The 57,671-nt window shown below is 32.8% G+C and carries 58 protein-coding genes (1 of these 58 running past the window's edge); 26 read left to right on the forward strand and 32 right to left on the reverse strand.

What is annotated here, in order from left to right:
• Positions 1-251 precede the first annotated feature (251 nt).
• Positions 252-509, forward strand: coding sequence for a hypothetical protein (locus UMM65_RS13025; protein ID WP_321977096.1), 258 nt, complete (start codon positions 252-254; stop codon positions 507-509).
• Between the two features lie 44 nt (positions 510-553).
• Here the strand turns inward: UMM65_RS13025 and trpS are convergent, their stop codons facing one another.
• Positions 554-1,522 (reverse strand): tryptophan--tRNA ligase, encoded by a 969-nt coding sequence (gene trpS, locus UMM65_RS13030; protein ID WP_321977098.1) that lies wholly within the window; start codon positions 1,520-1,522, stop codon positions 554-556.
• A gap of 89 nt (positions 1,523-1,611) precedes the next feature.
• Here trpS and UMM65_RS13035 point away from each other — a divergent pair, with 89 nt between their 5' ends.
• From UMM65_RS13035 to trhA, 3 genes are all read left to right on the forward strand, one after another.
• Positions 1,612-2,358 (forward strand): lysophospholipid acyltransferase family protein, encoded by a 747-nt coding sequence (locus UMM65_RS13035; RefSeq protein ID WP_321977100.1) that lies wholly within the window; start codon positions 1,612-1,614, stop codon positions 2,356-2,358.
• Between the two features lie 89 nt (positions 2,359-2,447).
• Complete coding sequence (locus tag UMM65_RS17660; RefSeq protein ID WP_415859564.1) at positions 2,448-2,639, forward strand: PLDc N-terminal domain-containing protein; 192 nt, start codon at positions 2,448-2,450, stop codon at positions 2,637-2,639.
• Between the two features lie 36 nt (positions 2,640-2,675).
• Positions 2,676-3,323 carry a PAQR family membrane homeostasis protein TrhA gene (trhA, locus tag UMM65_RS13040; RefSeq protein ID WP_321977102.1) on the forward strand — a complete coding sequence of 216 codons (648 nt, stop codon included), beginning with the start codon at positions 2,676-2,678 and terminating at the stop codon, positions 3,321-3,323.
• A gap of 49 nt (positions 3,324-3,372) precedes the next feature.
• Here trhA and nadD read toward each other — a convergent pair whose 3' ends face one another.
• The 6 genes from nadD to UMM65_RS13070 form a co-directional block, all read right to left on the reverse strand.
• Positions 3,373-3,963, reverse strand: coding sequence for a nicotinate (nicotinamide) nucleotide adenylyltransferase (gene nadD, locus UMM65_RS13045; RefSeq protein ID WP_321977104.1), 591 nt, complete (start codon positions 3,961-3,963; stop codon positions 3,373-3,375).
• Positions 3,964-4,104: 141 nt separating this feature from the next.
• Positions 4,105-4,725 (reverse strand): guanylate kinase, encoded by a 621-nt coding sequence (gene gmk / locus UMM65_RS13050; RefSeq protein ID WP_321977106.1) that lies wholly within the window; start codon positions 4,723-4,725, stop codon positions 4,105-4,107.
• A gap of 136 nt (positions 4,726-4,861) precedes the next feature.
• On the reverse strand, positions 4,862-5,719 hold the full coding sequence (locus UMM65_RS13055; RefSeq protein ID WP_321977108.1) for a YicC/YloC family endoribonuclease: 858 nt from the start codon (positions 5,717-5,719) through the stop codon (positions 4,862-4,864).
• A 36-nt stretch (positions 5,720-5,755) separates the two neighbouring features.
• Complete coding sequence (locus UMM65_RS13060) at positions 5,756-6,652, reverse strand: DMT family transporter (protein ID WP_321977110.1); 897 nt, start codon at positions 6,650-6,652, stop codon at positions 5,756-5,758.
• A 144-nt stretch (positions 6,653-6,796) separates the two neighbouring features.
• Complete coding sequence (locus UMM65_RS13065; RefSeq protein ID WP_321977111.1) at positions 6,797-7,405, reverse strand: superoxide dismutase; 609 nt, start codon at positions 7,403-7,405, stop codon at positions 6,797-6,799.
• Positions 7,406-7,516: 111 nt separating this feature from the next.
• The gene (locus UMM65_RS13070) at positions 7,517-8,797 is read right to left on the reverse strand and encodes a hydroxymethylglutaryl-CoA reductase, degradative (RefSeq protein WP_321977112.1); all 1,281 of its coding nucleotides are present in this window, start codon (positions 8,795-8,797) and stop codon (positions 7,517-7,519) included.
• Between the two features lie 151 nt (positions 8,798-8,948).
• On the opposite strand from UMM65_RS13070, the gene UMM65_RS13075 reads away from it, so the two are divergent.
• The 4 genes from UMM65_RS13075 (at position 8,949) to UMM65_RS13090 (ending at position 14,787) form a co-directional block, all read left to right on the forward strand.
• On the forward strand, positions 8,949-10,349 hold the full coding sequence (locus UMM65_RS13075) for a peptide MFS transporter (RefSeq protein WP_321977114.1): 1,401 nt from the start codon (positions 8,949-8,951) through the stop codon (positions 10,347-10,349).
• 53 nt (positions 10,350-10,402) lie between these two features.
• The gene (locus UMM65_RS13080) at positions 10,403-12,154 is read left to right on the forward strand and encodes a peptide MFS transporter (protein ID WP_321977116.1); all 1,752 of its coding nucleotides are present in this window, start codon (positions 10,403-10,405) and stop codon (positions 12,152-12,154) included.
• A 109-nt stretch (positions 12,155-12,263) separates the two neighbouring features.
• Entirely contained in the window at positions 12,264-12,818 is a 555-nt protein-coding gene (locus UMM65_RS13085; protein WP_321977118.1) for a thioredoxin family protein, read from the forward strand.
• Between the two features lie 91 nt (positions 12,819-12,909).
• The gene (locus tag UMM65_RS13090; protein ID WP_321977120.1) at positions 12,910-14,787 is read left to right on the forward strand and encodes an ABC-F family ATP-binding cassette domain-containing protein; all 1,878 of its coding nucleotides are present in this window, start codon (positions 12,910-12,912) and stop codon (positions 14,785-14,787) included.
• A gap of 27 nt (positions 14,788-14,814) precedes the next feature.
• Here the strand turns inward: UMM65_RS13090 and UMM65_RS13095 are convergent, their stop codons facing one another.
• The gene (locus UMM65_RS13095; protein ID WP_321977122.1) at positions 14,815-15,528 is read right to left on the reverse strand and encodes a 3'-5' exonuclease; all 714 of its coding nucleotides are present in this window, start codon (positions 15,526-15,528) and stop codon (positions 14,815-14,817) included.
• A 102-nt stretch (positions 15,529-15,630) separates the two neighbouring features.
• Positions 15,631-15,975, reverse strand: a complete 345-nt coding sequence (locus UMM65_RS13100) for a T9SS type A sorting domain-containing protein (protein WP_321977124.1) — start codon at positions 15,973-15,975, stop codon at positions 15,631-15,633.
• 285 nt (positions 15,976-16,260) lie between these two features.
• Between UMM65_RS13100 and UMM65_RS13105 the strand changes: the two genes are divergently transcribed.
• Entirely contained in the window at positions 16,261-16,950 is a 690-nt protein-coding gene (locus UMM65_RS13105) for a response regulator transcription factor (protein ID WP_321977126.1), read from the forward strand.
• Positions 16,947-17,987 carry a sensor histidine kinase gene (locus tag UMM65_RS13110; protein ID WP_321977128.1) on the forward strand — a complete coding sequence of 347 codons (1,041 nt, stop codon included), beginning with the start codon at positions 16,947-16,949 and terminating at the stop codon, positions 17,985-17,987. Before UMM65_RS13105 ends, UMM65_RS13110 begins: the two co-directional genes overlap by 4 nt.
• A gap of 18 nt (positions 17,988-18,005) precedes the next feature.
• Here the strand turns inward: UMM65_RS13110 and UMM65_RS13115 are convergent, their stop codons facing one another.
• The 13 genes from UMM65_RS13115 to rnpA all read right to left on the reverse strand — a co-directional run bounded on the left by UMM65_RS13115 (position 18,006) and on the right by rnpA (position 33,459).
• Complete coding sequence (locus UMM65_RS13115) at positions 18,006-19,067, reverse strand: glycosyltransferase (RefSeq protein WP_321977130.1); 1,062 nt, start codon at positions 19,065-19,067, stop codon at positions 18,006-18,008.
• Positions 19,068-19,161: 94 nt separating this feature from the next.
• Positions 19,162-20,436 (reverse strand): phosphoribosylamine--glycine ligase, encoded by a 1,275-nt coding sequence (gene purD, locus UMM65_RS13120; protein WP_321977131.1) that lies wholly within the window; start codon positions 20,434-20,436, stop codon positions 19,162-19,164.
• A 40-nt stretch (positions 20,437-20,476) separates the two neighbouring features.
• Positions 20,477-21,238 carry a glycosyltransferase family 2 protein gene (locus UMM65_RS13125; RefSeq protein ID WP_321977132.1) on the reverse strand — a complete coding sequence of 254 codons (762 nt, stop codon included), beginning with the start codon at positions 21,236-21,238 and terminating at the stop codon, positions 20,477-20,479.
• A 2-nt stretch (positions 21,239-21,240) separates the two neighbouring features.
• Positions 21,241-22,602: an undecaprenyl-phosphate glucose phosphotransferase gene (locus UMM65_RS13130; RefSeq protein ID WP_321977134.1), complete on the reverse strand. Its 1,362-nt coding sequence runs from the start codon at positions 22,600-22,602 to the stop codon at positions 21,241-21,243.
• A gap of 3 nt (positions 22,603-22,605) precedes the next feature.
• Complete coding sequence (locus UMM65_RS13135; protein WP_321977135.1) at positions 22,606-23,718, reverse strand: glycosyltransferase; 1,113 nt, start codon at positions 23,716-23,718, stop codon at positions 22,606-22,608.
• Positions 23,715-24,971 (reverse strand): O-antigen ligase family protein, encoded by a 1,257-nt coding sequence (locus tag UMM65_RS13140; protein WP_321977136.1) that lies wholly within the window; start codon positions 24,969-24,971, stop codon positions 23,715-23,717. Before UMM65_RS13140 ends, UMM65_RS13135 begins: the two co-directional genes overlap by 4 nt.
• Positions 24,964-26,073 carry a glycosyltransferase family 4 protein gene (locus UMM65_RS13145; RefSeq protein WP_321977137.1) on the reverse strand — a complete coding sequence of 370 codons (1,110 nt, stop codon included), beginning with the start codon at positions 26,071-26,073 and terminating at the stop codon, positions 24,964-24,966. The genes UMM65_RS13140 and UMM65_RS13145 overlap by 8 nt, the downstream gene beginning before the upstream one ends.
• A complete protein-coding gene (locus tag UMM65_RS13150) occupies positions 26,055-26,978 on the reverse strand; it encodes an O-antigen ligase family protein (protein ID WP_321977138.1) in 924 nt (307 codons plus the stop codon). Before UMM65_RS13150 ends, UMM65_RS13145 begins: the two co-directional genes overlap by 19 nt.
• Positions 26,979-27,320: 342 nt before the next feature.
• The gene (locus tag UMM65_RS13155; protein WP_321977139.1) at positions 27,321-28,643 is read right to left on the reverse strand and encodes a flippase; all 1,323 of its coding nucleotides are present in this window, start codon (positions 28,641-28,643) and stop codon (positions 27,321-27,323) included.
• A 9-nt stretch (positions 28,644-28,652) separates the two neighbouring features.
• On the reverse strand, positions 28,653-29,699 hold the full coding sequence (locus UMM65_RS13160) for a hypothetical protein (RefSeq protein ID WP_321977140.1): 1,047 nt from the start codon (positions 29,697-29,699) through the stop codon (positions 28,653-28,655).
• 18 nt (positions 29,700-29,717) lie between these two features.
• Positions 29,718-31,403 (reverse strand): DUF6909 family protein, encoded by a 1,686-nt coding sequence (locus tag UMM65_RS13165; RefSeq protein WP_321977142.1) that lies wholly within the window; start codon positions 31,401-31,403, stop codon positions 29,718-29,720.
• Between the two features lie 42 nt (positions 31,404-31,445).
• Entirely contained in the window at positions 31,446-33,080 is a 1,635-nt protein-coding gene (locus UMM65_RS13170) for a S41 family peptidase (RefSeq protein WP_321977143.1), read from the reverse strand.
• Positions 33,067-33,459, reverse strand: coding sequence for a ribonuclease P protein component (gene rnpA / locus UMM65_RS13175; RefSeq protein WP_321977145.1), 393 nt, complete (start codon positions 33,457-33,459; stop codon positions 33,067-33,069). The genes UMM65_RS13170 and rnpA overlap by 14 nt, the downstream gene beginning before the upstream one ends.
• Positions 33,460-33,544: 85 nt before the next feature.
• On the opposite strand from rnpA, the gene UMM65_RS13180 reads away from it, so the two are divergent.
• The 3 genes from UMM65_RS13180 (at position 33,545) to UMM65_RS13190 (ending at position 35,600) form a co-directional block, all read left to right on the forward strand.
• On the forward strand, positions 33,545-34,723 hold the full coding sequence (locus UMM65_RS13180; protein ID WP_321977146.1) for an acyl-CoA dehydrogenase family protein: 1,179 nt from the start codon (positions 33,545-33,547) through the stop codon (positions 34,721-34,723).
• Positions 34,724-34,813: 90 nt separating this feature from the next.
• Positions 34,814-35,218 (forward strand): hypothetical protein, encoded by a 405-nt coding sequence (locus tag UMM65_RS13185; RefSeq protein WP_321977147.1) that lies wholly within the window; start codon positions 34,814-34,816, stop codon positions 35,216-35,218.
• A 31-nt stretch (positions 35,219-35,249) separates the two neighbouring features.
• Positions 35,250-35,600: a hypothetical protein gene (locus UMM65_RS13190; protein WP_321977148.1), complete on the forward strand. Its 351-nt coding sequence runs from the start codon at positions 35,250-35,252 to the stop codon at positions 35,598-35,600.
• A gap of 92 nt (positions 35,601-35,692) precedes the next feature.
• Here UMM65_RS13190 and rfbB read toward each other — a convergent pair whose 3' ends face one another.
• The 4 genes from rfbB to UMM65_RS13210 all read right to left on the reverse strand — a co-directional run bounded on the left by rfbB (position 35,693) and on the right by UMM65_RS13210 (position 40,298).
• Complete coding sequence (rfbB, locus tag UMM65_RS13195) at positions 35,693-36,739, reverse strand: dTDP-glucose 4,6-dehydratase (protein WP_321977150.1); 1,047 nt, start codon at positions 36,737-36,739, stop codon at positions 35,693-35,695.
• A 90-nt stretch (positions 36,740-36,829) separates the two neighbouring features.
• The gene (gene galE, locus UMM65_RS13200; RefSeq protein WP_321977152.1) at positions 36,830-37,843 is read right to left on the reverse strand and encodes a UDP-glucose 4-epimerase GalE; all 1,014 of its coding nucleotides are present in this window, start codon (positions 37,841-37,843) and stop codon (positions 36,830-36,832) included.
• Positions 37,844-37,851: 8 nt separating this feature from the next.
• Positions 37,852-39,165, reverse strand: coding sequence for a UDP-glucose dehydrogenase family protein (locus UMM65_RS13205; RefSeq protein WP_321977153.1), 1,314 nt, complete (start codon positions 39,163-39,165; stop codon positions 37,852-37,854).
• 2 nt (positions 39,166-39,167) lie between these two features.
• Positions 39,168-40,298, reverse strand: coding sequence for a DegT/DnrJ/EryC1/StrS family aminotransferase (locus UMM65_RS13210; protein WP_321977155.1), 1,131 nt, complete (start codon positions 40,296-40,298; stop codon positions 39,168-39,170).
• 84 nt (positions 40,299-40,382) lie between these two features.
• Here UMM65_RS13210 and UMM65_RS13215 point away from each other — a divergent pair, with 84 nt between their 5' ends.
• From UMM65_RS13215 to UMM65_RS13265, 11 genes are all read left to right on the forward strand, one after another.
• Positions 40,383-41,663 (forward strand): 3-deoxy-D-manno-octulosonic acid transferase, encoded by a 1,281-nt coding sequence (locus tag UMM65_RS13215; protein ID WP_321977157.1) that lies wholly within the window; start codon positions 40,383-40,385, stop codon positions 41,661-41,663.
• 17 nt (positions 41,664-41,680) lie between these two features.
• Complete coding sequence (locus UMM65_RS13220) at positions 41,681-42,241, forward strand: hypothetical protein (protein ID WP_321977159.1); 561 nt, start codon at positions 41,681-41,683, stop codon at positions 42,239-42,241.
• Entirely contained in the window at positions 42,210-42,650 is a 441-nt protein-coding gene (locus UMM65_RS13225) for a YeeE/YedE family protein (RefSeq protein WP_321977161.1), read from the forward strand. The genes UMM65_RS13220 and UMM65_RS13225 overlap by 32 nt, the downstream gene beginning before the upstream one ends.
• 3 nt (positions 42,651-42,653) lie before the next feature.
• The gene (locus UMM65_RS13230) at positions 42,654-43,067 is read left to right on the forward strand and encodes a DUF6691 family protein (RefSeq protein WP_321977163.1); all 414 of its coding nucleotides are present in this window, start codon (positions 42,654-42,656) and stop codon (positions 43,065-43,067) included.
• Between the two features lie 51 nt (positions 43,068-43,118).
• Positions 43,119-44,102 (forward strand): GTP 3',8-cyclase MoaA, encoded by a 984-nt coding sequence (gene moaA, locus UMM65_RS13235; RefSeq protein ID WP_321977164.1) that lies wholly within the window; start codon positions 43,119-43,121, stop codon positions 44,100-44,102.
• A gap of 59 nt (positions 44,103-44,161) precedes the next feature.
• Positions 44,162-45,403 carry a molybdopterin molybdotransferase MoeA gene (locus UMM65_RS13240; protein WP_321977166.1) on the forward strand — a complete coding sequence of 414 codons (1,242 nt, stop codon included), beginning with the start codon at positions 44,162-44,164 and terminating at the stop codon, positions 45,401-45,403.
• A gap of 109 nt (positions 45,404-45,512) precedes the next feature.
• Positions 45,513-45,989 (forward strand): cyclic pyranopterin monophosphate synthase MoaC, encoded by a 477-nt coding sequence (moaC, locus tag UMM65_RS13245; protein WP_321977168.1) that lies wholly within the window; start codon positions 45,513-45,515, stop codon positions 45,987-45,989.
• Between the two features lie 110 nt (positions 45,990-46,099).
• A complete protein-coding gene (locus UMM65_RS13250) occupies positions 46,100-47,221 on the forward strand; it encodes an NTP transferase domain-containing protein (protein WP_321977170.1) in 1,122 nt (373 codons plus the stop codon).
• Positions 47,222-47,302: 81 nt separating this feature from the next.
• Complete coding sequence (locus tag UMM65_RS13255) at positions 47,303-48,133, forward strand: DUF1835 domain-containing protein (protein ID WP_321977171.1); 831 nt, start codon at positions 47,303-47,305, stop codon at positions 48,131-48,133.
• Positions 48,134-48,329: 196 nt separating this feature from the next.
• Positions 48,330-49,442 (forward strand): HesA/MoeB/ThiF family protein, encoded by a 1,113-nt coding sequence (locus tag UMM65_RS13260; RefSeq protein WP_321977172.1) that lies wholly within the window; start codon positions 48,330-48,332, stop codon positions 49,440-49,442.
• Complete coding sequence (locus UMM65_RS13265) at positions 49,443-51,224, forward strand: MutS-related protein (RefSeq protein ID WP_321977174.1); 1,782 nt, start codon at positions 49,443-49,445, stop codon at positions 51,222-51,224. It begins immediately after the preceding gene.
• A 3-nt stretch (positions 51,225-51,227) separates the two neighbouring features.
• On the opposite strand, the gene darG is transcribed toward UMM65_RS13265, so the two are convergent.
• The 5 genes from darG to UMM65_RS13290 all read right to left on the reverse strand — a co-directional run bounded on the left by darG (position 51,228) and on the right by UMM65_RS13290 (position 56,686).
• Positions 51,228-52,259 carry a type II toxin-antitoxin system antitoxin DNA ADP-ribosyl glycohydrolase DarG gene (darG, locus tag UMM65_RS13270; protein ID WP_321977176.1) on the reverse strand — a complete coding sequence of 344 codons (1,032 nt, stop codon included), beginning with the start codon at positions 52,257-52,259 and terminating at the stop codon, positions 51,228-51,230.
• A gap of 1 nt (position 52,260) precedes the next feature.
• Positions 52,261-52,851: a type II toxin-antitoxin system toxin DNA ADP-ribosyl transferase DarT gene (gene darT / locus UMM65_RS13275; protein ID WP_321977178.1), complete on the reverse strand. Its 591-nt coding sequence runs from the start codon at positions 52,849-52,851 to the stop codon at positions 52,261-52,263.
• Between the two features lie 97 nt (positions 52,852-52,948).
• A complete protein-coding gene (locus UMM65_RS13280; RefSeq protein ID WP_321977180.1) occupies positions 52,949-53,569 on the reverse strand; it encodes a murein L,D-transpeptidase catalytic domain-containing protein in 621 nt (206 codons plus the stop codon).
• Between the two features lie 103 nt (positions 53,570-53,672).
• Positions 53,673-54,095, reverse strand: a complete 423-nt coding sequence (locus UMM65_RS13285) for a molybdenum cofactor biosynthesis protein MoaE (RefSeq protein WP_321977182.1) — start codon at positions 54,093-54,095, stop codon at positions 53,673-53,675.
• A 131-nt stretch (positions 54,096-54,226) separates the two neighbouring features.
• On the reverse strand, positions 54,227-56,686 hold the full coding sequence (locus UMM65_RS13290) for a DUF5686 and carboxypeptidase regulatory-like domain-containing protein (RefSeq protein WP_321977183.1): 2,460 nt from the start codon (positions 56,684-56,686) through the stop codon (positions 54,227-54,229).
• A gap of 184 nt (positions 56,687-56,870) precedes the next feature.
• Between UMM65_RS13290 and UMM65_RS13295 the strand changes: the two genes are divergently transcribed.
• Complete coding sequence (locus UMM65_RS13295) at positions 56,871-57,146, forward strand: DUF3817 domain-containing protein (protein WP_321977185.1); 276 nt, start codon at positions 56,871-56,873, stop codon at positions 57,144-57,146.
• Between the two features lie 66 nt (positions 57,147-57,212).
• Here the strand turns inward: UMM65_RS13295 and moaD are convergent, their stop codons facing one another.
• Positions 57,213-57,455 (reverse strand): molybdopterin converting factor subunit 1, encoded by a 243-nt coding sequence (moaD, locus tag UMM65_RS13300; RefSeq protein ID WP_321977187.1) that lies wholly within the window; start codon positions 57,453-57,455, stop codon positions 57,213-57,215.
• 61 nt (positions 57,456-57,516) lie between these two features.
• Between moaD and UMM65_RS13305 the strand changes: the two genes are divergently transcribed.
• On the forward strand, positions 57,517-57,671 hold the start of the coding sequence (locus UMM65_RS13305; RefSeq protein WP_321977189.1) for a SulP family inorganic anion transporter. The gene runs 1,555 nt beyond the window's last position; the window shows 155 of its 1,710 coding nt (coding positions 1-155); its start codon is at positions 57,517-57,519; the stop codon falls past the right edge of the window.

Below are 57,671 nucleotides of genomic sequence, written 5' to 3' on the forward strand. Positions count from 1 at the left end.
TTGTTTTGAGGATTTGTGCCGTTATTAAAAGACAAAAACCTTATCGAAAAATTGTTGCTTAATTTTATTGATTTCTTGTTTAAAATTTTTTTCATTTTTTACTTGGTTTTATCATGGAAATCTGTTTTAGTTACAAGGAACTTAAAAATATGACAATTTATTTGTTATTTTTTTGATATTTGCCAATTACAACCCTAAAACCATTAAATAAAATAGTCTAAAATTCGGTCAATTGACAAAATATTGTAATTATGAATTTGGAAGAAAAAAATAAAGAAAAGAGAAAAAATGCGTCCTTAACCGTAGGCGAATGGTTAGGATTTTTCTTACTCCCAATAAACATTACAACTTCAAGTTTATTTCCAGCCAAGGATTTTAATGATAGTGAAGATGAACGGTTTGAAAAATATGGATTTGATAAAAAATCAAAACAAGCTTTTATTGCTAGAATGTTAGGGTTGATTTTTTATTTTATCGTACTTCCATTATTAATATTAATATTTCCATGAATAAAGTCCCATCTCCTTTGGGGAGGGGATTTAGGGGTGGGGCTTCAATACCCCAACTTCTCTCTCACCCTATTCAAAACTTCACTCGCTACTTTTCTCGCTTTATCAGCTCCAACAGCTAACGCAGCATCAATTTCTCGCAAATTGTTCATATAATGATGATACAACTCTCGTTCTTTAGCAAATTTGGAAATTAGCAACTCATAAAAAGCTTGTTTAGCATGTCCATAACCATAATTTCCGCCTAAATAATTCGCTTTCATTTCTGCGATTTGACTGTCGTCAGCTACCAGTTTATACAATGCAAATAAATTACAAGTATCAGGGTTTTTAGGTTCTTCGAGCGGTGTACTGTCCGTTTGGATTTTCATAATTACCTTACGTAATTTTTTATCCTCTAAAAATAGATTTATCTCATTATTGCGAGATTTACTCATTTTTTCGCCATCAATGCCTGGCACTATCATCACATTTTCTTGAATTTTAGCTTCTGGTGGCACCAACGTATCACCCATTTTATGGTTAAAACGATTGGCTACATCCCTGCTCATCTCCAGATGCTGTAATTGATCTTTCCCTACAGGCACCACCTCGGCATCATACAATAAAATATCTGCTGCCATTAACATCGGGTAGGTAAATAATCCTGCGTTTACATCTTCCAATCTGTCGGCTTTATCCTTAAAACTATGGGCCAACGTTAATCGTTGGTATGGATAAAAACAGCTTAAATACCAAGAAAGTTCGGTTACTTCTGGCACATCACTTTGTCTGTAAAAAACCGTTTTGTTAATGTCCAACCCAAATGCCAACCAAGCTGCCGCTGTACTGTAGGTATTCTGCCTTATGGTAGCACCGTCTTTTATTTGTGTTAAGGTGTGCATATCCGCAATAAATAAAAATGACTCGTTTTTTGGGTTATTGGATAGGGCAACAGCGGGAATAATCGCCCCCAATAAATTCCCTAAATGCGGTGTTCCGGTACTTTGTACTCCTGTAAGAATTCTCGACATAAACTATTTTTGTTGCACAAAAATACAAATAGCAATTTATAAATCTCAAATTCCAATTAACAAATAACATTTCTTTAAATTTACCGCCAATGAATATTCTCAAAAACATTTTTCGTATTTTTTGGCGTACATGGTTTTATGGCTGGATATTTTTCTCCATACTTTTTGCCTTGCCCATACTGGTTATTGTTATCTCTTTTGATAGTTTGTACAAAACTTTTTTTAAAATTGCCATCGCTTGGGGAAAAACCATTCTTTTTGTAATGGGTTTTAAACCGGTTGTTGAAATCGAAGAAGAGATTCTGCCCGGCAAAAGTTATTTATTTATTGCCAATCATGCGTCGTTAATTGATGTGATGTTAATGCTATCGGTTATGAAAAACCCTGCTGTTTTTGTCGGCAAAAAAGAATTGGTGAAATTACCTTTATTTGGATATGTTTTTAGAAAAACAAGTATTTGGGTGGATAGAAGCAGTGAAGAAAGTCGCAAAAGGGTTTACATTTTAGCACAAAAAAAATTAGATGAAGGATTGAGTATTGCCATATTCCCTGAAGGATTGGTACCCGAAAAAAGTGTAACCTTGGCACCTTTTAAAAATGGAGCTTTCCGTTTGGCCATAGAACATCAAATACCAATTGTCCCTATGACATTTTACGATGTTAAAAAACGGTTTTCTTGGAAATTCTTTAGTGGTTGGCCTGGAAAATTACGTGTAAAAATTCATAAATTTATCCAAACGGAAGGTTTGATCTTGGATGATATGGAAACTATAAAGCAACAAGCTTTTGATACTATATATAATGAGCTTGTGGAAGATATGGGACATAAGACTTGAGATTTTAGAAAGTTAAAAAAATGTTTTTTGCAATATTTTTTAAGACACCTAGTTTATAAAGTTAAAGGAATCTAGATTATAAAATTATTATGAATGATTCGAATGCACTTTTGTTATTAGCCATAATTGCTTTTATTTGGTTATTACCTTTAATATCAATTATATTTTCTAGAAAAACAGGGGGTCGAGAAAAGTTAGCTTGGATTCTAGCGGTACTTTTTATCTCATGGTTTGCCTGGATATTTTATCTTTTACTCGCTCCTATTAAAAAGAAAAACTAAACACTTTCGCAAACCGTAAATGCGGTTCTCTTATACATGAAAAATGAACATCTGACCTATTATGATTCTACCGAAGAAAAACTCAATATAATTACCCATGCCATCGGTTTAATTTTAAGTATTGTGGCTTTGGTACTTTTGGTTATTCGAGCAAATGAATATGGAACAGCAAGACATATTGTGAGTTTTACCATATTTGGAGCAAGTTTAATTCTGCTGTATTCCGCATCCACCATTTATCATTACTCTCAAAAACCAGAACTCCGGCATAAACTGAATATCGTTGACCATTCTGCTATTTATATTTTAATTGCAGGTACTTACACTCCTTTTACGCTGGTAACTTTAAAAGGGGCTTTAGGGTGGACAATCTTTGGTATTACTTGGGGAATTGCCCTTGTCGGGATTGTTTTCAAATTATTTTATACAGGCAGGTTCGATAAAATTTCGACAGCAGCTTATGTAGCCATGGGCTGGATTATCATTTTCGCTATAAAACCTTTGATTGAAAATTTACCCATAAACGGATTGTATTGGTTAATGGCTGGTGGCATTTTTTATACTATTGGTGCCATCTTATTTAGTCTTAGAAAAATTCCATATAACCATGCAATTTTTCATGTTTTTGTGCTGTTTGGAAGCTTTTCGCACTTTATGGCGGTATATTTTTATGTGTTGGTGTAAAATCAAAAATGGAAAATCTATCTATTAAAATGTCTATAAGGGTAATCTTTTATTTTTTATAAAAATTCATTTCATCTACATATTGCCAAACTTTACAAGGCAATAAGGGTTGTATGTTTTTTTTATCGGCAATAGCTTTACGGATAAACGTAGAAGAAATTTCCATAATTGGAGCGTCAACCTTATGGATCTTTGGATGATTATCAAATTGTGTTTCTGGCTTTTTATCCTTATATATCCTTGGATAAACGTAAATACTATATCCTTCTAAAATAACCTCATAATTTTTCCATTTATGGAAAGAAACCAAATTGTCTTCACCCATAATAAGGTTAAACTGATGTTGCGGATAGTTCTCTGCCAAATGCACCAAGGTATTAATGGTATAATTGGGTTGTGGCAGGTCAAACTCAATCGTAGAGGGTTTTAGTTTCGGATAGTCATCAGTAGCAATTTGAACCAATTGATAACGATGGTTGTCGGCCAGCAAGGTCGATTTCTTTTTAAAAGGGGAATGTGGCGTTATTACAAACCAGATTTCTTCAAGGTCTGAAAACTCTGCCAAATGATTGGCAATTGCCAAATGACCAATGTGAATTGGGTTGAACGTTCCGAAATATAAACCTACTTTTTTTTTCATTCTTAAAAGACACTTATTTCACTAATTATCGGGTTGTTACGCAGAGTTGTACTGAGAACCTCAGAGATACACAGAGTAAAACATCACTAAGTCCAGTTGCTTTAAAACCAACCAAAATACAGCACAAAAACGACCTTTGAGCTATTTCTTCCCCTTCGGGGAGAAAGAGGGGCTTACAAATTCAGCAACCAACTCCTCAGCTTCTTTTAAAGCAACTTCTAGGTCATAATTTTTTATAACCTTATCAAATTGTGGTGCGGTTGCCAATTCTACAGAAGCTTTGGCAATTCGCATATTAATACGTTCATCACTTTCTGTTTTACGTTTCTTTAGTCGTATTTTAAGCTCATCAATGCTAGGTGGTTTTACAAAAACCGCTAAAGTTTCTTCGGGGAATTTTTTTTTGATTCTCAATCCGCCGGCTACATCAATATCAAAAATAACGTGTTTGCCCATTGCCCAAATTCGTTCTACTTCACTTTTTAACGTACCGTAAAAATTATCTCTATAAACCTCTTCCCATTCTAAAAAGTCATCATTTTTAATATGGTTTTTAAATTCTTTTGTACTTATAAAATAATAATCTTTTCCATCAACTTCTTCGCCACGAGGTTCACGTGAAGTAGCCGAAATAGAAAACTCCAAGTTCAAATGCTCTTGACTTAACAAATGTCTAACAATAGTGGTTTTACCCGAACCCGATGGAGCGGAAAACACGATAAGTTTACCTTTTTTCTGTTTAAAGTCTTTACTTGACGACATATATTTCCTTTACTTTCTTAAAATGCCACTAAATACTATTTGGTGTTTAAGTATTTAGAAATAATAAATTTTGTTATTGATTATCAGCTAATTAAGTGAAAATTATACTAATTAGTATGTTCTTTGCTATTCTAGTTTACAAGACATTTAACAACTGCTCCTTGATTTTTTCCAATTCGTCTTTCATTTGTACCACTACTTTTTGCATTGGGGCAAAGTTGGATTTTGAACCGGTAGTGTTAATTTCCCTGCCTATTTCTTGACAAATAAAGCCCAATTTTTTGCCGTTGGAATCTTTGCTTAGCAATGCTTGTAAAAAATAATCCAAATGATTTTTTAAACGTACTTTTTCCTCTGTGATGTCCAATTTTTCCAAATAATACATTAACTCTTGCTCAAAGCGGTTTTCATCTACATTCTGTTTTAAATCAGCCACGGCTTTTTCAATCCGCTCTCTAACATTGGCCAATCGTTCCTCATCCAATTCAATAACTTCCTCGGATAATTGTTGAATATTTTTAATTCGTATCGTAAAATCATGGGCTAATACTGCACCTTCGTCTTCTCTAAACCCTTTGACCTCATCAATAGCTTCATCTATGGTTTTATCTATTTCAGCCCATTCGGTTTCATCGAATTCTTCACGTTCGGTTTTTAATACATCTGGCAAACGCATGGCAATCTCCAACAAACTTTCAGAAGATACTTCGGTAACGCTTCTCAATTGATCTATATAACTATTGACCACATCTTGATTGATGGTAGAGGTGGTTTCGCTTCCAGTACTTTCAACATAAATGGAAAAATCTACTTTACCACGTAATAATTGTTGTGAGAGTTTACTTCTAATTTCCAATTCTTTTTCTCTATATGCAGAGGGAACCCTTACATTTAAATCTAAATTTTTACTGTTTAGGGTTTTAATTTCTACAGTTACTTTTTTTTGAGAAAGTTCAGTTACGGCTTTACCGTATCCTGTCATGGATTGTATCATATACTATTGAGTAAGATTTACGCAAATTTACGCAAATTATGTTATTCGTTTTGGCTTATTTACAATCGTTACCATATAAACTCCCATAAAAATCAATACTGTTGCTAAAATTTTAACGACACTTAAGGTATCACTATTTGTGATTAAAGCGTAAATGGTAGCAATTACGGGTTGTAAATAAATAAAAATACTAAGTGTGGTGGGCTTTAACTTTGTCAACGCAAATAAATTAAAAAGATAGGTAAAAAAGGTTGTAAAGACTACGATAAATCCTGTTTTTAATAAAATATCCGTAGGCATTTGTTGCCATTGTACTTCTTGAAGTTCCGAAAAGCCGAAAGGAATTACCATTAACAACCCAAATGTATATATCCATTTTACAAATGTTAACGGATGGTATTTATCTATTAAACGTTTTACAATAATAAGGTAAAAACTATATAAAGAAGCGTTTACAAATACTAAAAAATTACCCAAAAGCGGATTTTCACCACTATTCACGCTTTGTCCGTAAACAATTAGCACGAACGCACCTACCAACCCTATTGCAATACCCAATATTTTATTAAGATTTACTTTCTCCTTTAAAATAATTGTGGAAAGCAGCAAAACCACAATGGGTACGGTTAGCATAATTACCGATGCACTGATTGGACTTGTTAAGCTTAATCCTTTAAAAAAGGTGAGCATGTTAAAAGCGGCACCAAAAATAGCAGCTAAAAAAATTCTCAGATAGTCTTGACGATCAATTTTTTCTTTTTTAACAAAAATGCCAATCGCCCAAAAGAGGATAGTTGCCCCCAAAACCCTTAAAATTATAAAGGCATAGGGTTTTACATAAAAAGGCATTACATCTTTCGCTACTGTATAACTAACACCATAAATCAATGCCGCTAGGAAAGCAAAGAGAAGTGCAATGTTTCTTGGATTCATTAAAAGTTAGTTAGTTTCAGGCAAATTTACTGAAAACAAAAAAGTAATGATTCAAAATATTCAAATCATTACTTTTTAAAAAATATTCATTTTAATGCCCAAAAGTTCCCTCCCCCGAGGGGAGGGCTAGGGAGGGGCTTTTATTTATTTAGCCTCATCATAACGTCTTTCAACTTCGTTCCAATTGACTACTTTAAAGAAGGCTTCAATATAATCTGGTCTTCTATTCTGATAATTCAGGTAGTAAGCATGTTCCCAAACGTCAAGTCCCATAATAGGTGTACCACCACAACCAACTCCTGGCATTAATGGGTTGTCTTGGTTCGGCGAAGAGCAAATTTCAACTTTTCCACCTTTGTGAACGCAAAGCCAAGCCCAACCAGATCCAAAACGGGTTGCCGCCGCTTTAGAAAAAGATTCTTTAAACGCATCAGCTGACATATAGGCTGCTTCAATGGCATCTTTTAAAGGTCCAGATAAACGACCTCTATCTTCTGGATTCAATATTTCCCAAAACAAACTATGGTTGTAAAAACCTCCACCGTTATTTCTAACCGCAGAGTTATCCATGTCTAAATTCTTTAATATATCTTCAATTGATTTATTTTCAAGGTTTGTGCCTTTTATAGCATCGTTTAATTTATTGGTATATCCCGCATGATGTTTAGTGTGGTGTATTTCCATTGTCCGTGCATCAATATGTGGTTCTAACGCGTCATAAGCGTAAGATAATTTTGGTAATTCAAAAGCCATGTTTTTATGTTTTTAATGTTAAACTTCTTTGAAACTCAAATATAAAAATTATAAATTTAAAAGCCTACCGATACAGATAGAATGTTTTTATTTGTTAATAGATTAATATTATTATTTAAGTTTTTCAATTCTAAATTTATGAAGTGCTTTGCTCACGGTGTTGTGCGTTATTTGTTGGCCATCCAACTTTTTAACCAGCATATTTTTCTCATCCTTTGATGCTCCAAGTTGATTTAAAATATTGTTTAAGTGCATTTTCATATGACCTTGTTGTATTCCTGTCGTGGTTAAGGCTCTTAAAGCTGCGAAGTTTTGAGCCAATCCGGCAACAGCAACAACTTGCATTAGTTCCTTAGCGGATGGGTCTTGCAATAAGTTTAAAGATAATTTTGCCAAAGGATGTAAGGCTGTTAATCCTCCAACCGTGCCTAATGCCAAAGGAATTTCAATCCAAAATCTAAATATACCATCATTGATTGAACAATCACTAAGGCTTCTATAACTACCACTTTTGGAAGCATAAGCATGTACTCCGGCTTCAACCGCCCTAAAGTCATTTCCAGTAGCTAATACCACTGCATCTATACCATTCATAATACCTTTATTATGGGTGACTGCTCTATATGGTTCAATCTGGGCAATTTGTACTGCTTGATGGAATTTTTTGGCAAATTCTAACCCGTTTTCGCCTAAATCTTCTATTTTACATGAGACTTCAGCTTTTACCAAGCAATCAGGAATGTAGTTTGATAAAATGCTCATCACTATTTCAATATTTTCCTTTTTGAAGGTAGTAGCAATAGTTTCCAAACATGAGTTTATAAAATTAGCCCCCATACTGTCTTTTGTTTCAAAAGTAATATGAAGTTGATAGTAATTTTCCAAATCTGCCGTTTTATCTCTAAGCTCTATATCCAAAATACCACCACCACGCTTTCGCATATTTTTTGTGATGGGTTCAGTAGCTTCTATTAATTTTGGTTTTATGGAATTAAAATAGTTTTGTAGTTCACCAAAACGACCATCATACATAAAATGCACCTGTCCTACTTTTGTAGTTGAAATTACCTCCGCTTTAAACCCTCCTCTTTTACTCCAAAATTTTGCAACTAAAGAAGCTGCCGCTACAACGGAGCTTTCTTCGATTGCCATCGGTATTGCGTAAGGCTTATTGTTAATCAAAAAATTGGGAGCTATGGCAAATGGCAAATAGAAATTGGAGATGGTATTTTCTATAAATTCATCGTGTAGCTGTTGTAATTTATTATCAGGATTAAGATATTGATTTAAAACAGATTGTGATTCAGGATAATCTTTCAAAAAATTATCCATAAGCCAAGCTATTTTTTCTTCTTTATTCAGTTTAGAAAATCCACTAATAGTTTTAGACATGTATTAAATTGCATTTAATTCTGTGGTAAAGATAATATTCAAACCCAAATTATCTGATATTTACAACGTTTTTTGCCTAAATTTCCGTAAACTTGAAACACTTTTTAAAAAATGACTATTTTTATCAAAATTTAAAATAAACCCAAAACTTATGTCAAGTTCAACACTAAAACGACCACATCAAAAAGAATTATTTGGACATCCCGTAGGATTGTATGTACTGTTTTTTACTGAAATGTGGGAACGTTTTTCCTATTATGGGATGCGTGCTATTTTGGTATTATATCTTGTTGCAGCTACTACTGGAGACAATGTAGGGCTTGGCTGGACCAATGGAGAAGCTTTAGCATTATACGGTTGGTACACCATGTCTGTATATGTGGCATCTATTCCTGGAGGTTGGATTGCTGATAGGTTTTTAGGACAAAAGAAATCTGTATTGTATGGAGGGGTTTTATTGGTTGCAGGTCACAGCATTCTAGCAATAGAACAAATGTGGGCTTTTTACACGGGACTCGGATTGATTGTTGCAGGGGTTGGATTACTAAAACCTAATATTTCAACCATGGTTGGAGGTTTATACAGACAAGAGGATATTAGAAGAGATAAAGGGTTTACAATTTTTTATATAGGAATAAATGTAGGGGCTTTTTTAGCAGCTTTAATTGTTGGGTACGTTGGTGAAGTTCACGGATGGCATTATGGCTTTGGATTGGCGGGAATAGGAATGGCTTTAGGACTGATTCAATATATTGCAGGGCAAAAGCACTTAAAATACGTAGGTAATTTTTCAGGTACTTCTGAAAATGAAGAAGAAAAATTGGCAATGAAGAGACCACTTACAAAAATTGAAAAAGACAGAGTTATAGTATTATTCATATCATTTTTACTAGTAATTGTATTTTGGGGTGCCTTTGAACAGGCGGGTGGGCTTATGAATATTTATGCTTCTGAAAAAACGAACAGAATGTTAATGGGCTGGGAAGTACCAGCTTCTTGGTTTCAATCTTTGAATGCTATGTTTATTATTCTTTTAGGAACAAGTGTCGCTGGATATTGGGCAAGGAGAAAATTGAAAGGAAAAGTTTCTACGTCATTGTTTAAAATGATTTTAGGATTAATCATTATGGGTACTGGATTCTTCTTTATGACAGCCGCAGCCGCACAATTTAACAGCCAAGGAGCATCAGCAATGTATTGGTTAGTACTTGCCTATTTGTTCCATACCGTTGGAGAACTTTGTATTTCTCCAGTAGCACTATCATATATCACTAAATTGGCTCCACTAAAATACGCATCACTAATGATGGGTGTCTATTTTGCAATGACAGGTTTTGGAAACAAACTTGCAGGATTATTGGGAGAAGCTTCAGAATCACTCGGAGAATATACCATTTTTACAGGTATTGCTATATTTTGTGTAACCTTCGGGTTGTTAGTTATGGCTTTTAGAAAACAACTTGAAAAGCTTACCCACGGTGCCGAAGATAACGAGCGTGAAATGAAAGAGACCGAGGGCTATGAACTGGCCGATGAAGATTTACATAATTAAAAACCCAAACCTGAAATGTCTTAATGCCATTCCAGGTTTTATAATATTATACAATGAACACCGATATTGAAAATCTATTTAAGGATAAAGTTTTAGGACACCCTGCAGGATTGTTTGTACTTTTTTTTACTGAAATGTGGGAGCGTTTTTCGTATTATGGAATGCGAGCACTTTTAGTTATGTTTTTCACTGCTTCTTTGCTCGATGGTGGATGGGGTTGGCCGAGAGAACATGCCTTTGCCATTTTTGGGACGTACACCTCTCTAGTATACCTATCAACATTATTGGGAGGCTATATGGCTGATAAAAAAATTGGTTATCGGTGGGCAGTATTAATAGGTGCATTACTTATGACTTTGGGTCATGCTTGTATGGCTCTTGAAACTTCCTTTTTTATATATTTAGGTTTAACGCTATTAGTTTTCGGTAGTGGGTTTTTTAAACCTAATATGACTTCTATTATTTCTGAAATGTATAAAGGAAAAGAGTCTAAAAAAGACGGTGCTTATACTATTTTTTATATGGGTGTAAATGCTGGAGCATTTCTTGGAATACTACTTTGTGGATATTTAGGTGAAAAAGTTGGTTGGTCATGGGGGTTTGGTGTCGCAGGTATTTTTATGCTTTTTGGCTTGTTGCAGTTTTGGCTTGCCCAAGATATCTTCGGTAAAATCGGATTGAAGCCAGAAAATCAAATAGAAGACCTAGAAGAAGTTGCAGAAAAATCGAAGGATAAATTAAACCCTTTTACCAATATTCAAATTATACTAATTATTGTTTCCGCAACTTTAGGGTTGACTTGGATATTGAATGATCCTGTTGCGAAAATATCAGAAGGAACTTACAACTTATTTGATTTTGAACTTCTTGGAATGGCTGGAACAAATTTGATTATTTTGACTGCTCTATTGCTATTTGTAGTACTCCTTATTATTAGAATTCCAAAATATAGTAGAGTAACAAGAGATAGAATGTTAGCAGTTGTATTTTTTGCATTTATAACAATTTTCTTTTGGGCAATATTTGAACAAGCCCCGGGGTCATTAACTATTTTTGCTAGAGATTATACGCAAAGAATACTTGAAGGAAGCTCTGCAATTACATTTAAAATTGTTAACTCATTAATGACGGTAATTCCTTTAGGAGTTATTACTTGGGTTTTATGGATGTTATTTAAAAAAACATTTTCAAAATTTGCGTTGTCAAATATTATACTAGCATTTAGTTTTGTTATTATATGGGGAATTGCCTTATGGATGCTTTATAGTGAATTTGTAAAAGATATAGCAGAAGTCCCCGCATCATGGTTTGGAGTATTAAATTCTTTATATATTATTACTTTTGCCCCTCTGTTTTCTAAATGGTGGGAAAGTAAATACAATCCAAATGCAAATATGAAATATGCTTTTGGGATGATTCTCTTAGGAATTGGAATGGCATGTGTTGCAATTGGTGCTTCAGACATTCCAGTAGGTGCAAAAACCGCATCAGTAAGTATGATATGGTTGATTTTGGTTTATTTTTTTCATACCATGGGGGAATTATGTATATCTCCAGTTGCTCTATCTTATGTTAGTAAATTAGTTCCAGGAAGAATGATTGCAATGATGTTTGGCATTTGGTATTTAGCGGTTGCAATAGGAATGAAACTTGCTGGTGTATTCGGAGAATCATCAGAAGCAATAGCAAAAACAGAAGGGTTAAGCTACTTTTTCTGGTTGCTTACCATAATAGCCGTTACCTTAGGAATATTATCAGCTTTGTTACATCCTGTTATTAAAAAATTAATGCACGGAGTGAGATAAAATAAACCACAAGTTATCCCGTTTTGTAATTTAGGCATATTATTTGCGTCTTATTTCGAAAAATAATTGGAAGTTTAAATAAAAGATAACCGCATTCGCGGGCATGACTATGAGGAAATTAATTATATTTATTGCAATACTGGCATATTCTGTTAACGGAATAGCCCAAGAAAAAGGTGAAATTAATTGGATGACAGTTGAAGAAGCTATTGCCGCTCAAGAAGAAGAACCACGCAAAATTATGATGGACATGTACACCACGTGGTGTGGTCCATGTAAAATGTTAGATAGAAACACATTTCAAAACAAGGATGTTGCCGATTATGTCAATGAAAACTACTACGCCGTGAAATTTAATGCTGAAGGAGGGGGAACGGTCAATTTTAAAGACAAGGAATACGGAAACCCAGGATATGATGCTTCTAAAAAAGGCAGAAACTCACAACATCAGTTTGCACAGTATTTAAGGGTTCAAGCTTATCCTACAATAGTATTTTTAGATGAAAAAGCTGATTTATTGGCTCCTATAAAAGGCTACCATACACCAAATCAATTGGAAATATTTTTAAAGTTGTTTGCTACTGATAAGCATAAAGAGGTAACTACAAAAGAACAGTGGGAAGCTTATCAAAAAGAGTTTAAAGCGGAATTTAAGGCTGAATAATTTAATTTTACCCATTTATAACCTGAAAGGGTTTGAATCCCTTTCGGGGGTAGAAAACTTTACTTACTTTGCACCACCTTAAAAACGTGTTGTGAATTACCTATCTGTTGAAAATATTTCTAAATCATACGGTGAGCGAGTGCTCTTCGATGATGTTTCTTTTGGCATCAACAAAGACCAAAAAATTGCCTTTGTAGCCAAAAATGGCACGGGCAAAACTTCTATTCTAAATATCATCACAGGTAATGACAGCCCCGATACCGGACAAGTTGTTTCGAGAAAAGATTTACGAATAGCCTATTTATCCCAAACCGATGAGCTTAATGGTGAACAGACCATTGAAGAAGCTATTTTCAGTTCTGATAATCCTATTTTAAAAATAATTCACGAGTATGAAAATGCGTTGAAAAATCCAGATGATTCGGAGATGTATCAAAAAGCGTTTGATTCCATGGATCAACATCAAGCGTGGGATTTCGAAACCCAGTACAATCAAATTCTTTACAAGCTTAAATTGGAAGATTTAAGCCTAAAAGTGAGCAATTTATCGGGTGGACAGAGAAAAAGACTTTCACTAGCCATAATATTAATCAGCAAACCCGATTTACTGATTCTAGATGAGCCTACCAATCACTTAGACCTGGAAATGATAGAATGGCTGGAAAACTACTTTAAAAAAGAAAAAATAACCTTATTTATGGTAACGCATGATAGGTATTTTCTAGAACGTGTTTGTAACGAAATTATAGAGCTGGACGAAGGGAAGCTCTACACCTACAAAGGCAATTATTCCTATTATTTAGAGAAAAAAGAAGAGCGTATTGCCATTGAACAAACCACTATTGGAAAAGCTAAAAACTTATTCAAAAAGGAATTGGATTGGATGCGTCGTCAACCAAAGGCAAGGACTACTAAGTCCAAATCAAGAATCGACGATTTTTATCAAATAAAAGAACAAGCAAGTCAACGACGCAAAGATCATAAAGTGCAGTTGGAAATCAACATGGAACGCTTGGGCAGTAAAATTTTAGAACTTCATAAAATTTCAAAATCCTTTGACGATAAGGTTGTGTTAGATAAATTTGAATATGTCTTTAAACGTGGGGAACGTATTGGTATTATTGGTAAAAATGGCACGGGAAAATCTACTTTTTTAAATATGATTACTGGCAGAATACCTGTTGATTCTGGTAAAGTAGTTGTTGGCGAAACCATAAAATTTGGGTATTACACTCAGTCCGGAATTCATGTTAAAGAGGGGCAAAAAGTAATTGAGGTTATAAAAGAATTTGGTGAATACATACCTCTTGCTAAAGGGCAAAAAATATCTGCGGGACATTTGTTAGAACGTTTTTTATTCGACAGAAAAAAGCAATATGATTTCGTTGAAAAACTGTCCGGTGGCGAACTAAAGAGGTTGTATTTGTGTACAGTCTTAATCCAAAACCCTAATTTTCTGATTTTGGATGAACCTACAAATGATTTAGATGTGTTAACCCTTAATGTTCTGGAAAGTTTTTTATTGGATTTTCCCGGTAATCTATTGGTAGTTTCGCACGATAGGTATTTTATGGATAAAATTGTAGATCATCTGTTTGTTTTTGAAGAAGAGGGACAAATTATGGATTTTCCTGGTAATTATTCCGATTATAGGGCATATGAAGATTCGCAACCCGTAGGGGCGAATCGCATTCGCCCAGAATCAACGACTGACATTACAAATACAAACGATAACCAATCGACATCACCAAAGGAAAAATTGTCCTATAACGAAAAACAGGAATTCCGTCAATTAGAAAAAGATATCGCCAAATTAGAAAAGCAGAAAATAAAAATTGAACAACAGTTTGCCAACAATGAAGTTGAAAGCCAACAGATTGATGAAGTTTCTCAACAATTACAACAAGTTATAGATAGTATTTCCAAAAAAGAAGAACGTTGGTTGGAGATTTCTATGAAAATGGAATAACGCTGCAGGGCGAATTGCATTCGCCCGTTAAACCACGACAATTTCATCATCGTTTAACAAATCCAAATTATTAAATCGTAGTAATAATTGTGCCACTGCAAGTGTATCGCGTTCGCAATATTTTATTATCCTTTCTATATCATTTTCCTCATAAAATACTTTGGCAACTTGACTACCATCAATATCTTGTTTGGGCGAAGGAATTCCTAATATATTGGTCAATAAGTTTAAGGAAGTATAGTGTTTATAATCGCCAAACTTCCATAATTCCAATGTGTCTAGATGGGCGACTTCCCAAGGTTTTTTACCAAATAAGTTTAATTTTTCAGGCAGTGTGATGCTATTGATAATCATGCGGCGAGCTATGTAAGGAAAGTCAAATTCTTTACCGTTATGAGCACACAGTAAGTGAACATTTTTATTAAAATGATTGTCTAAGAGATCTTTAAAGTCAATTAAAATTTGTTTTTCATCTCCTGAAAAAGAAGTAATTCTAAAATTTCTATTGCCTTCTAAATTGACAAAATAACCAACAGAAATACATATTACTTTACCAAATTCTGCCCATATTCCAGCACGCTCGTAAAAATCTTCAGCAGAAACCTCATCTTTACGATGATATTCTGTTTTTTTTGAAAATAGCTCTTTTTTTAATTCAGAAAGTTCATCAAATGTCGCTACCTCGGGTACGGTTTCTATATCTAAAAATAAGATGTTCTCTAATTTTATTTTGTTTAGCATTCTTCTAATGTTGACATAAAGTGATTATAAATATAGTCAAATTAAAACAAAAAAAAGTGAACTAGTTAAAGTTCACTTTTATAAATCAGGTTGTGGGCTGTATCATTTAACAACCAACTTGCGAATGGAAGTATTCCCTTTTTCATAAACCTTCAGAATATAAACACCAGGGTCAAATTTAGAAATGTTCAATTCCTTACCTCTTAAAGTAATATTTAGTAATTCCTTACCTAATATATTGTAAAGTTGCACTTTCTTTTCCGCATTTTTAAAGGTATGTATGTATAATTTACCATTAACGACTGGGTTAGGGTATATTTTAAAATCTTTTATTTCTTTGGTTTTTTGAACAGTATTACCTTTTTTTGCATCAACATCAACACCATTTTGTCCATATAGGCAAGTGGTCAAAACCAATAACAACAAAAAAAAGTAGTTTTTTTTCATGTTTAAAAATTAACTTACAAAATGGTTGGTTGACTTTTAGTAGATTTAATCCTTATGCAAAAATATACAAATATTGTGCTCAATTATGTTAATTGCCTTAATTGTGAATAACTTTTGTTGTTGTTAAAATTGCATTGAGTTGTTGTAGAGGTTAAATTATCTCTTAAATTTCACTAAACCAGCAATTTAAAAAATTGTTATAACTTAATGTTAACTTAATATTACCAAGTTAAAATAATGTTAAGTTTATAAATTAATTGTGTTTTACAAAAATCACTTTATGAAATGAAGAAAAAAGATATAAAAGTACTGCTGGTAGATGACGAACCTGATGTGTTAGAAATAGTTGGTTATAATCTAAAGAACGAAGGCTATCAAATATTTACGGCTACCAATGGGTTAGAAGCAATTGATAAAGCTAAAGAAATTATCCCACATTTAATACTATTAGATGTTATGATGCCTAAAATGGATGGAGTTGAGGCTTGTCAAAAAATTAGAAAAATTGATAAATTACAAGATGTTATTGTTGCTTTTTTCACGGCCAGAGGTGAAGATTATTCGCAATTGGCAGGTTTTGACGCAGGTGCAGATGATTATATTACCAAACCTGTTAAACCCAAAGTATTGGTTAGTAAGGTAAACTCGCTATTAAGACGTGTTAGGCATAACAAAGAAGAAATCAATACTATAATAACCATTGGAGATATTACCATTAATAGGGAAGAATATTTTGTTCAAAAAGACAATACTAAAATAATATTGCCACGAAAAGAGTTTGAACTTATGGCATTGTTAGCTTCTAAACCCAATAAAGTTTTTGAACGTGACATTATATTAAAAAGCGTATGGGGCAATGATGTAGTAGTGGGTGGAAGAACAATTGACGTTCACATCAGAAAACTTAGAGAAAAAATTGGCGATAATTACTTTAAAACGGTAAAAGGAGTGGGCTACAAATTTACAATTAAGTGAAGCTAAAAAAAACATACAAATTCGCCTTTAAATCATCTCTGTACATTACACTATTTTCTTTTATAGTTGCATTATTGTTAGAATATTTGCTAATTAGTGATGTTAATCTTAGTCTGGCAGTACTTACCGCAGTTGCTATTTTTATATTTTCATTTCTTGTAATTCAATATAGGGTAGAACATTTTATTTATAAAAGAGTTAAGAAAATATATGAAGATGTTTCTATGTCCAAAATTGAAAATCCGGATAAAATGGTTGCTACCACGGATATGGAAACACTTTCAAAAAAAGTAAAGAAGTTTGCAGAAGATAAACATACCGAAATAGAAAGATTACAGCTTAGGGAAGAGTACAGAAGAGAATTTTTGGGCAATGTTTCGCATGAACTAAAAACACCATTATTTACCGTACAGGGTTATTTGTTGACGTTATCTGACGGAGCCATCAACGATAAACTAATTAGAGATAAATACTTGAAAAGAGCCAATATAGGGCTGGAAAGGTTAGTGCGTATTGTTGAAGATCTAGATATGATAAATCAACTGGAATCTGGAAATTTAAATTTATCAGTTAAACAGTTTAATATTGTAAAGTTAATTAGTAATGTATTTGAATTATTGGAGTTTCAAGCAAAAAAAAGAAATATAAAATTACAATTTGATAAGCTTTACGAAACACCTGTTTTAGTTAAAGGCGATAGAAATCGTATTGAACAAGTATTGATTAATTTAATTGAAAATTCGATTAAATATGGTAAAATTGGAAGTAAGACTACGGTAAAGATTAAAAATTTTTCGGACACTAAGTTTATAATCGATGTTAAGGATGAGGGCGAAGGTATTCCGGAAAGGAATCTTTCAAGAATATTTGAACGGTTTTACAGAATTGAACAAAGCAGATCTAGAGAACAGGGCGGTTCGGGATTGGGCTTATCTATTGTAAAGCACATCATGGAAGCACACCAACAAAAAGTATTTGCAAAGAGCGAATTGGGCAAAGGTTCTACATTTTCGTTTACGTTGGAAAAGTTTAAATAACGTTGTTGTACCAACAGCCTAGAAAATATTGAATAATCCCTCATTAACAGGTTGCACAGCCTCAATACCCTGAAGGTTAAAACCTTCAAAATCAGATATCTTATCAAGTGTTTCAATCCTAAAATTATCCTGTTTGGCGAAAGGGGCAATATTCAATTCTGACATTCTTTCGGCTAAATATTCTTGTTCGCATTGTCCTGGTGTGGGAATGAAAAATGCTTTTTTACCCAGTTTTGCAAGATCTAAAATGGTAGAAAAACCCGATCTTGCCAATACAACTTCGCTTTCATTTATGACTTTTTCCAATTCATGACTCAATAAATAGTTGGTAATAGTAATGTTTTCAGTAATTTGTGGAATATTTTCGTTCTTAAAAACACCTCTTACCAATAATACCTTCTTCGTGTAGCCTTTAAGTTGAGCGATTAGAATTTCTTCCAAAATACTGCGTTGAGGTTCAACACCTGACAATATGATTAACAAATCATACTTTTTAGAAATAGTTTCTCGCTCAAACCTACTTATTGCTCCAATATATTTGAGGTTCAGTTTTTTATTTTTTGTTAAGGATAACCTTCCTGAAAGTTGAGAATCCGATGTGTCTGGAATCCAACATTCATCGTATTTAGCGATGACTTGTTGATGTATTTTGGAGGTTAACGTAGTTGTATTTCCCGACAATACGTTGATTTGATGTGTAATATAAACGGATGGAATTTCTGACAATCGAACTCCAAAACGGTTATCAGAAATAATACCAGATAAATTTTCTTCTTTATGAATTTTCTGAACTGTTCTTTGTTCTTTTAAGGTTGCATTAATAATCGTTGGACTGCTCAACAACAATTGGAATTTTTGGTTTTTGCCTTTACTATATTTTATGTTATAGCCAGATAATTCGTAAGATTTTAATGTCGGAAATTCTTTTTGAAGCAAGGTCAACGCATCTCCATCACTTGCTAAAATAGGTGTGAAATTATTATTAATCAGAGCTTTGATAATGGGTATGCAACGACTTGCATGACCTAAGCCCCAATTTAGAGGGGAAACAAGGATTTTCTTTGAAAAGGTTTTAGACATCGAACTAAATGTAGTCATTAAAAAAAATAAAAAGCAAATTTCAAAAAACAAATTCCGATGTGCAACCCCGAAAGGGCTTGAAGCCCTTTCGGGGTTAAATTAGGTCAAACCCAATATCTTTTCTATAGTTCATATCATCAAACTGGATTTTGTCAATGCTTCTGTAAGATTTTTTTAGGGCTTCTTCAATGGTATCCCCAAATGAAGTTATTGCCATTACCCTACCACCATTAGTAATGATTTTACTATCTTTTGTTGTTGTACCCGCATGAAAAACAGTAGAGTTTTTTACTTTTTTCAATCCTGTAATCTCTTTGCCTTTTTCATAACTTTCTGGGTAACCACCTGCCACCAACATAACTGTTGTTGCTGTTTGTGGATTTACAGAAAAGGATTTTTCATGCAAATTTTGATTGGCTACCCCTTCAAACAATTCTAAAAGGTCTGACTCTATTCTTGGCAGAACCACTTCCGTTTCTGGGTCGCCCATTCTGACATTATATTCCACCACAAAAGGGTGGCCCTTGATGTTCATTAAGCCTATGAATATAAATCCACGGTAATCAATACCGTCTTTTTGTAATCCGTTAATTGTGGGTTTAATTACGCATTCCTCAACTTTGTTCAGAAAATTATCATCCGCAAACGGAACTGGCGAAATTGCACCCATTCCCCCGGTATTCAATCCTGTATCACCTTCGCCAATGCGTTTATAATCTTTTGCAGAAGGCAGTATTTTATAGTTTTTACCATCGGTCAGTACAAAAACTGAAAGTTCAATACCATCTAAAAATTCTTCGATAACGACGGTATTGGAAGCCGCTCCAAATTTTTGGTTGGTCAGCATATCTGTAAGTTCAGATTTGGCTTCTTCCAATGAATTGAGAATAAGTACACCTTTTCCACCTGCTAAACCATCCGCTTTCAACACAAATGGTGGTCCTAATGTTTCCAAGAATTTTTTGCCTTCTTCTAAAGTGTCTTTGGTAAAAGATTGATATTTTGCCGTTGGGATTTTATGTTTTTCCATAAATATTTTGGAAAAATCTTTACTGCCTTCCAACAAAGCACCATCTTTTTTAGGGCCTATAACGGGAATATGTTTCAATTCATTATCCGCCAAGAAAAAATCGTGCACACCTTCAACCAAAGGGGCTTCGGGGCCCACAATTACCATATTTATATTTTCAGTTAAAACAAGTTGTTTGATGGCTTTAAAATCTATTGGGCTAATGTCAACATTTTTAGCAACTGAAGCAGTACCTGCATTGCCTGGTGCAACAAAAAGCTGGTTTATTTTTTTACTCTCAGAAAGTTTTAAGGCAAAAGCGTGTTCTCTTCCGCCAGAACCTAAAATTAAAATGTTCATCGTTTGTTAATTAATTTACAAATATACAGTATTGAAATTCTTACTTTAATCCCCATTTATAAAAATATTTAATAATAGATTGTAAATGAATAAAAAAGAGCAGAATATTTTTTGAAGATTCCTTTTTATGGATATGAACTATTTCAACTTCAGGAAAGTATAGTTTTCTTTTGTTGATAGTGTCTAATTTTTTGCAGATGTCCACATCCTCCATATAAAGAAAGTAACGTTCGTCAAAACCGTTAATTTTTACAAAGTCATTTGTTTTAAACAACAAAAAACTTCCCTGAATAAAATCGGGATAAAATGATTGCTTTAAATCAGTATTTCTATATTCTCTATTTTGAGTATATTTTTTAAAAATGCCAATTCTACGAGAGAACAATTCAAAAAATGTTGGGTATTTTCTGCATGAATACTGTATTTTACCATCAGGAGAAATAACCTTAGGAGCAATTATAGCCACATCGTTTTTTTTTCTCAATTCTCCTATTAGTTTAGAAATTATTTGGGGTTCAAAAATAACATCTGGATTTAAAATTAAATGGTATTCGGAATTATATCGAATTTTATTAATAATTAAATTATGAGCTGTTCCAAAGCCAAGATTTTTACCATTAAAAATGTATTCTATTTCTATATTTTCAAATTGACTTTTTAAAATATCTGTAGAAGAATTATCTATTAAAAAAAGTTTTTTTAAATGGGGTATACTCAAAAAACTTTTGATACACTTTCTAAGCTCATCTATATTTTCATTAAATAAAACAATACTAGCCGTTATTTGAAATTCTTTTGGCATTTTCAGTAGGCTTTTTCTTCCCCTTTAAAAACATTAAAAACGGTTTGTAGGATAATTTTAAAGTCTAACAAAAAAGACCAATTTTCTATATAGAAAATATCTAATCTAATTCTATTTTTAATATCGGAAGATTCTTTCACCTCACCCCTATAACCACTTACTTGAGCCAGACCGGTTATTCCAGGTTTTACTGCGTGGCGTTCCATATAATTATCGATTTCTTTTTGATATTCAATAGATAGGCTTTTCATGTGCGGTCTTGGGCCTACAACACTCATTTCACCTTTTAATACGTTAAAAAATTGCGGTAGTTCGTCCATGCTAGATTTACGTAAAAATGATCCGAACCAGGTTACCCTCTCATCATATTTCGTAGCGTGCAATTTATCGGAATCTTTATTGGCTTTCATAGACCTGAATTTGTAACAAGTAAATTTATTACCATTAAGGCCTTCTCTTTCTTGTTTAAAGAACAAAGGTCCTTTCGACTCTAATTTTATTATAATCCAGAATATGGGCGTTAACCATGACATAATAAAAATAATTACGAATAATGAGAATAAAATATCGAATGACCTTTTTATGTAATGATTATCAAGTATTTCAAATGGTAATTTTTTAACATTTAAAACTAGTATATCACTATAGTATTCTGCACCAATACTCTTGCTATATAATTCATTGGAATCAGGAATTAATTTAATGATTTTTGAATGATTATTTGCAAATTTTGTAAATTCTTTTACTTGCTTGCTTTTTAAAACGGAAAGTGTACAATATATTTCGTCTATATTATGTTTTAATATATAATTAAAACTATCATTCAATTTGCCTAAGTATTCGTTGTCTTCAGAGATTTTATTAGAAAAAAATCCAAGATACCTATATCCTAAATCAGATCTTTTTTTAAATAATTCAATTATTTTTTTTGAAGTACCGTCAAAACCTATAACCACAACACTTCTGTAATTTTTACCCCCTAGACGATATCTTTTTAAAAGATAAAAAGATATAAATTTAAAAACACTAATTGCAATAATAATGGCAGATAGTACTAATAATTGATTATTGACTATAATTCCTTCCTTAAAAACACCGAAGTAGGTGAAATAACCCAAAAAGAACAATGCAAACTGAATAAGCAATAGTTTAAATAATCTATATGTTTTTGTAAAACGATAAACCTTATAAAAGTTAGTATTGAAGGCAATAACCAACCAAAAAACGACGATGTAAGTCAGAAAAAAAGGATTGTAAAATTCGGTATCCGAAATAAAGAAAACCACCCCGATTATTATAAGTATATCTATTAATACAAATAGTGGTCTTATTAAGTGTGAATATCTATATCTCCTTAAAGGCATTGGCTAAACTTCTAATTTTTTAATTTGATACTTCATATTTTTTATAAACTTTGCTTCACTAAAATTTTTTGCGTGGTTTCTTATCCATATTGGATTAAACTTATGTGCTTTTTTTTCGAATAAATCTATACTTTCTTGTATTGATTCACAATTTTGACTTACAAAAAAAAGACCTGAAGATTGCTCTGTATTATCTCTATCTTCAATGATCGTTTCTAAAGCACCTCCTTTTTTATAGGCTATAACCGGAATTCCATAAGCCATTACTTCTAACGGAATCATGCCAAAATCTTCTTCTCCGGGAAATAGTAATGCCTTTGTTTTTGACAAGTAATACTCTATCTCATTCCAAGGTAAAGACTCTTTAAATACAATATTCTTTTTTGCTTTTTTTTCTAATTTTTCTCGTTCTGTTCCTTCACCTATAATTACCAATTTTTTCCCGTTCTTGTTAAAAACTTCAACTAACAAATCTATTCTTTTATAAGGTGTTATAGCTCCAAAACTTAAGAATATATCTTTTTTTTCGTTTTGGTTTAAAGGTTTTAAAAACAAATCATCAGATATGGGCGGATAGACAACTTCTGACTTGCGTTGATAATATTTTTTTACCCGATTAGCTACGTTCTCAGAATTGGATATATACAAATTTACGTTATCTACGGTTGATTTGTCCCAATTTTTAAGACGATTAAGAAAAAAACTCATTAGAGGTCTCAATACCTGATTTACTGAATTTAAATACTCATTTTTATGGCTCCAACAGTACCGCATAGGTGTATGAACATAACAGATATGGGGCATATTGTCTTTAATTTTAATGCCTTTTGCCGGCCCAGATTCAGAAGAAATTATTAAATCATATTTTTTTATTAGCTTAAGTGATTTTATCCCCAACGGGTATAATGGAAATATTTTTTGATAGTGTTTTCTTAAAAAAGAAGTGTTTAGAACAGATGTAAAGACAGTATGATTATTTAAGTAATCGCCATAAGTTTCTTTGTCATAAAACAACGTGTATATATCAGCTTCAGGAAAAATTTTTAAAAGTGATTCAACAACTTTTTCACCACCTCTTCTCGTTATAAACCAGTAATGAACAATTGCAATTTTCATTTAAGTGATCCTTTATTGCTAAATGCAAAAATAGCATTAAAAAAACTATAAAATAAGATTCCATCATGTCTGCTTAAAACGTTTTCGGTAAACAAGGAGAATAGTATAAAAAATGAGAATAGAATATATAATAGATTGGCGTCTTTAAAAGAAATATAAATAGATAAAGTAAAAGAAATCAAAAATAAAAGCAGGCCTAAAACTCCTGCGGTTAATAATAAATGGAGGTATTGATTGTGCGAATTGTAATTGAACATAGTGTAGACGTTACTGTCTAATTCGTTATTATAGCACTTTTGTAACTGCTCATCAACATCGCCTATTCCGTAGCCTGTAAGCCAAGACTTTTTAATTAGTTTAAAGGAGCAAAAATAAATTCCATTTCTAATTTGTTCGTTGGTTATGGTTTCAAAATCGTAATTATAGTCTCCTTGGGGTAAGGAAAAATCATAATTAGCTAAATCTTTTAGCCTATCAACAAAATTTGGTTTGAATATAAAAATACCGACGGTAAAAATAGATAGCCCCAACACTCCAATTAACCTGTATTTTTTATTTTTAACTTTTGTAAAAAACAAAACGACAATCAGTATTATAGTAAACAATTGTGGAACACGAGCTCCTAATTTCAATTGCCAATACATTAAATAAATACCCACTGCCAACCAAAAGGTTAATAGTGTGTGGTTTTTACATTTGATAGCTGAAATTATTCTAAAAAACACAATGAAAAGCCCAAACCCGATCCAAATGGAAAAATAAGTACCGTGAACGTCAGTTAATGCTTCAAAAGCATTTCTATACTCCCAATTGTCTATTAATATGTTTTCATTAAGGGTAAAGAACAGATAAGTGTGAATAAAAATCAATCCAAAAAATATGGCTAATACGTATAGATTAAAAGTACGTTTAATTTTTTCCATAGTTAATAAATTGGGAATAAGCACTCCAAAAATTATTGGAAACATTACTATTGGAATTACTTTTACCAAATAATTTACTCCTGTTTTTAAATCTGAACTATAAGCAAGACTGAATAGATAAATGAAAAACAATAATGAAAAAGTGAATACCTGCGAGAGCTGTTTCTTGGTCGCTTTTTTAATATTAAATTTAAAATAATAAAAAACCGATAGAACAAAAATAGCAATCATTAACACACTTTCCACTCCTCTTGACAAAATTGGGAAAAGTGCCAAAGTATATATAAATAAAAGCAAAATATTTTCAAGATACGTCTTTGTCTTATTCATAATTTTGATTATCTAAAATTTCTTGAAAAATTTTAATGTGTTCATTAGCGGCATTCTTCCAATCAAAAAGTTTAATTCTTTTTTTTCCTTTATTAATAAGCTGATTTTTAAGAGGCTCATTTGATAAAACTGATTTTATTTTTTCTGATAAATTAGTGTGATTGTTTTTTTCAAAATATAAAGCAGCTTCACCAGCTATTTCCTTAGAACTGGGTATATCTGAACAAATCACAGGCGTATTACAAGCCATAGATTCCAATAAGGGCAAACCAAACCCTTCGTAATTAGATGGAAAGATAAAAATTGTGGCATTTTTGTAGAGAGATGGAATTAAAGCGTCATCTAAATAACCGGTAAAGTGTATCGCATCTTCTAATCCATTTTGCTTAATAAACTTAAAAATTTCTTCATCGGATGTAATGAATCCTTCATTTTTACCCAATACTACAATTTTATACTCTTTTTTTATTTCCTCTGGCAAGTTAAGATACGCTTTAAGTAGCGTAATTAAATTTTTATGAGGTTTAACGTTACCTACGAATAAAAGGTATTTTTTTGGGATTTCTATACGAGTTGCAATTTCATATTGGTTTGATAAATTCTGATTAACGCCATTATAAATCACTTTAATTTGGTTTTCTTTTGCGTTGGTGAATTTTAAAATTTCGTTTTTAGAAAAATCAGAAACCGTAATTATCTTTATACTTTTGGCAACTGCATTCTTAAACAATTTTTTTGCATACTTTTTCTTAGCAGAAAACTTTTTGTTTTTAATGGCTAAATGATTAACATCATGTATTGTAGTTACAATATTTTTGGCTTTAATTGAAAATAACGGAACATTAAAATGTGGACACCAAAATAAATTTGTTTCAGGAATAATCTTTGGGAAAAGAATTTGTTCTTTTGGTGAGTAAATTTTGGCTTCAAACGGAATTAATTCAAAATTTTTGGTCCAAGCGAATTTTTTAATCTCCTTTTTATTACCTAATAATTTTAGATTGAACTTTGTAGCGACTATTGGTAATATATTTTTTAAATAAGTACCAATGCCTGAGCTATTTATCATTCTGACATCAACAACTATGGTGTGTTTATGCACGCTTCTTTGCTTTTATTCGATAAAGATAAGATTATACCAAATAAAACCCATGGGTATAAAAAATAAATTTGAACTCCTAGCATAAATAGTAATAAAAAAACGTAATGATAAACCTCTAAACCATATCCTTGCCGTTTTAATTTTTTTGTAAAAAAGTACATTATTAATAAAAATGGTAATAATATGAACAATCCTCCATCTACCAATAGTTGTACCAAACCTCCAAAACCATGAGCATCGGCTTTACCTGGTGGACTTGACGGAATAAAATCTAAATATTCCGGGTTATTCCTCATAATAGGATAATTACCCAAACCTATGCCTAAAATGGGATAATCTTTTACCATCTCAGGGAATATAAAAAGACCGGAAATTCTGCCCATTACTAAATTAATATCAGTTGGCCTTTCTACAACTTCCCTTTTAATGTTTTTAATATCATTGATGTAAAGATTAGCCAATTTTATAAATATTATTGAGGTTAAAATGCCACCAATAATCAATATTATTATATTTAATCTCCGCACCTTTGCGTATAGGTATTTGTAATATTTAAGAATATACCATATTAGAATGAGTAAAATACCTGCTTTTGATCTTGCCAAAAACACAATGGTAATTAAAATTATAAATCTATAGAAGTTATTGTATTTACTTTTAAAAAGATAGGTTAACACAAAAGTAAATGCCAGCATAAGTCCAAACGGCCCACCCTCTGCAAACCAACCTCTTAAACGGAAGTCCCAGTAAGAAACATAAGTGTCATCAATTATTCCCCATCGAAACAAAAAATAAATGAAAATGATAATTAACAAAACCATAAAATTGATTTTAAAAATTAACCTTACCGTGTCTATAATTTCGTTATAGCTTAACTTTTTAAAATATCCATAAATCAATGCCATTAAATTAACACAGGCTATCAGTTCTAAATACCGTCCTAATGATATAAAGTAGGGTGTTTTTAACTTAGAAACATCCGTTAGTAAATAAAAATCTCTAAAAGGGTTAAATAATATGGTTGTTAAAAACCATAAGGTAAACAAAGCCAAGAGAGCGAAAATCCATATGTTAACCGTCTTATAATAAATAAAAGGGGTAAGTAGCAATAGACTGATCTCTGCTATTTTTATGACATCGATTTTTAACTCTGTGAACTGGATGCAAAATACCACAAACGTCGCAAACAAAATATTTTTTAAGTTTAAAGGCTTACGATGGCTTGCGGACAGATTAGACACTTTTGTTTATGGTGATTTTGATTTTTGCAAAGGTAAATATAATGTAATCACATTTAATTTTTTCTTTATGTAAAAAAGCCCAATTAAGTTATTTAAAACTATGGAAAAACCCGTAGCCATTGCAGCACCGTTTATACCATATTTGGGAATGAAAATGAGGTTTAAAGTGATATTTAGTGCTGCCGTAAAAATTGTAATTTTTCCAAATATTTTCTGATGCCCGGTCATATTCAAAATAATATCTACAAAACCCGTAACAACAAATAAAAACTGACAAACGGATAAAATGATTAAAGATGTATGCCCCTTTTGATAACTAGTGCCAAAAAACCCAAGTATTTGATAGGCAAATATTAAAATTAAAATTAATAAAGGAAAGGAAATATAGAATAAAATTTTTGAAGAATTTTGAATCAATTTTTTAAATTCGCTTATTTCGTTATTTGCATAAAGTTTGGAAATTTTTGGACCAACCACGGTTCCTAAAACAATGATAAAGACAGATATTACACTTGAAACCTGAGAAACTATTCTATAAATACCAACATTTTCACTAGTTTCCAACATGCCCAACATAATCGTATCTACCGAAAAAATAAGATATATCATGGAAGCACTTATCATCATAGGATAACTTCTTAAGAGTAAACTCTTAGCCTTAACTTTAGTCACAACATTATCCCATTTTAAAGGAAAAACATAAAAAAAAGATAATATAAGTACAAATAAATAGCTTAAAGCTAAACAAAGAACAATATAAAATTCGCCTTGATTAGAAAACTTATAGATTAGATAAAGTGCTGTAAGCAAAATTATATTAGGTAGGAAAGAACTAATAACAGAAAATAAAATCACCCGCCCCTGCCCTTTAAATAAATTGCTATTATAATTAAGCAACACCGCTGATATTAATATAATAGGAAAAAGGTAAAAATAATCTTCTAGTAAATTATCTTTAAAGACATTACTGGCGAACAATTGACGATTGAAAAGGATTAAAATCGATATTAATACAGTAGTAATAATAATTATAGCATATGATTTTACTAAAAAATCGCTCTTAAATGTTCCGTCATTAAAATACTTTTCGTTTGATGATAGTTTTATGGCTAGGGTATTTAATCCTAATGTTGAAAAAATAATTAAAATTAAAATAAGCGACTTAATAATGGCAAATCTCCCATAAACTTCTGGGCCGTAAATTTTTGATATAAATATGGAAAGTAGGTAAACGACTACTATATTTAAGGCATAAAATAAAAAGTTAATACTACCTCCTTTTACTATATCCTGCAGGTGTTTATCTTTAATTTTTGATATGAATTTCATCAAGAATCACTAATTGTCTGAGTTTTTATAATTCTTTAAATACCTATTCAACTGCCTAAACAAAATAAACATCAACATTAACAGGCCAAACCCAACACCTAATAAAAAAGTATATTTTTTTGTGATATTTCTTTCCTTTACTCCCACTTTACTAAAAGTGGAAACCACATTTAAAATATCTGTAGTTTCCGCTTTAGCTTTGTTGTTACTGATCAAGTCTTTATTTAACTCTAGACTCTCGTTGAACAATTCAAGTTCGTTTGTTCTTTTAGCACCTTGTGCCAGTGTGATGTTGGTTCCCGTTTCCGCTTTTTTGGCCTCGGTAATTAAAACCTCGTTGTAAATATTTCTTAGGGTATCAACTTCACTTAAAGATTTTAACAAGACTTTTTCGTTTTGAAGTAAGTTCTGATCATTTATTTTTTTCTGATTTTTAAAATAAGGGTTGCTTTCCACTGAATTTACAATAGGTTCGCTCAATTTTTCAAAAATACTATTGCTTAATGATTTAACTTTAATCCGATGGTATCTATAATCATAATCCGTAAAGCCTTTTTTAAATTCCTTTATGTCAATTCTACTTACTGTGGCGGTGTCAACCTCGTTAATAAATTTATCGAAAAGTTCGTATTTCTCATTTTCATTTTTTATAGGATCTATATAAAAACCTTTTAACTTAGCGGCTTCCCCAACTGAAATATTCAATGCTCCTGCCAGTAAAACCGAATCTTTTTGCTTTACTAATTCGTGATAATACTCCACATTTTTATACAGTTGCTGAGCACTTTTAAAATTTGGTTCAACAATCATGGTTGACGAATATTGTTTAGGCAACATAATATCTAAAACCAAACCAATTAATACTCCCAATACAATTGAAACACTCAATTTGATTGCATTGTTTCTAATAAATACCATTGCTAAGATCAGCAAATTAAAAATACTCATAAAAAACTTGCCAATGGCATTAAAAAGGTTTTGAAAACCTTTGCCAATGGTTTTAAATAGACTTCCTAAATCTACTTCTTCATCCTTTTGTTTGTCTAGTTGACTCATATTTTAACTATAATAAGATTAAGCTGAAAAAATTTGTTCCAATATTTTTTGGGTAATGGCGTAAGTTGGCCTTACTCCGGTAGTTCCTAACCCGCCAGAGGCTAATGTGCTGCCTGTTTCCAATGGATTGTCCGAAGCGTAATATGCATATCTCACTTTTACATTTTCTGAAATATTTCCTCTGATTTTAGAAGCAGATTGTATTGCTTTTTGGTAGTGTGCACCTTCCATTTCCAACCCAATAGCCCTCCAAGTAGAATTATGAAAAAATTCCAGTAGATCTTTATTCTGTAAAGAGGTTCCCAATACCGTAACCATAGATCCTTCATAAACATTGACACCGAAACCTTCCAGATCTTCTTTTTTTAGCTCATTTGTAAAAGGGTAATTATCGGCGGTACCTTCAAAAATATGTGCGGAAGGAATCATAATATCACCTTTTCCGCCTTTTAAAATACCCGCTTTACCCATTATAGAAACCGATTCTACATCTAAGTGATGTAAATTTTCTTTTTTACAGACGTATGGTTTTAACAATTCATCTAAAGTCTCAAAAGCCTGTTCGCCAAAGGCGTAATCCATTACAATAATAATCGGTTTTTTATCGTCGGATAACTTCTTGGAAAATGAATATACTGAATCTTTAAATTCAATTTTTGCGGTATCTATTATCTGAACATTAATATTTGTGCCAGAAGTGTCTTTAACATAAATCAATCCTTTTTTGGAAGCTTCCTGTTTTACCTTTTTCTGTATAGCTACATTTGCTTTATTGCTTAACAATTCAAACAATGCTATACCTTTATGTTGCTTTGCCTCTTTTTTAAGGGTTATTGAAGCGTAAATTGAATTCATAACACTGTGCATATTTGCACTGATTATATGAATAGGTCTTTTTAACAAGTTATTTTTATCTAAAACTTCCTTTATGTTTTGTGCCCACTTATCACCATAAATATGATGTCCAATACGTTCTCGTAATGAAGAACTAAAAACAATGGTTCTTTTTTTGTTCAGCAAGGTTTCGTTCAACGCCAATTTGCCCATCCAAAAAATACAATTAAAGAATTTATTGGGGTTTTTGGTTGTGGAAAAACTGTTGGCTATTTTCTTAACTTCTCTAAAAGTTCTACCCAAAATATTGGCCAAATGTGTAATAAGTACTTCCCTTTCGTTGTCGGATAATTTTTTATTGTTGATTACCACATCTTCCAAGTGTAGCCATTCCCTGATTGTAATACCCTCTTCATCAATAAGAACATTATTACATATCTTGTGCGATTCTATAAAAAGAAAGGTTAAATGGGTCAGGATATCATAAATATCAGAACGTCCTCGGGTAATTTCAATATTCATTTGATCCTTATCGATTCTGTAACAATTTCTTCGCCTTTTTTCGGGGATAATTGGCGTAAAATGCGAGTCTTTATAGCCTTCATCAGAAGTAAGATTGATAAACTGGCACTCTTCTATTCCTTCTGGTAATCTTTCTATTACATATAGAAGTCCATCAAGCTCAATATTTTCTTCTGCAACAGAACCATAAATTTCCGGACGCAAGAGCAATAATGACTCCCGCAAGGTTTGTCCAGAAACGCCCATAGGTTTGTAAAAACCACGATTGAATAAATGACGCATAGCAGTGTACATGCGTTCAATAGCATTAGAAGATTCTTGTGATTTGGTTGGCTTTAAGGTAGTCATTCAAAATATTTGAACAAAGATACCAAAATACTTACTAAAAAATTACTTTAATATATTTTGATATTTACTCTCATCCTTTAAGATTTGCAATGCTTCAATAATAGCTTTGTCATGCGTCGCTTTATGGATGTATTCTCCTTTTTTATAGTAGTATCTTCTTACAATTTCATTGGTTAAGGCATCTTTAATCTCGGATTTGTTTTCCGATAGTTCCTTGATTTTTTCACTATTAATTTTTGAAATTAAGCTTTGATATTCTTGGTTGATACTTTCGCTGTAGCCTTCTTTATTGGCAGTTCTTAGAACATCTTCCATCTGATTATCTGTTTCCGTTTTAAAAACATCTTTATTTTCGGTCAAAAAAGTTATAAAATTTTGATAATCATCATCGCTCAGCGTAAATTTTTCTGTACTTTCAATGGTTTTATGCTGGTTTGCGAAATCGGTGGCGAACATAAAAATAGCATCAGATTCCAATAAGGCATCCGTTGCATTGGTCCTATCGGTTTTTGTTAACTTTATATCGGGTTCTATTCCTCCGCCGTCATAAACGGTTCTGCCGTTTTGGGTTTTAAAGGCATTTCGTTTTACATCGGAAAATTTGGTGACCTCTCCGTTTTTATCTTTATGAGCATAATCCAACTCTTGAATACATCTTCCGCTTGGGGTATAATATTTAGAAATAGTTAATTTTAGCTGTGTTCCATAAGTTAATTTTCTATAACGTTGCACTAAACCTTTACCAAAAGAACGTTCTCCAATAATAACAGCCCTATCTAAATCTTGTAAAGAGCCTGCGACTATTTCTGAGGCCGATGCAGAATAACGATCAATCAATACCACAATAGGAATTTCTAAATCTATCGGTTCTCTTTTGGTTTTATAGGTATCGCTCCACTTTTTCACTTTGGCCTTTGTGGTTACAACGACTTCGTTTTTTGGTACAAAAAAGTTGGTAATTTCAACAGCCTCGTTCAACAATCCGCCTAAGTTACCTCTAATATCCAATACCAATTTGGTCATGCCTTGCATTTTTAGGTCTTCAAAAGCAGCTTTAACGTTTGATGACGCTTTTGTATTAAATTTAATGAATGAAATATAGCCTACTTTATCATCTAACATAGTATAATAAGGAACGGGGTCAAATTCGTTGGCTTCTCTTGTAATTGTAGTTGAAAAAGTTTTGTCTTGTCTCTTTAATTGTAAGGTGACTTCGGAATCAGGGTTTCCATTGAGCATTGACATGGCATCTATTGCTGGGACATTTTTTAAAGCAAGTTCGTTAATCTTTAAAATTTCATCACCTGCTTTTAATCCTGCTTTGTCGGCCACGGCACCTTCATAAGGCTCGGCAATAAATAATTTTTCATCTATTATTTTAGTACTTGCCCCTATTCCTCCATTGTCAGATGCAGCGTTTATCCTAGCCTTTTCCACACCTTGCTCATCATAAAACCGCGTATAAGGGTCCAATTCTTTTAACATATTGTCAATAGCGGTTTCCGTCAGTTCTGCGGGATTGGTCTCATCTATATAGTACATATTTAATTCCTTAAATAATGTAGTATAGATTTCAATTTGTTTGGCGACTTCAAAAAAGTCGGATTTGTAACCTACCGATATCGTTAAAACAATAATCAATACAGCTGTAATTCCTAGTTGCTTAACCCTTTTCATTTTTCTGACTCTTAATTTTTTCTTCAAATTTCCGTAATAAAAGTACCATTTTTTCTTCTATTTCAACGTATTTTAATTCGTTTTCGTCTGTATAGGTAAACATAATAATATGCTTTTCTTTAATACTGTCGTACAAGATGTGTTTATTTTTGCGATATGCCTCTCTCATAAGGCGTTTAATTCTATTTCTATCAACAGCTTTTTTAAATCTGCGTTTTGGGGCTGAAAATGCAACTTGAATTGGGTAACTTGATAGGTGTTCTACTTGTAAATAAACCAACCTCAATGGAAATTTTGATAAAGATTTCCCTTTTTCAAATAGTTCTCCAATAAGCCTTTTGCTTTTTAGTTTTTCTTCTTTTTTTAATGTAAATCTCACACAAACAAAGGTACTCAATAAACATTTCAGAAAAAAACTTAATAAAAAGACTTAAATCGTTATTTTTGAATAAAATTACTTTAAGATGTCACAAGATTTGTTTCAAGCTCCAGATTATTATCAATTGGACGATTTATTAGAAGATGAGCATAAATTGGTCAGAGATGCTTCCAGAGAATGGGTGAAACGTGAAGTTTCACCAATAATCGAAGAGTATGCACAAAAGGCGGAATTCCCCAAACAAATAATAAATGGATTGGCTGAAATAGGTGCTTTTGGTCCTTATATTCCCGAAGAATATGGAGGAGCAGGTTTAGATCAGATTTCATATGGATTGATTATGCAAGAAATAGAGCGTGGCGATTCTGGTGTGCGTTCAACCGCTTCGGTACAATCATCTTTGGTAATGTACCCTATTTGGAAATATGGAAACGAAGCTCAATGCAAAAAATATTTGCCAAAGTTAGCTTCTGGTGAGTTTATAGGTTGTTTTGGCTTGACCGAGCCTGACCATGGTTCAAATCCTGCAGGAATGGTTACCAACTTCAAAGATAAAGGCGACTATTTTTTATTAAATGGTGCAAAAATGTGGATTTCCAACGCCCCTTTTGCAGATATTGCCATAGTTTGGGCCAAAGACGAGTCTGGTAGAATCCACGGACTAATTGTAGAACGTGGCATGGAAGGCTTTACAACACCCGAAACACATAACAAATGGTCGTTAAGGGCTTCGGCTACGGGCGAGCTGATTTTTGATAATGTAAAAGTGCCTAAAGAGAATTTATTACCTAAAAAATCGGGGCTTGGTGCACCCTTAGGATGTTTGGATTCCGCCAGATATGGAATAGCTTGGGGAGCAATTGGAGCAGCTATGGATTGTTACGATACCGCATTAAGATATTCTAAGGAGCGGATGCAATTTGGCAAACCCATAGGGGCGTTTCAATTACAACAAAAAAAATTGGCAGAAATGATTACCGAAATTACCAAAGCCCAATTATTAGCTTGGCGATTGGGCGTGTTGCGTAATGAAGGAAAAGCTACTTCAGCACAAATATCCATGGCAAAACGTAATAATGTGGATATGGCGTTAAAAATTACCAGAGATGCCAGACAAATGCTGGGCGGCATGGGCATTACCGGAGAATACTCTATTATGCGTCATATGATGAACTTGGAATCTGTAATAACGTACGAAGGTACACATGATATTCATCTACTAATCACGGGATTAGATATTACAGGGTTAAATGCATTTAAATAAAAATCTCATTGAGGGGGTTTGGTAAAACAGCTCAATTGATAAAATAATTTGAGTATTTTATTATTAAATACTTAATCTTAATTTAACGATGTGAAATATGTATTGATTTTAATAGTATTTATATCCAGCCAAATTAATGCTCAACCCGTAATTTCTGATAATGGGCATCCAGAACACGTAATTGCAGGAGCAATTATTGGCGGAGGTGTTTCTTATTTGGTTTACCGAAAAACAAACAACAAATTTAAGGCATGGCTGATAGGTGCAGCATCGGCTGCTACCATTGGCTACCTAAAAGAAGCTGTTGATCCTAAGTGGTTTAATGGTGTTAGAAGCAAAAAGGATTTTCAATATAGCGTACTTGGGGGTGCTATTGGTGCTAGTATTGTAATTCCGTTAAAACGCAGAAAACCTAAAAAAACACCGAATATTGATGCGGCTTTTAGGCAACAGGTTTCGGATGAAAAATTAAACCAATTTAACGCAACCAACTAAATAATGATGTATCTAAAAGCTAAACTAAAATATGAAAATTTTGATATTTTTTCTTATGGTAGCAATGTCAATGGCATGCAGCAATTCAGATGATTCGATTGAATTTTCTTGTTACAAAGGTGAAAACAGGAAAATAACAGCGATTTTTACTAATGCCAAAGGAAAAATTATTGGTCCTGGTACTCAAGGTTGTCAAGCCCTGTTTACAATAAAAGATGATTCGAACAAATATACATTAACATTTAGTCCGTGTAATCTCGATGACAAATTTAAAGAGGATGGTTTGAACATTGTATTTAGTGGTTATTTATTTGAAACGTTTGAAACAGAAGATGTTTGTGCCTTTCCATTTGAATTGACCAAAATTGATAAACTTGAATAAATTCACAGAGTGGTTAATGAACGTATAGCAAAATTTTCAATGGGGGTTCCTATATTTTCCCTTGAAGGGAAATGTCCACAGGACAAAGGGGCTTACCCGTACATTTCCTTGTAATACTCTTTATAAGCTCCAGAGGTAACGTTGCTTAACCATTGCTCATTTTCTAGATACCAATCAATGGTTTTAGATAAGCCTTCTTCAAAAGTTACAGATGGTTTCCAGCCCAATTCTTTATTAATTTTCGTGGCATCAATGGCATAACGTTTGTCGTGTCCAGCTCTATCTTTTACGAATGTGATCAATTTAGCCGCTGTACCTTCTAGTTGGTTTAATTTTGTGTCCATTTGTTTGCATAAAACCTTTATTAAGTCGAGGTTTGTCCATTCGTTAAATCCGCCAATATTATAGGTTTCGGCAATTTTTCCTTTGTGGAAAATTAAATCAATTGCTTTGGCATGATCTTCCACAAAAAGCCAATCTCTGGTATAGTTTCCATCGCCATAAACCGGTAAATTTTTACCCGTTTTAATATTGTGTATAAATAAGGGAATCAATTTTTCAGGAAATTGATTGGCACCATAATTATTTGAGCAATTGCTGATAACAAAAGGTAATTTATATGTATTTCCAAAAGACCGAACGACATGGTCTGATGCCGCCTTTGATGCTGCATAAGGTGATTGCGGATCGTAAGGTGTGGTTTCAGTAAACAATCCTGTTTTGCCTAAAGAACCATATACTTCATCCGTAGAAACATGGTAAAATAATTTGCCCTCAAAATTATCCTTCCACAAATCGCGAAAAGCATTTAATAAATTTGCCGTACCCAACACATTGGTTTCAATAAAATCGTTAGGATTGGTTATTGACCTATCCACATGGCTCTCAGCGGCCAAGTGAATTACACCATCAAATTTATGCTTTTGAAATAGGTTATTAATAAAATCTATATCTTTTATATTGCCCTTAATGAATGTGTAATTGGACTTATCTGCAATATCTGCAATATTTTCTAAATTACCTGCATAAGTTAGGGCATCTAAATTAAAAATATTATAATTAGGATACTTGTTCACAAAAAGTCTAACAACGTGAGCACCAATAAAACCTGCTCCTCCTGTAATTAATATATTTTTCATACTTTTTTATTGTCATTCCTGCGAAGGCAGGAATCTTTTTAATGTTACACGCAATTTTTATGAGCTTCCTGCCTTCGCAGGAATAACAGATTATTTCAACGATTGTTGCCACTTCCAAGCTGATGCCAATCCATCTTCCAAACTGAGTTCAGCTTTCCATTTTAATTCGTTTTGTGCAAAAGTTGTGTCTGCATAGGCTTCGGTAATATCGCCTTCACGACGGTCAACAATTTTATATTTCAATTTTTGCTTTGTTGCGTTTTCAAAAGCCTTTATGACTTCCAATACAGAACTTCCTTTGCCCGTGCCTATATTAAACACTTCAAAATGTGATTTATTATCACCATTCAACAATCTTTTCATGGCTACAGTATGTGCTTTTGCCAAATCAACCACATGAATATAATCTCGTATTGCCGTGCCATCTGGTGTAGGATAATCACCACCAAAAACAGAAAGCTCCTCTCTAATTCCAGCTGCAGTTTGTGTAACAAATGGAATTAGATTTTGTGGTACACCAATGGGTAACTCTCCTATTTTGGCGGTTTCGTGAGCTCCGATGGGATTAAAATACCGTAACGCAATTGCCTTTAAATCAGAAACTTTAGAGGTGTCAGAAATAATTTCTTCGCCAATTTGTTTGGTGTTTCCGTAAGGAGATTCAGCAGTTTTAAAGGGTGCATATTCCGTAATAGGCATAGTATCGGCCTGACCATAAACTGTACATGACGAACTGAAAATAAAGTTGTTCACGTTGTTCGCTCTCATTTCTTCCAATAAATAAATTAGCGTAGAAATATTATTATGATAATATAATAATGGCTTTTCAACGCTTTCACCCACTGCTTTTGAAGCTGCAAAGTGGATTACTCCTCTTATGTCCTGATGCTTTTTGAAAAATTGCTGAATTGATGGTTTATCCTTTAAATCTAACTTTTCAAACAATGGTTTTTTACCTGCTATTGAAGTGATTTTATCTAAAACATCTATAGTTGTATTGGAAAGGTCGTCAATAATAACAACTTCAAAGCCTTCATTTTGAAGTTCGACTACAGTGTGTGATCCTATAAAGCCTAAGCCTCCGGTAACTAAAATTTTGTCCATATTAATACCTAAATAGTAACAATTTTTCTACCAACAGATTCATAATAGAATCCATTGTTTTCCATGACTTCCAAGTCAAACATATTTCTACCGTCAAAAATTACTGGTTCTTTTAAAAGTGATTTCATTCTATTAAAACTGGGCTGGGTAAACTCGCTCCATTCTGTGCAAATTAATAAACAATCAGCATTTTCTAAAATATCGTAGGCATTTTTTCCATACTTAATTTTATCACCGTAAATACGCTTGATATTTGGCATGGCTTCAGGGTCATAAGCAGTAATTTCAACATCTTGTAATAATAATTCATTAATTACGTCAATTGCTGGTGCTTCCCTGACATCATCCGTATTGGGTTTGAATGCCAAGCCCCAAATGGCAATTTTTTTATCTTTTAAATCGCCATTAAAATAACGAGATACTTTTGGCACCAAAGATTTCTTTTGTTCTACATTGACTTCAATGACGGATTTTAATATTTTAAAATCGTAATTAGCTTCGTCACTAGATTTTACCAAAGCATTAACGTCTTTTGGAAAACAAGAACCCCCATAACCGATACCTGGATATAAAAATCGGTTACCTATTCTAGAATCCGACCCCATACCAATTCTAACCATATCAACATCTGAACCTATAATTTCGCAAAGATTGGCAACTTCGTTCATAAAAGTAATTTTGGTTGCTAAAAAACAATTGGAAGCATATTTTGTAAGTTCAGAAGAGCGTTCGTCCATAAAAATTATAGGACGTTTTGTAGTAATAAATGGCTTATACAATTTAGATAAAATTGATTTTGCTTTTTCGCTTTTAGAACCAATAATGATACGCTCGGGTTCCATAAAATCTTTTACGGCATAACCTTCACGCAAAAATTCAGGATTCGAGACCACATCAAATTCAATATCGGTTTGACTAGAAATAATATCTTTTACAATATCAGAAGTACCAACCGGTACCGTACTTTTATTAATAATTATTTTATAATCATCAATTAATTTCCCTAAGTCGTGGGCGACATCTTTGACATATGATAAATCGGCAGATCCATCCTCATCCTGTGGTGTTGGCAACGCTAGAAATATGATGGTTGAATCTTTTATTGATTCTTTTAAATTAGTTGTAAAGTGTAAACGCCCGCGATTAATATTCCTTTTAAAAAGCTCTTCTAAATTGGGTTCATAAATAGGTATTTTGCCTTTTTGCATTAACGCCACTTTATCTTCATCAATATCCACACAAGTAACATTGTTACCCATATCTGCCAGACATGTTCCGGTTACTAAGCCTACATAACCCGTTCCTATAACTGTTAAATTCATATTTACTTATTTATAAAATTTAGTATTGTGCTGGTGATAAACTCCTGTTGTTCTTCTTCAAGCTCGGTGTGCATAGGTAAAGAAATAACCGTTTTTACAAGTTCATTTGTTATTGGAAAATCAGCTTCGTTATAACGTTCATCAGCATACGCTTTTTGACTGTGCAAAGGTACTGGATAATAGATAGCACAGGGTATGTTGTTATCTAATAAATGTTTATGTAGAGCATCTCTGTCAACATCAATCAACCTTAAAGTATATTGATGAAACACATGTGTAGTAAAAGGGTTTGTAGTTGGTGTAATAATCTTATCCGACTTAGACAGAGCTTCATTATAATATTCGGCTGCTTTTCTTCTGGCACTGCAATAGGAATCCAAATGTGGCAGTTTAGCACTAAGAACAACAGCTTGAATACTATCTAAACGCGAATTTACCCCCACCTCATCATGATAATATCTCTGGTACATACCATGATTTACAATACCTCGTAATTTATGTGCCAAGTCATCGTCATTCGTAAAAATAGCACCTCCATCGCCATAGCAACCTAAATTTTTAGACGGAAAGAACGAAGTTGTGCCCACATCTCCTATTGTTCCCGCTTTTTTGGTAGAACCATCAGAAAAAGTATAATCAGCACCAATAGCTTGAGCATTGTCTTCAATGACATATAAATTATGCTGTTTAGCAACTTCTAAAATAGCTTCCATATTTGCACATTGCCCAAATAAATGTACAGGTACAATTGCTTTGGTCTTTGGCGTAATCGCTTTTTTAAGAGCTTCAATATCAATATTAAAAGTATCGGCCTCAACATCAACCAAAACGGGTGTCAATTTTAATAATGCAATGACTTCAACGGTAGCTGCAAAGGTAAAATCGGCTGTAATAACCTCATCACCCTGTTGAAGATCTAGACCCATCATGGCGATTTGCAATGCATCGGTACCGTTAGCACAAGGAATTACATGCTTTACATCTAGATAATCTTCCAATTCTTTTTGAAACCGCTTTACTTCCGGCCCATTTATAAAGGTAGTGTTATCAATTACATTTTGGATAGAGGTATCTATTTGACCTTTTATTTTTTGATATTGACTCTTTAAGTCAACCATTTCAATTGGTTTCATTCGCTATGGATTTTTACAATAAACGCACAAAATTACAAATTATTTAACGGTTGATATTGTAAATTCATATTTTAGCGAACTCTTATGTATTTTATCTACAACATAGCGGTTTATGTAGCCAGTATTTTTGCTAAAATTATTGCGGTTTTTAATAAGAAATTAGCTCTTTTTGTTAGTGGAAGAAAGGATGTTTTCACCAAGCTGAAGGATAGCTTTGATGAGGGCGATAAAGTCATTTGGTTTCATTGTGCCTCTTTGGGCGAGTTTGAACAGGGAAGGCCGATAATAGAAAAAATTAAATCCCAAATCCCAAATCCCAAATCCCAATTTTTTGGATTTAAGATATTGGTTACTTTTTTTTCACCTTCGGGTTATGAGGTAAGAAAAAATTATACGGTAGCAGATCTGGTTACCTATTTGCCTTTAGATACTAAAAAAAATGTAAAAAAATTTGTAGCAATTATAAATCCCGCCATGGCAATATTCGTAAAATACGAGTTTTGGCCCAATTTACTGAGAGAATTAAAGCGTAAACAGATAAAAACCATTTTGGTTTCTGGTATATTTAGAGAAAATCAAACTTTTTTTAAGGGATATGGTGGATGGATTCGGAAATCGCTCACTACTTTTGACCATTTTTTTGTGCAAAACGAATTATCCGTAAAGTTATTGAAAACGATAGGGTTCAAAAATGTTACCCTTTCGGGCGATACCCGTTTTGACAGGGTTTATGAAATTACAAAACAAAAAATAAAACTTGATTTTGTCGAGCAATTTAAGGATAATAAAACAACATTGATTGCGGGCAGTACCTGGCCTAAGGATGAAACATTGTTGATTGACTTTATCAATAGCCGATCAAAAGATTCCCACTTTAGCGGGAATGACAGGTACATTATTGCACCGCACAATATAAATCCTCAAAATATTGAAAAATTAAAACAAATTATCATTAAAAAAACGGTATTGTATTCCGAAAAAGAAAGCAAGGATTTAAGCGAATATGAGGTACTGATTATAGACACCATCGGTATTTTAACTCAAATTTATAAGTATGGCGATATTGCTTATGTTGGCGGTGGTTTTGGCAGCGGAATCCACAATGTTTTGGAACCTGCCACTTTCGGTATTCCGATAATTATTGGTCCAAATTATCAAAAATTTAATGAGGCAAAAGATTTAGTAAACCTAAAGGCTTGTGTTTCAGTAAAGACCAAAATCGAATTTGAGAGGGTGTTAGATTTACTGTTTAACGATGACGAAATGCGTAAAAACAAGGGTAATATTGCCAAAAATTATATTCTGGATAATATCGGTTCCACCGAAAAAATAATGAGATATATTACCAAACGGCTTTCAGTATAAAACAATTAAATAAAATTATGAATTTTACCAATAATTTAGGATTTAAAATATTTTTTACAATAACGATAATGAGCCAAATAGGATGTGATTCTAAAGAAGATCAAGGTGTGGTTGGTACATATCAAAACCTAAAAAGTGATATTGAATTAAACATAAAGGAGACTATGGGTTTTGACCAAGTTGAATATGTTTTGACCGAATTAAGAGCCCATAGATTAGGTAGGTTTGACATAAGAAGGCATGGAGAATATAAAATGACGGTTTTTAAAAATATAAGACCCGATAATTTTGCATATTACCTTATTTTTTCCGAAGATTATAGGTTTGTGTATTCAGATGAAACTGGTGAGTTGCTTTATGTTAAAAAGCAGTACTACGACTCACTTTCAGCGAAAGAAAAAGAAGATTTAAAAACTACAATAAATTATGATAGATTTTATCTTACAACCCTGGCCATGGTATATTGCTGGCCCAGCAATTGCATTTGTGATGCTTTTGCTATTTTATTTTGGAAAAACCTTTGGGGTTTCCTCGAATTTGGAAAGTATGTGTACCATAGCCGGGGCAGGAAAGTTTAATAGCTATTTTAAAAACGATTGGACAAAAAATGCTTGGAATCTCATCTTTGTTTTAGGAGCCATAATCGGTGGATTTATAACCTATAAATGGCTTTCGCCAGATAAAATAATTTCTTTAAACCCGCAAACGGTGCAAGATTTATCGGAAATCGGTTTGCAGAACGCCGGACAAACCTATTTGCCCCAAGAAATTTTCTCCCTTGAATCCATTTTATCACTAAAGGGAATTTTGATATTGTTATTAGGTGGATTTCTGGTCGGCTTTGGAGCACGTTACGCGGGTGGCTGTACATCGGGTCATGCTATTGTTGGGTTAAGTAATTTGGAAAAACCATCTTTAGTTGCAGTAATTGGATTTTTTATAGGCGGTTTAATAATGACATGGGTTTTAATTCCTTTAATTTTTTAAAATATGAAGTTTGTAAAGTTTTTAGTAATAGGTATTTTATTCGGAATTATACTGAGTAAATCCGAAGTCATTTCTTGGTTCAGAATTTACGAAATGTTTAAGTTTCAATCCTTTCACATGTACGGAATCATTGGTTCTGCCGTAATCATTGGAATCATACTCGTTCAATTGTTTAAAAAAAGAATTATAAAAACCAACAAAGGAGAGCAAATTACCATTCCACCCAAAAAGAATGCTTTTAAAGCCAATTTATTTGGTGGTATCATTTTCGGATTGGGTTGGGCGTTGGTAGGGGCTTGTCCCGGCCCCATGTTTATATTACTGGGTAGAGGTGTTTTAGCTATTGCCGTTGTTATTTTTGGTGCTTTGATAGGTGCTTTTGTTTATCATAGTGTTAAGAATAAACTTCCCAATTAGGCAAGTTTTTCTTTGTATCTTTACGGATAGTTTCTATAAGAACTCAAGGACATGTTAACCGATAAATTTGGCAGACAAATTAGCTATTTGCGATTGGCAGTAACCGATCGTTGTAACCTGCGTTGTCAATATTGTATGCCTGCACATGGTATTGATATCGTTGACAGAAAAGAACTGCTCACATTTAAAGAAATGTATCGTGTTTCAAGGGTTTTGAGTGAGTTGGGAGTTAATAAAGTCCGCTTGACTGGTGGGGAACCTTTTGTCCGCAAAGATTTTATTAAATTCTTGGAAATGCTTTCTTTTAATGATTTGTTGGAAGAAATAAATATTACGACCAATGGTGTTTTGATTGCTAACCATATAAAAGAATTGGAGGTTTTAAAGGTCAAGAATATAAACCTAAGCATTGATAGCCTAAACAAAGAAAATTTTGCTAAAATAACTAGACGCGATGTATTTGACGATGTTTTTAAAACCTTAGAAGCCTTAGAAAACAGTTCGTTAAATTTAAAGTTGAATTGTGTAGTGCAATCTGGGGTAAACACACACGAAATAATCGATTTTATTGAATTTACCAAACATAAAAACATTGCGGTTCGTTTTATTGAAGAGATGCCTTTTAACGGCGTTGGACAAAGAACCACCAAAGAAGTGTGGAATTACAATAAAATTTTGGAATGTATTAAGTCAACTTATAAAGAGATTATACCCTTAAAATCGAATAAATCCTCTACTTCCCATAATTTTAAAATACCTGATTATATGGGCTCTTTTGGAATAATTCCCGCTTTTACAAGAACTATTTGCAATGATTGTAATAGAATCAGAATAACATCGACTGGAATATTTAAAAATTGTCTATTTGATAATGGAGTTTTTAACGTTCGCGATTATATCCGCCAAGGAGCAAGTAACGAGGATTTAAAACAACTTTTTTTAAGTATTGTAAAGGAAAAACCCGAAAACGGTTTTGTTGCTGAAGCAAATCGAAAAAATGATGTTTCAGAAAGTATGTCAACAATTGGAGGGTAATTATTAATACAAATAATGTCTCCTTGAGGTGAGTCGAAAGGTTAGCAAGTACTTTTTTTATGATTACAAGTCAACAAGCAATAGAAATAATTTTAAATCAATCCCAAGACGTTGGAATTGAAGAAATCCCCTTTTTGGATTCTTTAGGGCGAGTTTTAAAAGAAAATATTGTTGCCGATAGGGATTTTCCACCGTTTGATCGCGTTAGTATGGACGGAATTGCCATAAATTTTGATGTTTTTGACAAGGGGAAAACTAATTTTCCAATTGAAAATATTCAAGCTGCTGGAGCTGAGCAATTAGTACTAAATAACAATCAGCATTGTATTGAAGTAATGACTGGTGCGGTTTTACCGAGGAATACGGACAGTGTTATTCCCTATGAGTTAGTCACAATAAAAGACGGTCAAGCAACCGTGATTACCGAATCTGTACTTCAGGGTCAAAACATCCATAAAAAAGGATTGGATAGAAAACAAAACGATGTCTTACTTGGGAAAAACACAATAATTTCTGCAGCTGAGATTGGTGTTTTGGCTACCGTCGGAAAGACAAACGTTAAAGTTGCCAAGCAACCCAAAGTTATGATTATTTCTACAGGTGATGAATTGGTTGAGGTTGATCAAAATCCTTTAAACTATCAAATTCGGAAAAGCAATGTTTATACGTTAGTTGCACTTTTGCAAGAATTGAAAATTAATGCAAAAACCGCCCATATAAATGATGATAGAGCTATTTTGAAACAGAAAATAGAAGGATTTTTAGAAGAATATGATGTGCTATTATTCAGCGGAGCCGTAAGCAAAGGCAAATACGATTTTTTACCAGAGATATTGGAGGAATTAGGCGTTAAAAAATTATTCCATAAAGTAAAACAACGCCCAGGAAAACCCTTCTGGTTCGGAGAAGCCATTGGCTCTTTTGGTATGAGGGATTCGGGTGGGAAAAATGAGGTGAAAAATAATTCAACAACCGTTTTTGCTTTCCCTGGGAATCCCGTTTCTACTTTTGCGGGCTGTTTAAAATATTTTTATCCTTGGTATCAAAAATCAATGGGAATTCCATATGAAAACCTCGATAAAGCAATCCTTTCGGAAGATTTTACCTTTAAACCCGAATTGACCTATTTTTTGCAAGTAAGCCTTAAAAATGAAAATGGAAAACTAATCGCCACACCAAAAAAAGGCAAAGGTTCGGGAGATTTAGCTAATTTAGCAGATGCCGATGGGTTTTTAGAATTGCCTGCAGATAGAACGGACTTTAAAAAAGGAGAGGTTTTTCCTTTGATAAAGTATAGGTAATTTCGCTAACTGTCATTCAGAGTGGAATGCAGTGAAGCGAAGAATCTATTAAATTTGTTTTTCAACTTAAAAGATTCCTCATACTTCGGAATGACAACTTAAAATGAAAATGAATAAATTCTCACATATCAATAAAAAAAACCAGCCCAAAATGGTAAATGTGGGCGATAAGGCTATAACCAAAAGAAAGGCTATCGCAAAAGCGACTTTATTCTTAGGTAAAGAAATCGTCTCAAATTTTACCGATGACGATATTATCACTAAAAAAGGTCCGGTTTTTCAAACTGCGATTGTAGCTGGAATTCAAGCGGTAAAAAAGACCTCTGAGTTAATACCAATGTGTCATCCATTAGCAATTAATGGGGTTGATATTGATATTGAAATTGTTGATGGTCAACATGCCGAAATTTTATGTACTGTAGAAATTGAAGGCAAAACAGGGGTTGAGATGGAAGCATTAACTGGAGCATCAGTTACTGCTCTTACCATTTACGATATGTGTAAAAGTATTTCGCAACATATGATTATAAAAGAGGTGAAATTAATGGAGAAAACTGGAGGGAAGTCTGATTTTCACAATCATTAATAAGACTTGTCATTCAGAGCGGAATGAAATGGAGTGAAGAATCTTTTGAAATTCGAGTTCGAATCAAAAAGATTCCTTTTACTTCGGAATGACATAATAAACAAAGTTATATGGAAACAAACCACCAAAAACATACTAAGTTAAAGCGAAGGGAAAATGAAAATTTCGCTCCCAACGAAATAGCCATTTTAGGCACAAATTGCTCAATAATTGCCGATTTTGTACTAAAAATGAGCAAAAAACTCCAAAAAAAAGCAAAAATTGGCTATTTAGATGCCTCACATAGTGAGTCCGTTTCGCAACCTGATTATGATACTTTTATATTCCATCATTCTGGGGTTTTAGGCACAACAATTAAAACTGATTTGAACGAATACAATGAACGCCTACGTTTTGCTCAACACGATTTAGTTTTTATCAATGGGAATCACTATCAAGGTGAAAAGCAGATTTTGATTTTAGATAATGAAAAAGAAGCATCCCTTAAAAAACGTTTAGATCAATTGACGCGAATTCAATTTGTCATTAAGCTAAATGACGATTCCAAATATTATGACTTTTTGATTGAAAAGTTTCCGCATATAAAAAATATTAGATCCTATTCTATCGATGATGAAGATGCCATTGTTAAACATATTAATAATTTAATTCAAGAAAAAATTGCCCCAGTTCAGGGTTTGGTATTAGCAGGTGGCAAAAGTACAAGAATGGGCAAAGACAAAACAGCATTGGACTATCATGGAGAACCCCAACGCGATTTTGCCCTGAATCTTCTAGAAAATAATCTACTGAAAACTTATGTTTCTGTAGCCGAAAGTGATGAACAAAATAATCCTAAAATAATCTCGGATAAATTTGTTGATTTAGGTGCATTTGGAGCAATCTGTTCCGCTTTTCAACACAATCCAAATAAGGCATGGTTGGTCTTGGCAACTGATTTACCTTTTGTAAATTCTGACCTAATTCAATTGCTCTTAAAAAACAGAAATCCTAAAAAAATAGCTACGGCCGTAAAAGGAAAATCCAAAGCTTTTGTAGAACCTTTAATTACTATTTATGAGCCAAAAGCCTATCCCATTTTATTGAGTTATTTGGCACAAGGATACTCTTGTCCACGTAAAGTATTGATAAATTCAGAAGTTGAAATTGTTGAGGTTGATGACGATTTGATAAGAAACATCAATACGCCAGAAGAGTATAAACAAGCCATTAAGGAAATAAAAAACAATTAAACCTTGCCATGTCTCCCCGAGCACCTCGACTTCGCTCGGCACAGGCTTTATCAAGGGATTATTGAACAAACGAAAAGACAAGTGAATAAAACACTTCATATACTCAACGGTGACAGCACGGCTGAAATTTTAAAGCAAACTTCAATTGAAGGTGATATTGTTGTTTGGCGAGAAATGCTATGTGAAGGTCCAATTTGTAATGAAGTGGGCAGTGATGAATTTTGGTTGCAGCGGTATCGCTATTTTAAAAATGAATTAGGAGTTCCTAAATTAGAATACTTCGATAAAACGATTAAAGAAATCATTAAATTAGAAGATGTTTCTCTATATGATGAAATTGTTTTATGGTTTGAATACGATTTGTTTTGTCAAGTAAATTTAATGGCCGCATGTACCTATTTACTTGAAAGTTACAGCAAATCGGTAAACAATTATTTGGTTTGTACAGGCAGAGAAAAGAATAAGGAGCAATTGCAAACCTTGGCAGATTATCCTCCTGAATCTTATCCCAAATTATTGGAAGATAGAATTAAATTAAGCCGAAATAATTTATTGTTTGCTAAAGAATGTTGGGAAATGTATGTGGAAAACGATCTTAAAAAGTTAAAAGAATTTAATTTTAACCAACAACCAAAGTTTGCCTATTTTCAACTTGCTATGGACCAGCATTTAGAACGATTTTCAAAGTCAAACGGATTAAATCAAATTCAACAAAAAATATTGGAGGTTATTGATGAAAATAAGCTCGATAAAAACGGAATCGTGAAAAAAATGCTCAAATGGCAACGTAAAGAAACCGTTTATGGTTTTGGAGATTTGCAATATTTCAACTATTTGGATAAATTGAAGGAATACTATTCAATTAATAACGAAATTTACCAGTTGAATGAGAAGGGTATGAGCATTAAATGATACGTCATGCTGAACCTGTCTGCCGACAGGCAGACTTGTTTCAGCATCTCATAACAATTTATCATTTGAGGGTTAATGAATGTGACCCTGAAATCGAAGATTCATGAATTCAATAAAAAAACAATAGAAATATATGAATAAACAAGTTCAGGGTGACGAGCACATTAAAACTACCGATATTCAAAAAGAAATATAAATGAATATTATACCTAAACAACTATTCACACGCCAAACCACTTTATCAGAAATAGGTGAAGAAGGACAGCAAAAATTACAACAAACCAGCGTTTTGATTGTGGGTTGTGGTGGTTTAGGAAATACAGTTGCCACTTCATTAGCTGGAAGCGGAATTGGTACAATTCATTTATTGGATTTTGATACGGTTGATATTTCTAATTTACACCGTCAATTATTTTTTACACTTGAAGATGTCGGCAAACCCAAAGTTGAGGTTTTGGGTAATTATTTAAGAAAAATAGCTCCTTTTACTGATGTTTTTGAACATAAACTAACAGTTAATAAAAAGAACATATTTGAATTAATCTCTAAAGCAGATTATATTTTAGATTGTACCGATAGTTTACCCACAAAATATTTGTTAAACGATGCTTGTGTCTTAAAAAATAAACCACTTATTTATGGTTCGCTGTATAAGTTCGATGGGTATGTGTCCAGTTTTAATATTCGGCAAAAAGACGGCGAGTTTAGCACCAATTTACGCGATACATTTCCGGAAATGTCCAAAGAAGCGATTCCTAATTGCTCTGAAATAGGAACGCTTAATACAATTGTTGGAATTATTGGTCTGTTACAAGCTAATGAGGTTTTGAAATTGGTTTGTGGAATAGGCAAACCGCTAGTTGATGAATTATTGATTTATAATAGCCTAGAAAATTCACAATATAAAATCAAGTTGAAAATGACGGATAGTTCTCATTCAGAGCGTATGCAAAGAATCTCACAAATTTTTGATAAAGAAAGTTATGTTGATTTGAGCTGTGAAGTCCAGAATGACAACTTATTGATTTCCGCGAAAACATTACGAAAAAAATTGTCACATGGTGAGGCATCTTTAGGTTTAACCATTATTTCGGTTATTGAAGATATTGATACCAAAATGCCATTTCATGTGCATAAAAAAATACCTTTGTCGCAGTTAAAACTTGAAGATATAGATTTTAACAAAGAGAACGAATATGTTGTTGTTTGTAACCGTGGGGTTTCAAGTTATATTGCAACCCAAAAAATTAAAGAAAAATTTCCCGACCTTGAGGTGTTGAGCCTTAAAGGAGGTATAAGCAATTATTAAATGCAAAAACCATTAGAATTTTATAAATCAGAAAAGACCAAATACGAGCTGGAACTAAGTTCGTTAAAAAAGAAATTGGCTTTATCAAGTACCATTAGATTAATCCTTTTTATAGTCATGGCACTTGGAATTTATTTTTTTTTCAGTAACCTTAAACTCGTTGCAGGAATCGCTATACTAGGCATTGCTCTATTTCTATATTTAGTATTAAGGCATGGAAAATTGCAATATCAACGCGATTTTATCAATCAGCTAATCGCCTTAAATACAACGGAGATTGATGTGTTTTATGGCAAATATTACGATTTAAATGAAGGCATTGCCTATACAAATCCCAAACATTTTTATAGTTACGATATTGACCTTTTTGGTAAAGGTTCGTTTTTTCAATACACAAATAGAACGGTAACCAAAGAGGGCGAAAGGGAATTTGCAAATCAACTTACACAGAATAATATTATAGACATTGAACAACGGCAAAACGGCATTAAGGAATTAGCTAAAATACCGAAGTGGCGACAAGAATTTTCAGCCATTGGCAGTTTGGTAAATGTGCAGCATCCAGCAAAGCATATCATAAAATGGATTCATAATTATGAATCGGCTCTGCCAAAGTTTATGATGTTTTTGCCGAAGGTTTTTGCCGCAATTTCATTTATTTTATTTGTGCTATTAAGTTTTGAAATCATAACATATCACTTTTTGCTGTTGTGGTTTTTTATTGGGTTAGGATTCGCAGGAGCTTATCTAAAGAGAGTAAATTCTATATATGAAGATGCTGGAAAAGCAAAAGACACCTTTAAACAATATCACAAATTGTTAGATAAGATTGAATCGACCACTTTTTCGTCGGAAATTTTGATTGCTCAACAAAATGCCATAAAAACCGAGAAAGAAAAAGCTTCGGTTATTTTTAAGAAATTCTCAAAAATTCTAGATGCTTTAGACCAACGGAATAATATGATTATGGCAATTATAGGTAACGGTTTTTTATTGTGGGATGCACACCAAGCTTTTAAAATTGAAAACTGGATAAATACTTACAAAAGCAACGTAGAAAATTGGTTTAAGGTTATTGCTTTTTTCGATGCCCAAAATAGTTTAGCGAACTTTGCTTTTAATCATCAGAACTATGTGTATCCCGAATTGAATGGAGATAAAAATGTAATTAAAGCAGAGCAATTAGGTCATCCGTTATTAAAAACTACCAAACGTGTGGATAATGATTTTACTATTGAAAATCAGCAATTTTTTATAATTACCGGTGCGAATATGGCTGGTAAAAGTACCTTTTTACGTACCGTTTCTTTGGCAATTGTAATGGCAAATATAGGTCTGCCCGTTTGTGCGAAGTCATTTTCATATTCACCAATAAAACTGATTACCAGTATGAGGACTTCAGATTCCTTAGCTGATGACGAATCGTACTTCTTTTCGGAGTTAAAACGCCTAAAATTTATTGTAGAAGAGATAAATCCCAACGTTTCGGGAGATAATTATTTTATCATTCTTGATGAAATTTTAAAAGGTACCAACAGTACCGACAAAGCGATTGGTTCCAAAAAGTTTGTGCAAAAATTAGTGGCCTCAAATTCCACGGGAATTATTGCCACACACGATCTCAGCCTTTGCGAAATAGAAAAAGAACTAGATGCTATTAAAAACTACTATTTTGATGCCGAAATCATCGATGACGAACTTCATTTCGATTACCAACTAAAAAATGGTGTGTGTAAAAATATGAATGCTTCGTTTTTGTTAAAGAAGATGGAGATAGTTTAATTTTTAAATTAAATTAAATTCTTCTAACCGGTTTAAAGAAATATCCACAAATTTGTCATTTGAGAACATTGTCTTTTTTCTGTTGCTCCAGTTTTCAAGACTCTGTTTTATTTTATCTCTATCAGAAGTTTTTTCAGATTGAGCAATGAAATCAACTGTAGATAACAATTCAAGCCCAAAATCAGAATAGAAACCTGATAAAAAGCTTTTGGTTCTATAAACAATGTCTTTTAATTCTTTATTATCCTCAAAATAATTAGTAATATCTTTCTCGGAATCTATAATCAGACTAAGTTCTTCAAAAGGTTTTTTATCTTTACCCCCATAACCCATGATATAACTACCGTTTAAATAATTTAGCACATGCTTTATTTTCCCAGAATAAGGACCATAAAAATTTGGATAATATTTAAGATTGAAATGTTCTTTAGCACCAAACCTTTGGAGAAAATAGCATATTTTTTCGCTAGAGAATTCTGATACAAATTCTCCATTTTTTACTAATTCATACAACATAAAAAGTAACATTGACCTTGCTGGCGTTAACTTGACTCTCTCATTTTTTAATATTTCTTTGACATGAGAATTTGGCTCATAAATATAGATTTCACAATCAACAGAGGAGAGAGTTTCTTCCATCATTGATTTTACTTTTTGCCACTGTAGACCTCCATTACCGCTACCCAATGGAGGAATTGCGATAGACTCTATTTCATACTCAGATATAACACTTACTAATTTTTCTAACCCAATCTGAATATAAGAATATTCAGATGGTTTTCTCCAATTTGTTTTTGTAGGAAAGTTAATTATTAATTTTTCTCCTATAATTAAATTTTCATCTTTAACCACTAGGAGGTCACCAATATTAAACTCTCCACTTTTACATAAATCTTTATATATTTTATAATTATTAGGAAAGGTGTTTTTAAATTGTAAAGCAATACCCTTACCCATAACGCCAACTGTATTGACAGTATTTACTATGGCCTGTGCTGGACTTTCCAATAAATTTCCTAAAACAAAATGTATCATATCAATAAAAATAATAATCAGGTTTAATCGCTATTTTGTTATTTACTCCAAAACTAAGTAAAAGATCTTTGGCTTTTTTATTACTGACGATATAACCTAAAATTAGATCATTCACTATATCATCAAGGATAAGGAATTCTGCTTCCTTTCTTCTTTTAAAGTCTAAATCGCCTTCTTTCTTCCAGTATTTAGCATTAATTGCTTCAAAATCAATATTATCAGAAATATTTTTGATGTCCTTGGCAAAATAAAAATTGCTAAAACCATCGGTAGCATGACCATCAGTAAAAGAAAAATCTAATCCTGCATCGATAATTTTTTGAATACTGCTCACACAATATACGATATTTTCTGCTTTTACTGAACTTACTCCGTTGAATCCATTTTGAATAACATATAGCATTGGTGTCCGGTAACCAAAATAAAAAGGAATATATTCTCCAAGGGTTCTTCCATTCGGCATTATAAAATTATTTCTGGTACTTATCAAAGTGCTATCCCCAATTGATTTATAAACGTTATTTGCATTTTTTGAATCTTTATGAGTAATACCATTTACATGAATATGCGGAATATTTTGTATATGAGTCATTCTAAATATAAATATTTTATCCAATGACATTTCTTAAAATCCTTAATTAATTCTTGTTAATTACAAAAGTACGAAATACTTAGAAGTAGTAGACATTTCATTCAACCGAATACAACAGGACCTTCTCATTCTCCTTAAAAATCTTATCCAACTCATCCAAAACTTTAATAGAAACGGTGGGGCATCCATAACTGGTGGCTAGAGGTTTTGGGTAAATTTCCTCATTGGGTACACCTTCCCAAGCGTGTAAAACAACAATTCTTTTTCGCATATTGCTGTTGTCTTTTTCGAGGCCATCTATCCAATATTTATAGTTTTTGCCCCAGCTGCTATAAGCTCTTTCACCCATAACCGCCATGCCCAAAGAAGAACAATGACTTTCGCTTACATTACTAAATTCAGTGGGAATTGCCTTGGTGTTTTTACCTTTTCCACTGCCATGGCACACTAAGGCTTTTTTCGTTATACTGTCCTTTTTTAAATCAACCACAAAAAATCTGTTTTTACCGCTGTGCAAACTGTAATCAATTAGTATTGCAATGTCTTTATTATAATCTCCTTTTTCGGCAAAGGCTTTTATATGTTTTATTTCTTTGGAATAATCTGTTTCTTCTGTTTTAATAGTAGTTGTGACAATACTCACAAAGGGATTTTGCTTTTCTTTTTTACAGGAGAAGAAGAAAAAGATTAGTATTAAAAATGTAAACTTGTTAATCATATTTATTAGTTGTAATAACACCCCTATGGTCCCCTCAAGGGGACATTACTCCTGTCAAAATTATTTGTCTTGGATCTTGTGTCCTAACGACTTGATGCTTTTTTTACGGATGTGCATTTACCCAAACTTCACCATCCACAAAATGTTCTTTTTTCCAAATAGGCACAGTTTCTTTTAAGGTATCGATAGCAAATTGACAAGCTTCAAATGCCGCTTTTCTATGTGCCGATGAAACCGCAATGATTACCGGAATATCACCAATTTTTAATTCGCCTTCCGCATGGTGAATGGCTAATTTTAATATGTCAAAATCTGCCAATGCTTTATCGGCAATTTTTTGCATTTCTTTGATTGCCATGGGTTTGTAGGTAGAAAAATCTAACAAAGTAACTTCTTTGTTTTGCGTTTGATTTCTGACCGTTCCAACAAATAATGCAATTCCACCACAAGAGGCATCTTGCACAAAATTATAACAATCTTGCAAGTTTAGTTTTTCAGCAGTTATTTTTATTGAGGTGTTTTGCATATTTCAAAAATAGGTAATTCTTTGTCAAATCTACGCCTGAAAACAGGGGTTTTACAAGAGCAATCATAAATTTTAAAGGAAACTAAGCTCCTCCCCTTTTTTCAAGGGGAGGTGTCCGAAGGACGGAGGGGTCAAAAACTTATCCCAAAAACAACACCATCGCTCGCTTTTCCATTAAAATAAGACCTTACATAATCTACACGTAAAAATCTGAATTTACCAAACCCGATATTATCCAAACCGATGGAATATTCGGTGTAGGGTTTGTTTTCGGGGGTCATTAATGCTTTTCCGCCAAGAACCAATTGAAATTGCAATTTATTCAACAATGGAATTTTTCGCAATAAATAGCCATTAAAGTGTTGTTGAGCATGAAATTCAGCGTACTGATTATCTGTACTTAAATCGTAATATGGTAACAGATTAAAGCCATTTAAATAATTCAAATCTAAATTTACATGGGTTAGGTTACCATTAAAATGTTTGTAATCTGTAAAGGAAAGCTCATCGGTATTTAAAAATTTACCCGCTTTTATATTGTAAGAAAAAGTCCCTTTATTGCCAAATTTTAATTCTTGGTTCAACCGCATTTGTACCAAGTCATAATTGTATTTTGAATCACTGGAAGCAAAACCTTTGGTGTATCCGATATTTAAAGTAGGATATTTAGTTTCAAACAGATTTATTTTTCTATCAGGCAAGGAAATATATTTTTGTCCAAATTTAATGGTGGTACCCAATGAGAATTTATAAATACTGTGTTTGTCAAATGGCGTTGAAGCGTAATTATCAGGTTCTAGCGGATTATTGGAAGAATATTGCTCATTATCTTTATTTAGAATAACCCAATCCGCATTATTAAACAACGGTTTTCTATCTTCGTAACTCAAAGATGTATTCAATCGTAAACCGTTGAAAATTTCTGTCCCACCACTTACGGAAGCAAAAGTTTTATCATAATATTTGGCATAATTATCCTCAAAAAATAGTGAACTGACCGCATTTACCAAAGGGGAAATAGGTTCGGCACTGTTAAATTGCACAATTTTTCTACCACCACCTATGTTAATATAAGGGTTGCTTTTTCCGTTAAAACGATAGGTAAATCCACCACTTATTCTTAGCTGTTCATCAGACAAACCATAATCTATTTTGGATCTTATAGCATAACTTCTATTTTCATCTTTAAAGTTTTTATAAAAGGAAATATCCATATTGGTATGCCAACCTTGTACCGTATTAAACATGGAGTTGAATACTGGAGAACCAATACTCAACCCCCAATTTTTATACGTATTAGAATAGTTATATCCGGTTAAAACATTCATTATTTTAAACTTGTTCCGTTTTTGGTCAACGGAATCCAAGAATTTTTTTGACTGTCTTATTTCTTTAATACTGTCTTTAAGTTGATAATCATTCATTTCTTCAACGGTCAAGGGAATAGGCCTCATATTCTTCCAAAAAAGACTGTCTTTTTTATTGGAATTGTCTACAAATGAGAGGATTTCATTGGTAAATGTGGCTTTGGTAAAATTGGGCTGGAAATTATAATTGCTGTAAACCCCTGTAAAACGCCCATCCACATTAATGCCGAACATTCCAAAAATAAAATCGATACTCTGTGAGAACAGAGTAAACATTTTGTCATTTTCGGAATAAGAAAAATTCTGTTTTAACGTCAGTTTCTTAACAATGGGTTGTTGAATTTGTGTGCCAGTTACAGAAAGTTCTGCTGCAAAAATTTCCCAACTGTTTTCTACAATATAAATAACTCCACTAAAAGCATTGTCCGTTGGTTTTTTGGGCTCAACTTTAATCTTATTGATGAGAAATTCATCTTCATAATAACTGTTAAGTAACGTGTATTTATAATAATTAAAGGCATAGGTAGCAATGGGCGAAACAATATTGTCAGGCCCAAGTTCAATCAAATTGGTATATAAATTAAAATTAACCTCAGAGGCTTGGTTAAAACTAAAACCGTTATCATCTCCACTAACTTTTGAAGCTAAAATTTTTTCTTTAAATTCCTTTTCACTTTTGGTAATTTTTGAGATTGTTTCGGAAAGATACAAAACCCCACTTCGGGTGGAATCTAAACCACCACCTAAATCACCCAACTCAAAACCAAGAATTTTTTCCGGTGCATTTTTAATACGATAGATACCACGCGAGTAGAAATCTGCCGTAAAATCAGCGGTTTTTTCATAATTTTTATCTTTTTCGGCAATGGCTGCCCGGATAATTCTGTGAGCTGGATTGTCTTTAGTGCTTACCTCAACCTCTTCCAACGCTAAAGCATCTTCTTTTAGAACTGCATCTAATTTAAATGGGAATTCAGTTACATTAATTTCCTTTTTAAGTGTTTTAAATCCCAAAAATTGAAAAACAATGGTGTATTCTCCTTCTTTTCGAATATTCAGTTCATAAATGCCATCATCATTTGTAGTAGTACCGTTGTAAGATCCTTGAACATAAATATTTACAAATGGTAGAGGTGTATTATTTTCATCGGTTACCGTTCCCGTAATTTGGGCTTGCGAAAAAAAGTAACTCACAAAAAGTAAAAGTGAAATTTTTAACTTCATTCAGTTGGTTTAGTTAATAACAAACCTAAAACTTTATAATGGCTTAGAATAATAATGATTTGTTAAAAATGGTGTCAGTTATCATTAAGTTTTCTTAATTTTTATTGAAACTCTTTTCTTTTTGGAATGATATAGCGTGTGAATTCACTATTTTTGCAGACTCTAATTTCAAAGGAATCGAGTAATGAAAAACACCTTTAGAATTGTATCCATCCTAGAAGGATTATCGTATTTAATATTGTTATTTATTGCAGTACCAATTAAATACATTGGTGGCGATGAGTCTTGGGTAAAAATGTTCGGTATGCCACACGGTTTGTTGTTTGTAGCGTATATTATATTGGCTTATTTGGTAAAAGCTGAACTAAAATGGGATACTAAAACCTTTTTAATTGTACTAGCGGCTTCCGTAATCCCCTTTGGGACATTTTATATAGATAAAAAATATTTAAGAAGTTAGAAGACGGAAGATGAAGTTAATTTCATCTAAAATTTGAAAATTTTAAAAAATTGAATCAAAAGCCTTTTACCCTCCAGAGACCGGCGGAATAATAGCCACAACATCATTCTCTTTGATTAAATAATCGTTATCAACATACGTTTCGTTAACTGCTACGGAAAAGCTCTTGTAATCATTCAATTTAGGATACTTTTCGATTAAAAGTGCTTTAAAATTAGAGATTTTACTATTTTTGGGCAGTTGCAATTCCATTGCACTTTTTCCAATAATATCTTTTACAATCCCAAAAAGCAATAGTTCTATTTGCATATCGTTTTATTTAAATCAGTTCAATTACATTACTTTTGTAATTAGTAAAGATAACAATACTTTGAATAAAATCTTTCCAATATTAGACTGGCTGCCCAATTACAAAACTTCACTTTTAAGAGGTGATATTTTTGCTGGATTAACTATTGGCATTATTTTAATTCCACAGGGTATCGCATATGCTATAATCGCTGGCTTACCTCCTATTTATGGGCT

Origin of the sequence: Aureibaculum koreense, from assembly GCF_034296135.1 — a bacterium.
GTDB lineage: Bacteria > Bacteroidota > Bacteroidia > Flavobacteriales > Flavobacteriaceae > Aureibaculum.

Excerpts from the sequence above, each read along its gene's own strand:
- UMM65_RS13125 (WP_321977132.1), bottom strand. The coding sequence starts at position 21,238 with ATGCCAAAAGAATTTCAAATAACGGCTAGTATTGTTTTATTTAATGAA.
- UMM65_RS17660 (WP_415859564.1), top strand. The coding sequence starts at position 2,448 with ATGAATGATTCGAATGCACTTTTGTTATTAGCCATAATTGCTTTTATT.
- moaC (WP_321977168.1), top strand. The coding sequence starts at position 45,513 with ATGAATAAATTCTCACATATCAATAAAAAAAACCAGCCCAAAATGGTA.
- UMM65_RS13210 (WP_321977155.1), bottom strand. The coding sequence starts at position 40,298 with ATGAAACCAATTGAAATGGTTGACTTAAAGAGTCAATATCAAAAAATA.
- UMM65_RS13180 (WP_321977146.1), top strand. The coding sequence starts at position 33,545 with ATGTCACAAGATTTGTTTCAAGCTCCAGATTATTATCAATTGGACGAT.
- UMM65_RS13205 (WP_321977153.1), bottom strand. The coding sequence starts at position 39,165 with ATGAATTTAACAGTTATAGGAACGGGTTATGTAGGCTTAGTAACCGGA.
- UMM65_RS13280 (WP_321977180.1), bottom strand. The coding sequence starts at position 53,569 with ATGATTAACAAGTTTACATTTTTAATACTAATCTTTTTCTTCTTCTCC.
- darG (WP_321977176.1), bottom strand. The coding sequence starts at position 52,259 with ATGATACATTTTGTTTTAGGAAATTTATTGGAAAGTCCAGCACAGGCC.
- UMM65_RS13115 (WP_321977130.1), bottom strand. The coding sequence starts at position 19,067 with ATGTCTAAAACCTTTTCAAAGAAAATCCTTGTTTCCCCTCTAAATTGG.
- UMM65_RS13150 (WP_321977138.1), bottom strand. The coding sequence starts at position 26,978 with ATGGCATTGATTTATGGATATTTTAAAAAGTTAAGCTATAACGAAATT.
- UMM65_RS13085 (WP_321977118.1), top strand. The coding sequence starts at position 12,264 with ATGAGGAAATTAATTATATTTATTGCAATACTGGCATATTCTGTTAAC.
- UMM65_RS13140 (WP_321977136.1), bottom strand. The coding sequence starts at position 24,971 with ATGAATAAGACAAAGACGTATCTTGAAAATATTTTGCTTTTATTTATA.
- UMM65_RS13165 (WP_321977142.1), bottom strand. The coding sequence starts at position 31,403 with ATGACTACCTTAAAGCCAACCAAATCACAAGAATCTTCTAATGCTATT.
- moaA (WP_321977164.1), top strand. The coding sequence starts at position 43,119 with ATGTTAACCGATAAATTTGGCAGACAAATTAGCTATTTGCGATTGGCA.
- UMM65_RS13265 (WP_321977174.1), top strand. The coding sequence starts at position 49,443 with ATGCAAAAACCATTAGAATTTTATAAATCAGAAAAGACCAAATACGAG.
- UMM65_RS13225 (WP_321977161.1), top strand. The coding sequence starts at position 42,210 with ATGTGTACCATAGCCGGGGCAGGAAAGTTTAATAGCTATTTTAAAAAC.
- UMM65_RS13285 (WP_321977182.1), bottom strand. The coding sequence starts at position 54,095 with ATGCAAAACACCTCAATAAAAATAACTGCTGAAAAACTAAACTTGCAA.
- UMM65_RS13295 (WP_321977185.1), top strand. The coding sequence starts at position 56,871 with ATGAAAAACACCTTTAGAATTGTATCCATCCTAGAAGGATTATCGTAT.
- UMM65_RS13290 (WP_321977183.1), bottom strand. The coding sequence starts at position 56,686 with ATGAAGTTAAAAATTTCACTTTTACTTTTTGTGAGTTACTTTTTTTCG.
- UMM65_RS13095 (WP_321977122.1), bottom strand. The coding sequence starts at position 15,528 with ATGCTAAACAAAATAAAATTAGAGAACATCTTATTTTTAGATATAGAA.
- nadD (WP_321977104.1), bottom strand. The coding sequence starts at position 3,963 with ATGAAAAAAAAAGTAGGTTTATATTTCGGAACGTTCAACCCAATTCAC.
- darT (WP_321977178.1), bottom strand. The coding sequence starts at position 52,851 with ATGACTCATATACAAAATATTCCGCATATTCATGTAAATGGTATTACT.
- UMM65_RS13075 (WP_321977114.1), top strand. The coding sequence starts at position 8,949 with ATGTCAAGTTCAACACTAAAACGACCACATCAAAAAGAATTATTTGGA.
- UMM65_RS13105 (WP_321977126.1), top strand. The coding sequence starts at position 16,261 with ATGAAGAAAAAAGATATAAAAGTACTGCTGGTAGATGACGAACCTGAT.
- UMM65_RS13240 (WP_321977166.1), top strand. The coding sequence starts at position 44,162 with ATGATTACAAGTCAACAAGCAATAGAAATAATTTTAAATCAATCCCAA.
- UMM65_RS13060 (WP_321977110.1), bottom strand. The coding sequence starts at position 6,652 with ATGAATCCAAGAAACATTGCACTTCTCTTTGCTTTCCTAGCGGCATTG.
- UMM65_RS13130 (WP_321977134.1), bottom strand. The coding sequence starts at position 22,602 with ATGCCTTTAAGGAGATATAGATATTCACACTTAATAAGACCACTATTT.
- rfbB (WP_321977150.1), bottom strand. The coding sequence starts at position 36,739 with ATGAAAAATATATTAATTACAGGAGGAGCAGGTTTTATTGGTGCTCAC.
- UMM65_RS13070 (WP_321977112.1), bottom strand. The coding sequence starts at position 8,797 with ATGTCTAAAACTATTAGTGGATTTTCTAAACTGAATAAAGAAGAAAAA.
- UMM65_RS13215 (WP_321977157.1), top strand. The coding sequence starts at position 40,383 with ATGTATTTTATCTACAACATAGCGGTTTATGTAGCCAGTATTTTTGCT.
- UMM65_RS13170 (WP_321977143.1), bottom strand. The coding sequence starts at position 33,080 with ATGAAAAGGGTTAAGCAACTAGGAATTACAGCTGTATTGATTATTGTT.
- gmk (WP_321977106.1), bottom strand. The coding sequence starts at position 4,725 with ATGTCGTCAAGTAAAGACTTTAAACAGAAAAAAGGTAAACTTATCGTG.
- galE (WP_321977152.1), bottom strand. The coding sequence starts at position 37,843 with ATGGACAAAATTTTAGTTACCGGAGGCTTAGGCTTTATAGGATCACAC.
- UMM65_RS13230 (WP_321977163.1), top strand. The coding sequence starts at position 42,654 with ATGAAGTTTGTAAAGTTTTTAGTAATAGGTATTTTATTCGGAATTATA.
- UMM65_RS13065 (WP_321977111.1), bottom strand. The coding sequence starts at position 7,405 with ATGGCTTTTGAATTACCAAAATTATCTTACGCTTATGACGCGTTAGAA.
- UMM65_RS13080 (WP_321977116.1), top strand. The coding sequence starts at position 10,403 with ATGAACACCGATATTGAAAATCTATTTAAGGATAAAGTTTTAGGACAC.
- moaD (WP_321977187.1), bottom strand. The coding sequence starts at position 57,455 with ATGCAAATAGAACTATTGCTTTTTGGGATTGTAAAAGATATTATTGGA.
- trpS (WP_321977098.1), bottom strand. The coding sequence starts at position 1,522 with ATGTCGAGAATTCTTACAGGAGTACAAAGTACCGGAACACCGCATTTA.
- trhA (WP_321977102.1), top strand. The coding sequence starts at position 2,676 with ATGAAAAATGAACATCTGACCTATTATGATTCTACCGAAGAAAAACTC.
- UMM65_RS13135 (WP_321977135.1), bottom strand. The coding sequence starts at position 23,718 with ATGAAAATTGCAATTGTTCATTACTGGTTTATAACGAGAAGAGGTGGT.
- UMM65_RS13035 (WP_321977100.1), top strand. The coding sequence starts at position 1,612 with ATGAATATTCTCAAAAACATTTTTCGTATTTTTTGGCGTACATGGTTT.
- purD (WP_321977131.1), bottom strand. The coding sequence starts at position 20,436 with ATGAACATTTTAATTTTAGGTTCTGGCGGAAGAGAACACGCTTTTGCC.
- UMM65_RS13055 (WP_321977108.1), bottom strand. The coding sequence starts at position 5,719 with ATGATACAATCCATGACAGGATACGGTAAAGCCGTAACTGAACTTTCT.
- UMM65_RS13190 (WP_321977148.1), top strand. The coding sequence starts at position 35,250 with ATGAAAATTTTGATATTTTTTCTTATGGTAGCAATGTCAATGGCATGC.
- UMM65_RS13220 (WP_321977159.1), top strand. The coding sequence starts at position 41,681 with ATGAATTTTACCAATAATTTAGGATTTAAAATATTTTTTACAATAACG.
- UMM65_RS13025 (WP_321977096.1), top strand. The coding sequence starts at position 252 with ATGAATTTGGAAGAAAAAAATAAAGAAAAGAGAAAAAATGCGTCCTTA.
- UMM65_RS13155 (WP_321977139.1), bottom strand. The coding sequence starts at position 28,643 with ATGAAATTCATATCAAAAATTAAAGATAAACACCTGCAGGATATAGTA.
- UMM65_RS13250 (WP_321977170.1), top strand. The coding sequence starts at position 46,100 with ATGGAAACAAACCACCAAAAACATACTAAGTTAAAGCGAAGGGAAAAT.
- UMM65_RS13260 (WP_321977172.1), top strand. The coding sequence starts at position 48,330 with ATGAATATTATACCTAAACAACTATTCACACGCCAAACCACTTTATCA.
- UMM65_RS13100 (WP_321977124.1), bottom strand. The coding sequence starts at position 15,975 with ATGAAAAAAAACTACTTTTTTTTGTTGTTATTGGTTTTGACCACTTGC.
- UMM65_RS13160 (WP_321977140.1), bottom strand. The coding sequence starts at position 29,699 with ATGAGTCAACTAGACAAACAAAAGGATGAAGAAGTAGATTTAGGAAGT.